Origin of the sequence: Massilia sp. MS-15, assembly GCF_020176695.1 — a bacterium.
Lineage (GTDB): Bacteria > Pseudomonadota > Gammaproteobacteria > Burkholderiales > Burkholderiaceae_D > Telluria > Telluria hydrophila.
The window spans coordinates 226507-282420 of sequence record NZ_JAIWIA010000007.1; the positions used below are offsets into that span (position 1 = coordinate 226507).

Genomic DNA, 55914 nt, shown 5'->3' on the forward strand with positions numbered 1-55914 from the left:
CATGTACAGCTCCAGGATCTGATCCTTGGTGAGCGCGTCCTCGATCCGGTAGGCGAGGGCGATCTCGATCAGCTTGCGCGACAAGACCTTTTCATTGGTGAGGAAGAAGTTGCGCGCCACCTGCATCGTGATGGTCGAGGCGCCGCCGGCGCCAAAGCCTTCGCGCAGGTTGGACAGCACGGCGCGCGCCGCGCCGCGCCAGTCGATGCCCTGGTGCTGGTAGAAATGCGCGTCCTCGATCGCCAGCAGCGCCTCCTTCATGGGCGCCGGGATGCGCGCGATCGGCACGAAGTCGCGCCGCTCGACGCCGAATTCGCCGATCAGGTGGCCGTCGGCGGTATACACGCGCAGCGGGATCTTGGGCTGGTAGTCGAGCACCGCGTCGATCTTCGGCACCTTGGGCAGCACCGCCACCATGACGTACAGCACGGCGCCGGCCGCCAGCAGCACCAGCGCGGCCAGGCTGAAAAAGACCAGCATGCGCAGGCGGCGCGCGCCGGAGCGCGCGGAAGTGGTTGCGGGTGTCGAAGCGGGCTTGTTCACGGGCGGTCGCGGGCTGGGTTGCAGGGCTGCGCCGGCGCGGCCGGGGCATGGTGTCCGCCGCATTCTACTCTGTCAAAGCGCTTTCCTTCCATAACGTCCTATGCGATAGTCACGCCTTCGGCTCTGCCAAAGTATGCATTCCAGGGGAACTTCCATGCCTTACGATTCGCCTTCCAGCCCGGGCGCGACCGCCTTCAAGCCATACATACCGGCCAATGCCCAGCTGCCCGAGATGACGCTGCGCGCGCTCGTCATGGGCACCGTGCTGGGCATGATCTTCGGCGCGTCCTCGCTTTACCTGGTGCTGAAGGTGGGCCTGACGGTGAGCGCCTCGATCCCGGTGGCGGTGATCGCGATCACCCTGTTCCACACGGCGAAGAAATTCGGCGCGCGCGAATCGACCATCCTCGAGAACAGCATCACCCAGACCGCCGGCTCGGCCGGCGAGTCGCTCGCCTTCGGCCTGGGCGTGACCATGCCGGCCATCATGATCCTCGGTTTCGACCTGGAGATCTCGCGCGTGATGCTGGTGGGCGTGCTGGGCGGGCTGCTGGGCATCCTGATGATGATCCCGATGCGCCGCACCATGATCGTCGACGCCCACCGCGAACTGAAGTACCCCGAAGGCACGGCCTGCGCCGAGGTGCTCAAGGCCGCCGCCACCGAGACCTCGCGCGTGGCCGCCGGCGAAGTCCGCGAGGACGGGTCGGACGCGGCGCGCGACGCCCGCCGCCGCGCGATGCTGATCTTCGGCGGCTTCGGCATCGGCCTGCTGTACAAGACCCTGAGCGTGTCCTTCAAGGGCTGGCGCGACTACGTCAACTTCGAGTTCGCCAGCCCGCTCAAGGGCGGCTCGGCCGGCGCCGAAGTCTCGCCCGAGCTGCTCGGCGTGGGCTACATCATCGGCCCGCGCATCGCGCTGACCATGGCGGCCGGCGGCGTGCTGTCCTATCTGCTCCTGATTCCGATGATCGCGTTCTTCGGCGAGCTCCTCACGGTGCCGCTGGCGCCGGCCACCACCCTGATCAAGGACATGGGCCCCGACGACATCCGCAACGCCTACGTGCTGTACATCGGCGCGGGCGCGGTGGCGGCCGGCGGCCTGATCGCCCTGGTGCGCTCGATGCCGGCCATCTGGAAGGGTTTGACCGGCGGCCTGGCCGGCATGGGCAAGGGTTCGGTTGCTGCCAGGGACAAGGCCGGCGGCGAGACCCTGCGCACCGAGCGCGACATCCCGCTCAAGTGGGTCGTGATCGGCTGCCTGGCCATCATCGCCGTGATCACGGTGGCTACCCCGCTGCACATGAACCTGCTGGGCGCGCTGCTGATCCTGGTGTTCGGCTTCCTGTTCGCCACCGTGTCCTCGCGCCTGACCGGCGAAGTGGGCTCCTCGTCGAACCCGATCTCCGGCATGGCGGTGGCCACGCTGCTGTTTACCTGCCTGATCTTCCTGGTGATGGGCTGGACCGGCGGCCAGTACTACGTGACCGCGCTGTCGGTCGGCGCCATCGTCTGCATCGCCGCCAGCAATGCCGGCACCACCTCGCAGGACCTCAAGACCGGCTACCTGGTTGGCTCGACCCCGCGCTTGCAGCAGTATGCGATCCTGTGCGGCGCCTTCGCCTCGGCCCTGATCCTGGGACCGATCCTGCTCAAGCTGAACGAGGCCGGCACGGTCTACGTGCCGGCGGCCCAGGTGGCGCCGAACCTGCGGGTGGACGCGTCGAAGCTGACCGAGACCGCGCAGCTGCAGGGTCCGCAGGCCGCCAGCGACACCCGCACCTATAAAGTGTGGCAGAAGACCGATACCGCCGGCGGCCCGGCCGGCAAGTACCTGGTGGCGGACGACGGCCGCCTGGCCTACCTGGTCGACCCCGGCATCAACGGCACCCACAAGACGCGTCCGGACGGCACCGAGGTGAAGAAGTACGATGCGCCGAAGGCGGTCCTGATGTCCTATATCATCAAGGGCATCCTCGACCAGGAACTGCCCTGGACCCTGGTGCTGTTCGGGGTGATGATCTCGGTGGTGCTGGAGATGGCGGGCGTGCATGCGCTGGCCTTCTCGGTGGGTGTCTACCTGCCGCTGATCTCGACCCTGCCGATCGCGGTGGGCGGCCTGGTGCGCTGGGTAACGGACCGCCGCAACGGGCGCCTGCCCCAGTACGCCAGCCTGAACGAGGAAGCGCGCCAGGCCGCGGGCGACCGCAGCTCGGGCACGCTGCTGGCATCGGGCTACATCGCGGGCGGCGCCCTGGCCGGCATCGTCATCGCCATCACGGCGGGCGTGCTGACCGACTTCGACACCAGCATGGCCAAGTGGGCCGAAGCCTCGAACCCGTTCTTCGCGGGACCGGATTCGCACCTGCTGACCCTGATTCCGTACGCGCTGATCATCGCGCTGCTGTACTGGGTGGCGCGCGAAAAACCGCAAGCCAAGACGTAGGGTGGGCGGCTCTAGCGCGGAGCCGCTTTGCCCGCGGCCTGCCCGCCGCCCACGCGGTCAGCCAGTCCATGCAGCGCCGCGCCGCGTGACCTGACACCTTGGGCGCGTGGGCGGCGCGCACGCAGCCGGCGGCGCACAAGGAGCAGGAACAGCCGCCCACCCTACGGGCGGCGCGCCCAGGCTTGCGCTGGAGGGCTTAAACGAAGGCCAGGTCGTGATGCCGGACCGCGTCGTCCAGCCAGTCGTCCGTGTGCCCGAAGCGGTAGCCCAGCGCCCGGGCGCGTGCCGTGTCCAGCGCCAGCGGCGTGGCGAAATCGAAGGGCGACAGCTGCCCCGGCGCCTGCGCCGCCACCCGCGTCGCCGCGGCCGGCTCGTCCAGCACCCGCGCGACGCGCGCATGCAGCTCGAAAGCGGACAGGGCGCCATCGTCGGCGGCATTCACCGGACCGAGGAAGTCCTGCATGCCCGCCCACAGCAGGAAGTCGGCGGCGCCCGCCGCTTCCATGAAGGACACGCGCGCCGCAGCGTTGGTGTAACGCAGGGGCGCGCCGGCGCGCACCAGGTCGACGTAATGGGCCAGGCGTCCGGTGAAGTCCTCCGGCCCGCCCAGCACATGGGCCAGGCGCACCGTGGCCAGCGGCAGGTTGCCGTCGCGCACCAGGTAGGCCTCGGCCTGGACCTTGCCCGCCACGTAGCTCTCCACCGCGCGGCCAGGGTCGTGCCACGGGTAGTGGGTGTCGATGCGGCGCGCCAGCACCGGCAGGTCGGCTTCACGGTAGGTCCCCTCGGCGGTGGGAGCCGCCTCGCGGTAGGCGTCGATGGTCGAGCTCATCACGTAGCGACCCACCTTGCCGGCGAAGACCCGGGTCGAGATCGCGGCGTCGAGCGGCGAATAGCACATCTGGTCGTAGACGATGTCGTAGCGGCAGTCACGGAAGGCGTTGCGCATCGCGTGCTCGTTGCGGCGGTCGACCCGGATCCGGGTGATGCGCTCGCCAAAAGGGTCGGGCGCATAGCCGCGCGTGGCGATGCTGACCTGGTGGCCCGCACGCAGCAGGCGCTGCACCAGGAGTTTGCCGAAGTAGCGGGTACCGCCGATCACCAGTATATGCTTGGCCATGATGTTTCCCTTGTAGGAGTCGGTATATTTTCTGCAAAGCAGCAAAAACCGGCAACCGAGAAAAAGTACGTACAATGAATAAGAAATATTTATTCATGGAGCGTTCATGAAACCCTTGCGCAGCCTTTCCGGCCTGCTCGACTTCGACTGCGCCGCGCGCTGGGGCAGCTTCAAGCTGGCTGCGCGCGAGCTGCACAAGACGCCGGCCGCGGTCAGCCTGCAGGTCAAGCAGCTCGAGGAAAACATCGGCTTCGCGCTGTTCGTGCGTCATCCGCGCCACATCTCGCTCACCGAAAAGGGTCAGGAACTGGCGGTGGCCACGGGGCGCATGCTGGCCGACCTGCGCGCCAAGGTGGCCGCGCTGCAGCGTGGCGACGAGGAAGCGGTGCTGCGCATCTCGACCACGCATTCGTTCGCGATCAAGTGGCTGGTGCCGCGCATGCACCGTTTCACCAAGCAGTATCCGGAACTGGACATCCGCATCGATTCGAACGATGCGCCGGTCGACCTGCAGGCCGACAGCACCGACGTCGCGATCCGCTATGGACAGGTGACGGAGGGCGATCCGACGGTGCTGTTCCGCGAGCGCCTGGTGCCGGTGTACAGCCCGGAGCTGCTGGCGCCTGGCCAGGAAGCGCTCACGCTGGCCGACCTGTCGCAGCACCACCTGCTGGTGGTGCAGTCGCCCGAGGCCTGGCTGCAACTGCTCAACGAGAACCGTGCGCTGAAGGGCAGGTATGATTTTTCACGCGTGTACACGCACTGGGGCGTGCTGGTGCAGGCGGCGGTGGCGGGGCAGGGGGTGGCCCTGGTGCCCTACGGGATCGCGTTCGGGGACATCCAGTCAGGCGCGCTGCGCCAGATTCCCTGCCGCAGCGCGCGCTTCGAAAGCGGCTACCGGCTGCTGGCCAATCCGCACAAGGAGGGGATGCTGAAGGTGCAGCGCTTCCGCGACTGGATGGTGGCCGAGATGCGCGCGATGGAAGCGACGCTGGACCGGCGCTAAGTACGCCCAACGGAACCTCTTGCCTGCTCTGACTAAAATCGCTACCCGTTCGGTAGACATTTTCGGCATATGGAAGATTGGCAGTGTTTACGAATTGCACGGTATGTCCGCGCGATCCGGGACCGGCATGCCGCCGCGAGACCGAATGCGGGAAGGCGTCGCTGGCTGCCAGGTGTTGTCGAGTTTGTCGGCGGTGCGGGCAAATACCGGCCGATCGGCGAGCGGTGGAAGGCTGCGTTGGCACGCCTATAGGGAAGCATCATCATGCGAATGATAAAATCATATCCTGACGATCACGCATCGCGCTGTCATACGAATCGCCAGGCCTGCGCGGATCGATGCATAAGTGTGGATCCTGCCGTCGGCCCGAAGCAGATGGTGGTCAGCTACGGCAAGCTCGCCAATGAAATATGGTGGAGCGAGAACATTTCATAAGAACGATACGATGAGCTATCGATTTTGGGTCTGGCGCCAGCCCGACGATGAACGCTTTCCGACCAATCTCCCCGACACCTTTGCTCTCCTCGGCCGGCTGTATCAGCGGGCAGCACCGGACAATACGACTTTCCCCACCTTGGCCGAGCGCCTGATGTCCCACTTTCCCTGCTCCAGCGGTTCCGTGTGGGTCGAAGGGGCGCTCGACGGCAGGCCACCCGGCGCGGTCTACAAACTGGACCTGGTCTGGGACAGCGCCGATCGGGCGCGGCCGTTCATCCTGAGCGAGGCGCGCGCCCTGGGCCTGAGTGTGCTCGACGAGATCAAGGCAGAATCGCACTTCTCGAATAACAGGCTGCTGTCGCTCGAGCAAACTACCGACGCGATCAGGAATGCCGAGCAGGCATATCGTGAAGGAAGATACGAAGACGCTTTCGCCGTCTATGAGCGCCTTGCTCGGGACGGCGTCTCTAGCGCTCAGCATCACCTCGGAATCTTGTACGAGTTTGGACATGGTACGGCAATCGATGTCGACACAGCCCTGTCCTGGTATGCAAAAGCGGCGCAACGCGGCCACAACCAGGCGCGACATCATTTGGGCAGGCTGTACCTTTCAGGAACGAAGGTTCCGCAAAACTATCCTGCCGCAATCGAACATCTCACCAATGCGGCCAAGAGGCGTCACCTGGAATCTCAGCGCCTGCTCGCCAGCATGTATGCAAACGGCCGCGGTACCGAAATGGATCTGGCGCAGGCAGCCTACTGGTATGGACAGGCCGCGGCCGACGAGGATGAATCGGCTCAGCTGTCGCTGGGTCTGGCGTACAAGAACGGCGAAGGCGTAGAGAAAAACCTGGAGACGGCAAAGTGGTGGATTCGCAGGTCCGCGTCGCACGCCTACCGTGGTGCCTACTTCGCCATGGGAACCCTGTACCTGAGGGGAGAGGGCGTGCCTGTCAACCTGGTGCTGGCCCATGCCTTGCACCGGTTCGCGTCGATCGGCAATGTTCTGATGCGATCGGAGGCTGAGCGCCTCACTCCGGATGCGAGCTTGGATCCGTCAACACTGCAAAAGGCACAGCAGGTGCTCCACGGTCTCAATGCTGCGGCGAACCCGCTTGATTACATTGAACAGGCTTTCGGAGCGTGGACCAGCAGGTAAGGGCCGGGCAGGCAGATGGTTCCAGCTTGCATTCATGCCGTACAAAGTCTGATGTATCAATCAGACATCTGTTCTCTTCCTGTTGCGTGGAACCCCGCCGTGCTTGCGCGTGCAAAAACGGCGGCCCGCGGGCCGCCGTTCTCATGTGAAAGCGAAGACGCTTACTTCACGCCGTGCATCAGCTTCTGGATGAGCGGGGCCAGCAGGAACAGCAGGATGCCGCCGCCCAGCAGGATGTAGAAGCCCGAGGTGTAGCCGCTCAGTGCGGAGGCCACCGACATGCCCGACTCGCCCGAGACGTGCGAGGCGAAGATGCCCGACAGGTTGTTGCCGATACCGGTCGACAGGAACCAGCCGCCCATGCCCAGGCCCACCAGGCGGGTCGGGGCCAGCTTGGTGACCATCGACAGGCCGATCGGCGACAGGCACAGTTCACCGATCGACTGGATCGTGTACACGGCCAGCAGGGTCCAGGCCGGGATCTGGCCGACCGGGTCGAGCAGCTGCGACAGCGCGTACATCAGCAGGCCGAAGGCCAGGCCGTTGATGATGATGCCCAGGCCGAACTTGCGCGGGATCGACGGGTTGACGTTGCGCTTGCCCATCGCGACCCAGATCGCGGCGATGATCGGTGCCAGCGCGATGATGGCCACCGAGTTCACCGACTGGAAGTAGGCGACCGGGATTTCCCAGCCGAGGAAGTTGCGGTTGACGATCTGGTCGGCCAGGAAGGTGAACGAGCTGCCGGCCTGCTCGAAGAAGCACCAGAACAGGATGTTGAAGAAGAAGATGATCATCATGGCGATCGTCTTGTCGCGCGACACCTTGCCTTCGCGGACGCCTTCGACGATCAGCATCAGCGCCAGGATCACGAACATGATCGACAGGACGATCTGCAGGTTGGCGGCGCCGGCGCGCAGCAGCAGGTAGACGACCGGGATCACGACCAGCGAGCCGACGATCACGCCGAGCAGGCGCTTCGGGCTGGCCAGTTCGCCGACCGGCGCACCGATGCCCTTGAGCTGCTTGCGGCCGATGTAGAACCACACCAGTGCGATCAGCATGCCGATGCCGGCGGCGAAGAACACCGCCTTGTAGGCCGGCACGGCGCCGTCGCTCAGGCGCTCGGCCAGTTCGCCGGTGACGATCGGGGCGAAGAAGGCGCCCGCGTTGATGCCCATGTAGAAGATGGTGAAGCCGGAGTCGCGGCGGGTATCTTCGATCGAGTACAGCTGGCCGACCATGGCCGAGATGTTCGGCTTGAACATGCCGTTGCCGACGATGATGGTGGCCAGGCCGAGCTTGAAGATCTCCTGGTCGGGCAGGGTGATCATGAACAGGCCGGCCGCCATGAACACCGCGCCGACCAGGATCGAACGCTGGTAGCCAATGACCCGGTCGGCCACGTAGCCGCCCAGGACCGCGCCGGCATACACCAGGGCGAGATAGGAACCGTAGGTCAGGTTGGCGTCGGCCTGGCCGACGGCGTCGCCACCGTAGAACTGGGCGACGATGTAGAGCACCAGGGCCCAACGAATGCCGTAGAACGCGAAGCGTTCCCAGAATTCAGTCATGAACAGCATCCACAATGGCGCTGGATGGCCCATGATCTGCTTGAATTCTGGGATCGGTCCCTTGGCTGAAGTAGCTGCACCGCTCATGCGGTTCCTCCCGAAATAGTGTTTTTTAAACGATCGTTTTTATTGGAATTGCCGAATCCGGAAAATTCCAGTTGGCACGCATTTTAGTGTAAATCGCTCATCGCCAGCGAACTTTTTCTGGATGTTGTATTGACGCGTGGCGTGCCTGTGGAGGGCGGCGAACAGGTGCGCCAAGCGTAGGGACAAAACGCGGCGCTTTGGCGTATATTGGCAATCAGGCCAGACGTGTTACCGTTCGAAAGGGAAAACAAAACCATGACCCATGAAGTAATCGATGCCCTTATTTCTCCGGAAGGCCGGCTCGAAGTCCTGTCGAAAGCCGAAGTCGCCAAGCTGCTCGACACCAGCAAGCGGGGCCTGTACGACGTGTTCCGCAAGTGCGCGCTCGCCGTGCTCAATTCAGGCAGCTCGATCGACGATGGCAAGGAGCTGCTGGAGCGCTACCGCGATTTCGACATCAACATCCTGCAGCGCGAGCGCGGCATCAAGCTCGACATCCGCAGCGCGCCGGTGCACGCCTTCGTCGACGGCAGGATGATCCGCGGTATCCACGAGCACCTGTTCTCGGTGCTGCGCGATATCGTGTATGTGCATTTCGAAGTTACCGACAATCCGAAGTTCGACCTGAACCGCCCGGAAGGCATTACCGACGCGGTATTCCACATCCTGCGCAACGCCAACGTGCTGCAGCCGCAGCGCAATCCGAACATGGTGGTGTGCTGGGGCGGCCATTCGATCAACCGGGTCGAGTACACCTATACCAAGGAAGTCGGCTACGCGCTCGGCCTGCGCGAGCTCGATATCTGCACCGGTTGCGGCCCGGGCGCGATGAAGGGCCCGATGAAGGGCGCCGCCATCGGCCACTCGAAGCAGCGCATCCGCGGCGGACGCTATCTCGGCATCTCGGAGCCGGGCATCATCGCGGCTGAATCGCCGAACCCGATCGTCAACGACCTGGTCATCATGCCCGACATCGAGAAGCGCCTGGAAGCGTTTGTCCGCACCGGGCACGGCATCGTCGTGTTCCCGGGCGGGGCCGGCACCGCCGAAGAGATCCTGTACATCCTCGGCATCCTGCTGCATCCGGAGAACGCCGAGATGCCCTTCCCGCTGGTGTTTACGGGACCCGCCTCGGCACGTGCCTACTTCGACCAGATCGACCACTTCATCGGGCTCACCCTGGGCGAGGCTGCGCGGCGACGCTACAAGATCATCGTCGACGATCCGGAAGCGGTGGCGCGCGAGATGGACGGCGGCATCAAGGCGGTGCGCGAGTTCCGCAAGGCCCACAGCGACGCCTATTACTTCAACTGGCGCCTGCGCATCGACCCGGAATTCCAGAAACCCTTCCGTCCGACCCACGAGAACATGCGCAACCTGAACCTGCACCGCAACCAGGCGCCGCACCTGCTGGCGGCCGACCTGCGGCGCGCCTTCTCGGGCATCGTGGCGGGTAACGTGAAGGAGGAAGGGATCCGCGCGATCGAGCAGTACGGCAAGTACGAGATCCAGGGCGAGAGCGCGATCATGGAACCGATGGATGCGCTGCTGGCCTCGTTCGTGGAGCAGAGCCGGATGAAACTGCCGGGCAAGGCCTACACGCCCTGCTATACGATCGTTCAGTAGGGTGGGCGGGTTTCCCGCCCACGCGGTCGACCAGCTGCGAAATCATCGCGTGCGGCTTTCCATCGGCTAACTATCACCGCGTGGGCGGCGTAGCCGCCCACCCTACGCCCCCTTAACTGAACGGCATTACGGCCGAGGCCGCTTTTTTCATGAGCACAATATCGCTCAGTCTTCCTTGCGCAGGTGCGGGAATAGCAGCACGTCGCGAATGTTCGGCGAATCCGTGATCAGCATCATCAGGCGGTCGATGCCGATGCCGCAGCCGCCGGCCGGCGGCATGCCGTATTCGAGCGCGCGGATGTAATCGGCGTCGTAGAACATCGCTTCGTCGTCGCCTGCGTCCTTGGCCGCCACCTGCGACAGGAAGCGCGCGGCCTGGTCTTCCGGATCGTTCAGTTCCGAGAAGCCGTTGGCGATCTCGCGGCCCACCATGAACAGCTCGAAGCGCTCGGTGATGCCTTCACGGCTGTCCGAGGCGCGCGCCAGCGGCGACACTTCCACCGGATAGTCGATGATGAAGGTCGGTTCCCACAGCAGGGCTTCGGCGGTCTCTTCGAACAGGGCCAGCTGCAGCGCGCCCAGGCCGGACGTCGCGAAGGGCTTGACGCCGAACTTCAGCAGTTCCTGCTTCAGGAAGCTCATGTCGTTCAGCTGCTCGGCCGTGTAACCCGGCGCGTACTTGTCGATCGCTTCGACGATGGTCAGGCGCTGGAACGGCTTGGACAGGTCGAGTTCGCGGCCACCATAGGTGAGTACGGCGCTACCGTTCGAATCGATCGCGGCCTGGCGGATCACCTGCTCGGTGAAGTCCATGATCCACTTGTAGTCGGTGTAGGCCGCATAGAATTCCATCATCGTGAATTCCGGGTTGTGACGGACCGACACGCCCTCGTTGCGGAAGTTGCGGTTGATCTCGAACACGCGGTCGAAGCCGCCCACCACCAGGCGCTTCAGGTAGAGCTCGGGCGCGATGCGCAGGTACATTTCCATGTCCAGCGCCTTGTGGTGGGTGATGAAGGGCTTGGCCGCGGCGCCGCCCGGGATCGGGTGCAGCATCGGGGTCTCGACTTCCATGAAGCCGTGCTTTTCCATGAAGCGCCGCATCGAGGACATGGCGGCGGTGCGCGCCTTGAAGGTACGGCGTGTCTCTTCGTTCATGATCAGGTCGACGTAGCGCTGGCGGTACTTGGTCTCCTGGTCGGCCAGGCCGTGGAACTTGTCCGGCAGCGGGCGCAGGGCCTTGGCGATCAGGCGCAGCTCCGTGACCTTGATGGTCAGTTCCTCGACCTTGGTCTTGAACAGGGTGCCTTCGACGCCCAGGATGTCGCCCAGGTCGTAGGAACGCAGCGCTTCCATCGCTTCTTCACCGGCGGAGTCCACCGTGATGTAGATCTGGATGCGGCCCGAGGCCATCGGGCCCGAGCTGTCCTGCAGGGTGGCGAAGGCGGCCTTCTTGCCGGCTTCGCGGCGCAGCATCATGCGGCCGGCCAGCTTGACGGCAACCGGTTCCGCTTCCAGCTCTTCGCGGGTCTTGCCCTTGTAGGTCTCGACCAGGTCGGCGGCCTTGTCCTGCGGGACGAAGTCGTTCGGGAAGGGGTTGCCCTGCTGGCGCAGCGCGGCCAGCTTGGCGCGGCGCTCGGCCATGATCTTGTTCTCGTCGAGCGCCGGCACCGGCGTCTGGTCTTGGTTTTCCGTAGTCATGATGGGATGGACTGTTTTTGTAGGTTGTTTAGGCGAACAGCAGTTCGGCCTTCAGTTCGCCGAAGTCGCGCACGATGGCGATGACGTTGTCGAAACCGGTAAACGCTTCAGGTGGCAGGGTGGTTGTCAGGATGACGCAGGACATGCCGGCGCGGCGCGCCGCTTCCACGCCCAGCGGCGCGTCCTCGAACACGATGCAGTGTTCGGGCGCCACGCCGCACAGCGCGGCCGCCTTCAGGAACACGTCCGGATGCGGCTTGCCGCGCGCGACATCAAGCGCGCCGACGATGGCGTCGAAGTGGCGGCGCAGGTCCAGGCCGTCGAGGGTGAAGGCGACGTTGGCCGGCGGGGCGGCGGTGCCGACCGCCAGTTTCACGCCGTGCGCCTTCGCCCTTGCGACCAGGGCATCGAAGCCGGCGACGGCCGCCAGGTGCGGCGCGTACAGCTCGCGGTACACCGATTCCTTCTCGTGGTTCAGCTGCGCGACTTCGTCATCGGGCAGGTGCTCGCCAAGATAGCTGCGGATGATTTCGCCGCCCTGGCGCCCAGCCGTCGCACGGAAGAATTCCTCGGCGTCGATGGCGCGGCCACGGCGTGCGAAGAAGGTGATCCACGAGTCCGAGTGGAAGCCCATGTTGTCGACGATGGTACCGTCCATGTCGAACAGGAAGGCCCGCGAAGGCGTCGCAAAAGCGGCTGTCATCGCTTACACGCCCTGCTTGAGCGAGGCCGAGATGAAGTCGTCCAGGTCGCCGTCCAGCACGTTCTTGGTGTTGCCGGTTTCGAAACCGGTGCGCAGGTCCTTGATGCGCGACTGGTCCAGCACGTAGGAGCGGATCTGGTGGCCCCAGCCGACGTCGGTCTTGGAGTCTTCCAGCTTCTGCTGCTCGCTCATGCGGTTGCGCAGCTCGAGTTCGTACAGCTTGGCGCGCAGCATGTCCCAGGCCTCGGCCTTGTTGCGGTGCTGCGAGCGGTCGTTCTGGCACTGCACCACGATGCCCGACGGGGCGTGCGTCAGGCGCACCGCGGAGTCGGTCTTGTTGATGTGCTGGCCGCCGGCGCCGGATGCGCGGTAGGTATCGATGCGCACGTCGGCCGGGTTGATCTCGATTTCGATCGAGTCGTCCACTTCCGGATACACGAACAGCGAGGTGAACGAGGTGTGGCGGCCGTTGGCCGAGTCGAACGGCGACTTGCGTACCAGGCGGTGCACGCCGGTCTCGGTGCGCAGGTGGCCGTAGGCGTACTCGCCGTCGACCTTGATGGTCGCGGTCTTGATGCCCGCGACTTCACCCTCGGACTGTTCCAGGATCTCGGCCTTGAAACCCTTGCGTTCGCAGTAGCGCAGGTACTGGCGCAGCAGCATCGAGGCCCAGTCCTGGGCTTCGGTGCCGCCGGCGCCGGCCTGGATGTCGATGAAGCAGTTCGCATGGTCCATCGGGTTGCTGAACATGCGGCGGAATTCCATCGATTCGATGATCTTCTGGATCGCCTCGGCGTCGCCGCCGATCGATTCGAGCGTGTCGTGGTCGCCTTCTTCCTTGGCCATCTCGAACAGGTCGGTCGCATCCGCGAGGTCGGCCCTGGCCTTCTCGAGCGTCAGCACGACGGCTTCGAGGGCCTTCTTTTCCTTGCCGAGGTCCTGGGCCCGCTTCTGGTCGTTCCAGACGGTCGGGTCTTCGAGTTCCTGGTTGACCTGCTCTAGTTTCTCCGACTTGCGATCGAAGTCAAAGATACCTCCGAAGTTCGGCTTCACGGCTGGTCAGGTCGTTCAGCAGGGAGGAAATGGCATTGATGCGTTCAGCTTCCATGGTCTTTGGCAGTCTTCTAAGAGGTTTAAACGTGCATTGAATCGAACCTTCGATTATACCCGAGGACGGCGCCGGGGATGGCGTATCCAGGGCCGCAGCCACAGGCCTCCCTTGCCCGGAAGCGCCGTACTGGCATATCATCGCCCGGTTTTGTTCCGTTCTTTCCCCATGGCCACTCACTTGCCTTACCAAATTTGCATCGCGCTGCTTCCGGCGCTCCTCAGCGTTCCCGCGCTGGCCGCCAAGCCAGCCAAGCCAGCCAGGGCGGCGGCCGGTACCACCGTCAGCCTGGCGCTGCTGGAAACGACCGACCTGCATGCGAACGTCGTGGGCTACGACTACTACAAGCTGGCGCCCGAACCCTCGCATGGCCTGGACCGCACCGCGACCCTGATCCGGCAGGCGCGCGCGGAATTCCCGAACACCCTGCTGCTCGACAATGGCGACACCATCCAGGGCACCGCGCTGGCCGACTACCAGGCCCAGGTCAAGCCGGTGGGCTGCGGCGAGACGCTCGGCATCTACAAGGTGATGAACGGCCTGAAGTACGACGGCGCGGGGATCGGCAACCACGAGTTCAACTACGGACTGGCCTTCCTTGGCCAGGTAACCGGCAAGCGCTTCCAGGTGGCCGGCGTGGAGCAGCCGCGGCGCTGCGCCGGCCCGGCTTTCCCGATGGTGCTGGCCAACGTGGTCAGCGCGAAGACCAACAAGCCGCTGTTCGCACCTTACGCGATCATCGAGAAGCAGGTGCAGGCGCTGGACGCCGCCGGCAAGCCGGTGCGCGCCCAGTTGCGGGTAGGAATCATCGGCTTCGCGCCGCCCACCATCATGGAATGGGACAGGCGCTGGCTGGAAGGCCGGGTGTATACACAGGGCGTGGTCGAGGCGGCCCGGCGCTACGTGCCGGAGATGCGCCGCAAGGGCGCCGACCTGGTGGTCGCCATCTCGCACGGCGGCCTGGACGCCAGTCCGTACAGCCCGGCCATGGAAAACGCCAACTGGCATCTGGCGAAGGTGGAAGGCATCGACGCCATGTTGCTGGGCCACTCGCACCAGCTGTTCCCGAACGCGGACAGCACGGTCCCGCAGTTCAACCTGCCGGGAGTGGACAAGGCGAAGGGCCTGGTGCACGGCGTGCCCACCGTGATGCCCAACCTGTGGGGCAAGCACCTGGGCGTGATCCAGCTGCAGCTGCGCCACGACGGCAAGCGCTGGCTGGTCGAACGCGAGCGCACGGTGGTGCAGGCACGCGCCGCCCAGACCGGTGCGAAAAGCTTCGTCGACGCCGACCCGGCCGTCATGCGGCTGGTGCAGGCGGAGCACGAGGCCACCATCCGCTACGTGAAGACCCCGGTGGGCGCGACCGAGTTCCGCATGTCGAGCTATTTCGCCGATGTCGGTGACGTCTCGGCGCTGCAGGTGGTCAACCAGGCCCAGACCGCGTACGTGCAGGACTACGTGGCCGCCAACCTGCCGCAGTACAAGGACCTGCCGGTGCTGTCGATGACGGCGCCGTTCAAGAGCGGCGTGGCCGGCGCGGCCGACTACACCGATGTGCAGGCCGGTCCGCTGGCGCTGAACAATGCGGCCGACCTCTACCTGTACCCGAATGCCCTGTATGCGGTGAAGGTCGACGGCGCCGGCCTCAAGGCCTGGCTGGAAAAGGCGGCGCAGCGCTTCCGCACCATCGATCCGGCCGAGACGGCGCCGCAGCAACTGGTGAACCTGGACGTGGCCAGCTACAACTTCGACACCCCCACCTCGAGCGAGCTGCGCTACGAGATCGACGTCACCCGCGCGCCGGGCGAACGCATCCGCGAGCTGAGCTGGCACGGCCGGCCGGTGGCGGCGGACCAGGAATTCCTGGTCGCGACCAACAACTACCGCGCCAGCGGCGGTGGCCACTGCCCGGGCCTGGACGGCAGCAAGACCGTGATCGCCTCGCCCGACAACAGCCGCGACGTCTTGATCGCCTATGTCCGCAAGGCCGGGCAGCTGACCCGCGCGGCCAACGCCTCCAGCCGCAGCTGGCGCTTCACGCCGGTGAAGACGGCCGGGCCGGTGGTGTTCCCGTCGGCGCCCGGCATGGCGGCGCTGGCCGCGCAAGCGGGCCTGCGCGGCGTGCAGCAGGTGGCGGCCGACGATGGCCGCGGCAAGGGCGTCGCGCTGTACGCGATCGACCTGTCGCAATGAAGCGCAGGCTGGGCGCGGCGCTGGCGGCGCTGGTAATGGCCACCCTGCTCCAGGCGCCGCTGGCGGGAACGGCCTGGGCCCAGCACGGCGACGAAGGCGACCTCGCGTTCCGGCGCGCGCTGGCCTACCGCGCCGGCGGCGACGCGGCGCTGGCCGCGCACTGGCTGCAGGTGGCCGCCGGGCGCGGCATGCCGGAAGCGATGTTCCTGCTGGCCGGCATGTTGCTCGAAGGGGCAGGGGTGGCGAGGGACGAAGCGGCCGCGCGGCGCTGGCTGCAGGCGGCGGCCGAGCTGGATTACCCGGAAGCCTGGCAGCAGCTGGGCATGCTGGAACCAGACCCGGAAAAGGCGAACCAGTACATGCGGCGCGCGGCGCACGCGCTCTCGCACCGCGCCGGGATGAGGCGCTAGGCGCGCCGCCCTCAGTGCAGCTGGCGCCGTTGCGGCTGCACCAGCACGAAGGGGCTCACCACCGAGGCCCACAGCGTCGCGTCGGCCGCGGTCCAGGCCTGGGCCTGGGTGTCGCTCACCTTGGCCACCGACCCCGCCGCCATCCAGGTGCCGATGCTGTCCTTGTCGTCGTGCGCGATGCGCAGGGCGACATCGATCAGGTCGAGTTCCTCGCTGACCCAGATCACCGCGCCGCTGGCGAAGTGGCGTTCCAGTTCGCTCCACTTCACGCGCGCGGTCTCGCGGTTGATCTTGTCGTGCAGTTCGGTGTCTTTGTCAGGATTGGTCTTCATCTGCTTCTATGCTTGTTGCTTGTTGCTTGTCGCTTGTTGCTGGTTCAGGTGATCTCGACCGCCGGTTGCGGCGAACCCCGCCATGTTAACCGATAGGTCTGCGCCTTGCGCACATTGCCCACCAGTGCGGGACGGAAGCAGGCCAGGTTGGTGCCGCCCGGATGGCGCACGCTCGGGTAGATGATGCCCATCGAGCCGCATTCCAGCAGTTCAAGCGCCAGCGCCTGCGAGGCGATGTAGCTGCTTGGGTCCAGGCAGGCCTCGAAGTCGGACAGGCCGCGCAGGTCGTGGAAGCTGGCGTTGAAGTCGGCCAGCAGCATCTGGTAGCTGACGCTGTCGTCGAAGCGCCCGATCTCGGCGTATTCGACTGTCTTGTGGAACACCACTTCGGCCAGTGCCGTCTCGGCCGCGAAGGCGCAGTACCAGGCGCCGCGCTCGCCGTCGTTGAAGCGGCTGCCTTCCGGACGCGCATAGGTGAAGGCGGCGTTCACGATGCGGAAGTTGGGCAGGCCGAACACCAGCTCGTCCACGCCGATGCCGGGCAGCAGGCCGGATTCGCCGCGCAGGCGTTCGTTGGTGGCGTTGTCGAGCTCGAACAGGTCGCGCAGCACGGCGTCGTTGTCCGCCAGCGGGGCCAGTACCGAGTCCTCCGCATCGGCGAAGCGGGAGGGAATCAGGCGGCAGGTGTCGAACTGGCGTAGCGGGGTAAGGCGGGGTAGCAGCGCCAAGATCACAGGCCTCCCCGGCGCGCGTCGAGCAGCTTGCGCACCGTCTGCATCGCCAGCAGGCCGCCGCCCAGCATCGCCGCCAGCGGCGTACGGCCGGCAAACACGGCGTTGGTATTCGGCAGGTGCACCCATTCGTCGGCCAGCGCGTCGCCGTACAGGATGTGCAGGGCCTTGTAGATGCCGAGCAGGTAGGAGATGCGGGTGATGCGGTCCACTTCCAGTACCCGGTCCGGGTTCTTCTTCCAGTCGTACCAGGTGGACGAGGACAGGCCGCCGAGCAGTTCGCGCGCGTCGTCGTCGCGCAGCTTCCAGGCCGCGGCCAGCTTGAAGAATCCCAGCAGGGCCGAACGCGACAGGCGCTCGCGCTCGGCACGCGAGTTCAGGTCGGTCAGCACCGCCGGCTCATAGCGGCTGCGCGGGTAGGAGTAGGCCAGGTTCATCGTGATTCTCCGTAATTGGATTCGTTATACTCCGGTTTCGGAATCCTGGCAAGGATTGGTTGTCAGCATGGTATGCCCGTGCCAGAATTGCCGGTCTTGCTGTATAGAAAAGCTTCAGCAAAGCCCCTACAACACATAGGAGACCGACACCGATGCGCCCGCGTTCGCTTTCTCTTCTTGCGGCATGCGTGATACTGTCCGCGGCTGCCACCAGTCCAGGCACCCAGGCCCGCGACTCGAACCACGCGCTGAAGCGGCAGGTGATGGAGGCCGAGCGCGGTTTCGCCGCCACCATGAAGGCGCGCGATTTCGAGGGCTTCAAGCGCTATCTCGCCGACGAGGCGATTTTCTTCGGGAACGAGGGCCCGCTGCGCGGCAAGGCCGCCATCGCCAGGGGCTGGCGCCAGTTCTACGACAAGCCGGAGGCGCCGTTCTCCTGGCAGCCGGAAGAGGTGGAAGTCGTGGATTCCGGCACGCTGGCGTATAGCGGCGGGCCGGTGTTCAACGCCGCCGGCCAGCGCATCGGGCGCTTCAATTCGATCTGGCGCCTGAAGGCGCCGGGGCAGTGGGAAGTGGTGTTCGACCGCGGGTCGGATTTCGTGGCGCCCGCGAAATGAGCGCTGGCGGCTGCTTGCGTGCCGGACGATCCTGCGGCTGACAATCACCGCGTGGGCGGCATGGCCGGCGCGGCTGCGCAGCCTGGCCGGTCGAGCCGCCCACCCTACGCGGGCTCGGCGTGCTCCACCAGCAGCTGGACCTTGGTGACGCCGTTGTATTCGTTGGCGTCGAGCCGGAACGCGACCCGCGCGCGCTCGGGCAGGCTGTCGGTGTGGCCGAACCAGATGGCGTCGTAGCGCCGCCCGTTCTTTTCCAGCAGCAGCTTCAGGTGGCGCTCCTTCAGGATGCGCTGGCTCACCACGCGGAACTCGTCGCAGAATACGGGCGGGGCGAAGCCCTGGCCCCAGACCTGGCTGTCCATCTCTTCGATGAAGGCGGTCGAGTAGAACTCGTCCTCCAGCGGCCCGTCGGTCTCGATGATGCGCTCGAGCTGCGCTTCGGTCAGCCAGGCCTTGCCGACCGCCTCGAAGGCCTGCTGGAAGCTGTCGAAATGCTCGCCCCGGATCGACAGGCCGGCCGCCATCGCGTGGCCGCCGAACTTGTCGATCAGGCCCGGCACCCGCTTGGAGACCAGGTCGAGCGCGTCGCGCAGGTGAAACCCCGGAATCGAGCGGCCCGAGCCCTTGATCCAGCCGTCACCCGCCGGCGCGAAGGTGATCGTCGGCCGGTAGAACTTCTCCTTCAGGCGCGAGGCGACGATGCCGATCACGCCCTGGTGCCAGCCGTCGTCGAACACGCTGATGGTGCTTGCCCCCGAGGGCTCGAAGCTGTCCAGGTGCAGCAGCGCGGTGTCCTGCATTTCGGCCTCGATCTCGCGCCGCTTCAGGTTGATCTCGTTGAGCTGCTGGGCGATCGCCCAGGCGCGGCCGGGGTCGTCGGTCACCAGGCATTCGATCCCGAGCGACATGTCTTCCAGCCGCCCGGCGGCGTTCAGGCGCGGTCCCAGCGCGAAGCCGAGGTCGAAGGGCGACGCGCAGCGCGCCTCGCGCCCCGCTACCCGGAACAGCGCGGCCACGCCGGCGTGCATGCGGCCGGCGCGCATGCGGCGGATGCCCTGGGCCACCAGGATGCGGTTGTTGGCGTCCAGGCGCACCACGTCGGCCACGGTGCCCAGCGCCACCAGGTCGAGCAGGCTGTCCAGGCGCGGCTGGGTCTGGGCATCGACCACGCCGCGCCGGCGCAGTTCCGCGCGCAGCGCCAGCAGCACGTAGAACACCACGCCCACGCCGGCCAGGTGCTTGCTGGGAAAGCCGCATTCCGGCTGGTTCGGATTGACGATCACGCGCGCCGGCGGCAGCGCGTCGCCCGGCAGGTGGTGGTCGGTGACCACGACCTCGATCCCGCGCCGGTTCGCCTCGATGACGCCGTCGATGCTGGCGATGCCGTTGTCGACCGTGATGATGATGTCCGGCGATGTCTCGCGCGCCGTGAGTTCGACGATCTCGGGCGTCAGCCCGTAGCCGTACTCGAAGCGGTTCGGCACGATGTAGTCGACGTTCGCCCCCATCATGCGCAGGCCGCGCAGGGCCACGGCACAGGCGGTGGCGCCGTCGCAGTCGTAATCTGCGACGATGGTCATGCGCTTGCCGGCGCCGACCGCGTCGGCCAGGAACACGGCCGCCGCATCGATGTGGCGCAGCGCCGCTGGCGGCACCAGCGCCGCCAGTTCGCTGGACAGCTCGCGCGGGTCCTGCAGGCCGCGCGCGGCGTAGATGCGGGCCAGCACCGGGTGCACCCCGCCCTGGCGCAGCAGCTCCGACGTGCGGAAGGGGCAGGGCCGGGTGGCGATGCGGGTCTTGGTATGCTTGGTGGTGCTCACGTCAGTCGTTCCAGTGTCGGGCGGCGCCAGAATTTGCGCTGCGCCATGGCGGTGGTGGTGCATTCGGCAAGGGCGTCGCGGCTGCTCAGCACCAGGCGCAGCGTCTTGATGCGGCCCCCCAGCAGCGCCGCGTGCAGCGGCGCGAACAGGGCCTGTTCCAGCTGCTGCACGCCCTGCACCCAGCTGCCCCAGTCGGCGGCCAGCGCGGCTTCGGCCAGGCTGCCGGCCACCACGATGCCATCTCCGGCCAGCAGGTCCTCGACGCCGTCGAGGCGCTCCAGGCTGCGCGCCGCCAGGCCGCGCACCCAGCCCGGCGCGTCCACGGCGATCACGGGCGGGGCCAGGCGCGCGCCGCCCGTGATCGCCAGGGATGCGCCCCACAGCCAGAACGAATTCACCGCCGGCAGGCGGCGCCCTTCGCGCGCCGCGTTCACCGGATGCGCGTGCCACAGCATCTGTACCTCGTTCTGCAGCCGGCGCAGCGGCAGGGCGTGGCGGCCGCGCGGGACGAAGTCGCTCAGGTCCATGCCGGCCACGGTGTCGGGGGTGGCGCTGTCGATGCCGTCCCAGTCGTCGGCGCGCAGGAACCAGGTCTGGGCGTCGCCGTACAGCAGCGGGTGGCCGGTCTCTTCGCACAGCGGGCGCGCCGCTTCGTACAGGGCGCGGCTGTCCGGCTGGTCCAGCTGCAGCTGGCGCGGGTCGGCCATCATCGAATGGCTGCGCGCGATCTGGATGTGGGCCGGGTTGACGATGTACCAGGTGCCATCCCGCGGGTCGAGCCCGAAGCCGCGCATGGCGCTGGCCGCGAAGGCTGGCCGGCCCTCGGGCGACAGGCCGAGCGCGCGCGCCAGCCAGGCTTCGTGCGGCAGGGCCTGGGCGCCGTCGGCCAGCGCCGCGGCACTGCTGCGGCCGTACGCGCTGGTGCGGCTGAGCAGGGCGGCGAGCGCCGGGGCCTGCAGGGCGCGCGCCAGGTCGGGCGCGAATTCGGGAAGCGGGAGCAGGTGGGGCAGGACGAGCGTAATGTGCGGCATGCCGCTATTTTAGGGCAAATACGGCTTCAGCGAATGCCGCCGGGGCGGCGGCGGGCAGGTCCGCCACACGCGCCATGCTTTCTTTTGCGCCATGAAAGCGCGATGTCTGGCAAACTGCCGGGTTGGCAAACCCATCACACACATTTACGGATTTCATGAGCATCACCCACAAGCTGCCCTATGAGTGGCAAGTCGGCCTGCGCTACACGCGCGCCGGCAAGCGCAGCGGGCGCAACAGCTTCATTTCCTTCATCTCGATGGCGTCGGTGGCCGGCATTGCGCTCGGCGTGGCGGCGCTCATCGTCGTGCTGTCGGTGATGAACGGCTTCCAGAAGGAAGTCACCGCGCGCATGCTCTCGGTGCTGGCCCACATCGAGGTGTTCGACGCCCGCGGCCAGATGCCGGACTGGCGCGCCAGCAGCGCCCTGGCGCTGCGCCATCCCGAGGTGCGCGCCGCCGCGCCCTTCGCCGAGGTCGAGGCCATGCTGCTCAGCGACGGGGTGATGAAGCCGGTGCTGCTGCGCGGGATCGACCCGGCCAGCGAGGCGAAGGTGTCGGACGTGGCGCGCCACATGCGCGCGGGGCGGCTCGATGCGCTGCGGCCGGACGGCTACAACATCGTGATCGGGCGCGCGCTGGCCAGGGCGCTCGACGTCGGCGTGGGCGACCGGGTGACGCTGCTGCTGGCCTCGAATCCGGCCGACCTGCAGGCCACGGCGCAGTCCGCGGGCCGCGCGGCCGCGCCGCCGCGCACCCGGCCGCTGACGGTGGCCGGCATCTTCGAGGCCGGGCACTACGAGTTCGACTCCACCCTGGCCTTCGCCAACATCGCGGATGCCGAGGCGCTGGCGGGGGTTGCCGCGCCGGCCGGGGTCCGCCTGCGCCTGGCCGACATGGCGCGCGCGCCGCAGGTGGCGGCCGAGCTGCAGGCCAGCCTGCCGGGCGAGCTGTACGTGCGTGACTGGTCGAAGGTGAACGCGGTGTGGTTCGCCGCCGTGCAGTCGCAAAAGCGCATGATGTTCATCATCCTGACCATGATCGTGGCGGTGGCGGCCTTCAACCTGGTCTCCACCCTGGTCATGACGGTGCGCGACAAGCAGGCCGACATCGCGATCCTGCGCACCCTGGGCGCTTCGCCGCGCTCGGTGATGGGGATCTTCATGGTGCAGGGCAGCCTGGTCGGGCTACTGGGCGCCGCGCTCGGCGTGCTGCTGGGGGTGGTGGTGGCGCTCAACATCGACATCATCGTGCCCTTCATCGAACGCAGCCTCGGCGTGCAGTTCCTGTCGGAGGAGGTGTACCTGATCAGCGAGATCCCGTCCGACCTGCGCTGGGCCGACGTCGGCTGGATCGGCGGCGTGGCGGTGCTGCTGGCCTTCCTCGCCACCCTCTACCCGAGCTGGTCGGCCGCGCGCGTGAAGCCGGCCGAAGCCCTGCGCTACGAATGACAACGCTTACCGCCATCGCACCATGAGACTGACCCAGAACCTGCCCTACGAATGGCTGGTCGGCCTGCGCTACACGCGCGCCGGCAAGCGCAGCGGCCGCAACGGCTTCATTTCCTTCATCTCGCTGATCTCCGTGTCCGGCATCGCGCTCGGCGTGGCGGCCCTGATCATCGTGCTGTCGGTGATGAACGGCTTCCAGAAGGACGTCACCGACCGCATGCTCTCGGTGCTGGCCCACATCGAGGTGTTCGACCGCAGCGGCAGCATGCCCGACTGGCGCGCCGCCGCCGCCCAGGCCGCGCGCAACCCGCAGGTACGCGGCGCGGCGCCTTTCGTGGAGACCCAGGGCCTCCTGGTAAGCGGCGCCGCCATGCGTCCGTCCGCGATCCGCGGCATCCTGCCGGGCGAGGAGGAAAAGGTGTCGCAGGTGGCCGGCCAGGTACGTGCCGGCAGCCTTGCCGCCCTGCAGCCGGGCGGCTTCAACATCGTGCTCGGCTACGGACTGGCGCGCGCCCTGAACGTGGGCATTGGCGACCGCATCACCATGATGTTGGCCAAGGGCCAGGTGACGCCGGCCGGCCTGCTGCCGCGCAGCCGCAGCTTCACGGTGGCCGGCATCTTCGAAGCGGGCGACCCGCGCCTGGACAGCGCGCTGTCCTTCATCCACATCGAGGACGCCCAGCGCATGGAGCGCCTGGACGCGCCGATGGGCCTGCGCCTGCGCATCGCCGAGATGCGCGATGCGCCGCTGGTGGCGCAGCAGCTGGAGAAGAGCATGCCGGGCGAGCTCGAGATGCGCGACTGGTCCAAGCTCAACGCCAGCTGGTTCGCCGCCGTACAGACCGAGAAGAAGATGATGTTCATCATCCTCACCCTGATCATCGCGGTAGCCGCCTTCAACCTGGTGTCCACCCTGGTGATGACGGTGACCGACAAGCAGGCCGACATCGCCATCCTGCGTACCCTGGGCGCCTCGCCGCGCTCGATCCAGAAGATCTTCATGGTGCAGGGGGCGCTGGTCGGCATCCTTGGCACCCTGATCGGCGTGGGCGGGGGCGTGCTGGTGGCGCTCAACGTCGACGTCATCGTGCCCTTTATCGAAAACCTGTTGGGAGTGCAGTTCTTGTCGAAAGATATCTACCTGATCAGCGCGGTGCCATCCGACCTGCGCTGGCCGGACGTGTTCAAGATCGGCGGCGTATCGGTGCTGCTGGCGTTTGCTGCGACCCTGTACCCGAGCTGGTCGGCGTCGCGCGTGAAACCTGCGGAGGCGCTGCGCTATGAATAATCCAGTCAATCCTTCCACCGCTGCGGTGCTGTCCTGCCGCGGCCTGGGCAAGACCTTCAAGCAGGGCGACTACACGGTGCAGGTCCTGGACGGCATCGATTTCTCGATCGGGCGCGGAGAGCGGGTCGCCATCGTCGGCGCTTCCGGCTCCGGCAAGTCGACCCTGCTGCACCTGCTGGGCGGCCTGGACACGCCTTCGCGCGGCAAGGTGAGCCTGCTGGGCGAGGATTTCGCCACCCTGTCCGAGACGCGGCGCGGCGAACTGCGCAACACCTCGCTCGGCTTCGTCTACCAGTTCCACCACCTGCTGCCGGAATTCTCGGCGCTGGACAATGTCATGATGCCCTTGATGATCCGGCGCGAGCCGCGCGCCGCGGCGCTGGCCAAGGCCGGGGCCATCCTCGGCCGGGTCGGCCTGGGCAAGCGCGTGGTGCACCGTCCGGGCGAACTCTCGGGCGGCGAACGCCAGCGGGTGGCCCTGGCGCGCGCCCTGGTCACCGAGCCGGCCTGCGTGCTGGCCGACGAACCGACCGGGAACCTGGACCACAGCACCGCCCAGTCGATCTTCGACCTGATGCTGGAACTGTCGCGCACCCTCGGCACCGCCTTCGTCATCGTCACCCACGACATGGAACTGGCGCGCCGCTGCGACCGCGTGCTGCGCCTCACCGAACACGGCCTGCAGGCGGTCGACGGCTAGCCATGTGGATCGACACCCACTGCCACCTCGACGCCGCGGAATTCGGCACCGGCGCGCTGGAGATCGCCGCGCGCGCGGGGCGCGCCGGCGTTGCGGCGATCGTGGCGATGGCGGTGGAGCGCGCCAATTTTGCAACGGTCGCCGGACTGGCCGCGCGCGCGCCGAACGTCAGCTATGCGCTCGGCATCCATCCGATCTGCGTGCCGCAGGCGCGCGACGAGGACCTGGACGCCCTGCGCGCGGCGGCCGCGGCGGCGCTGGAGGACCCGGCCTTTGCCGGCATCGGCGAGATCGGGCTCGACTTCTTCCTCCCGCAGCTGTGTGAACCGGCGATGCGCGCCAAGCAGGATCGCTTCCTGCGCGAGCAGTTGCGCATCGCGCGCGACCTGGCACTGCCGGTGATGCTGCATGTGCGCAAGTCGCAGGACCAGGTGCTCAAGCACCTGCGCCAGATCCGCCCGCCGTCGGGCATCGCGCATGCCTTCAACGGCAGCTTCCAGCAGGCGCAGAACTTCATCGACCTGGGTTTCCACCTCGGCTTCGGCGGCAACATGACGTTTACGCGCGCGCTGCAGATCCGGCGCCTGGCGAGCCAGTTGCCGCTGGCCTCCATCGTGCTGGAGACGGACGCGCCGGACATCGCGCCGTGCTGGATCCACCCGGGCCGCAACGCGCCCGAGGAGCTGCCGCGCATCGGCGCGGTGCTGGCGGAACTGCGTGGAATCGGGGTGCACGAGGTGTGCGCCGCGTTGCATGCGAATACCCTGGCGGCGCTGCCGCGGCTGGCGGTGCGCCTGGCCCCCTAGCGTCATCCGGTGCGGGCGGTAAGGCGGCATGCACCCGGGTGGTGGCCGGCTAGAACAGCCACAGGCAGATCAGGATCGCCCAGTACAGCACGGGAAAGCAGATCAGGGTCGCGAGGCTGGCGAGCCGGGAGATGGCGAAGCGGGCCGCCGCACGCTTGCGCCGCGCCAGTGCCAGCAGCAGCGCGCCCAGGAAGGGGAGCAGCACGAGGGAGGCGACTGCCGTGATCTCCTGCGCTGGCGCGAGTCCGGCGAAGCCGAAGGCAATCCAGAAACACACGGCCAGCGCGACACCGACGTGGGCCAGGACCAGCAGCTTGCGCGAAGCCGGGTTTGCGCAGCGGCCTGGCATGGACAAACCCGGGCGCTTCAGTTCGGCCGCGGGCAGGCGCCGACGAGGCAGAACATGTTCATCCAGGCGAACAGCCCGATGATGAGGCTGCTGATGCCGATGCTGGACCCGCACACCAGCCGGACGATCCGCGCTGGCTTCAAGGGGGCGTGCTGGCGCCTCGATGCGAGGTAGAGCGAGCAGCTGAGCGGCACGGCGAGGACGATGGAAGCCGCCATCGCCAGCAGGTTCAGCAGGTAAGCGCCGAGCTTGAGCGCGTAGCCGGATGCCTCGATGAGCTCGATGCCAAGCGAATGAAACAGGGGCCAGAGCCAGCAGGACAAGGTGAGTGCGAAAAGACCAGTCAGGGATCGGTTCGGCATACGTTTCTCGTGCATGGGGGAGGGCGCGAGCGGAGCGCATCGGCTGCCCGCAGGACATTGACGCGAATTCACTCTATTTGCATTCAGCTTCCACGGATTGAAGCTGGGCAAGTCAATGACTGCGCCTTCGCAAGGTTTCGCGGAATCGCCGGCAGGCCCGCCAGCGGCTGCGGCCATGCATGGATCGGGCTTGTGTTGCCTCTACCGATCCGCGCGGCCGCCGCGCAGAATGCTGGACTCCCCACTACTTCGGCTGCCTGAAACGCGACCATGCGCTGTGCGATCCTGGCCTTCGTCCTCGGCGCCTGCTGGCTGCAGACCCGTGCCGAGCTGCCGGCCGTCGCCACCCTGGCCTGGGCCGTGGCGGCGGCGCTGGCCCTCGGTACGCTGCGCCGCCCCCCCGCGACCCTGCTGGCAGCGGCGCTCTGCGGCGCCGCCTGGGCCGCCATCGCCGCCCACCTCGCGCTGGCCGACGCGCTGCCCCGGGCGCAGGAGGGCAGGGACGTGTCCATCGTCGGCACCGTCGACAGCCTGCCGCAGGCGATGGACGGCGGTACGCGTTTCAATTTCCGCGTCGAACGGGTCCTGACGCCGGGCGCCGTGGTGCCGGGACGAATCGCGCTGTCCTGGTACAGCCGCCGGGGCGAGGCCGCGGATCCGGAGCCGGTACGGCCGGGCGAACGCTGGCAGCTGCAGGTACGCCTGCAGCGCCCGCACGGCAATGCGAATCCCCATACCTTCGACTACGAAGCCTGGCTGCTCGGGCAGGGCATCCGCGCCACCGGCTATGTGCGGCCGGCCGGGAATAGGCGCCTGGCCGCCTTCGTGGTGCGCCCTGGCCACCTGGTCGAGCGTGCCCGCGCCGCGCTGCGCCGCCACCTCTTCGCCCAGCTTGCAGGCAAGCGCTACGCCGGCGTGATCGTGGCCCTGGTAATCGGCGACCAGCGGACCATTGCGCAATCGGACTGGGATGTGTTCAACCGCACCGGGATCAGCCACCTGGTGTCGATTTCCGGTTTACACGTGACCATGCTGGCCGGCCTGGGCGCATGGGCGGTGTCGATGCTGTGGCGGCGTTCCTGCTTCCTGGCGGGCGCGGCCTGGCCCCTGCACTTGCCCGCGCAGAAGGCGGCGGCCCTGGCCGGGGCCCTGGTCGCGCTGCTCTACGTCCTGCTGGCCGGTTTCGGGGTGCCGGCCCAGCGCACCTTCTACATGCTGGCGGTGGTGGCGGCCGCGCTCTGGTGGGGCCGCACGGTGAGCCTGTCGCATGTGCTGTGCCTGGCGCTGGCGGTGGTGGTGCTGGTCGATCCGTGGGCGGTGCTGGGCGCCGGGTTCTGGCTGTCGTTCGGGGCGGTGGCGGTGATCCTGTACGCCGGCCTCGGCCGGCTGCCGGAGGGCGGCGGCGGCTGGCGCCGCACCCTGGTCGCGGCCGCGCGCACCCAGTACGCGGTCACGCTCGGGCTGGTTCCCCTGGGCATGCTGCTGTTCGCCCAGGTGTCGCTGGCGGGTCCGCTCGCGAATGCGGTCGCCATTCCCGTGGTCAGCCTGCTGGTGACCCCGCTGGCCCTGCTCGGGGCCTTGCTGCCGGCACCGCTGGCGCAGCCGGTGCTGGGCCTGGCCCATTTCGTCTTTGCGCTGCTGGCCGACGGGCTGCGGCTGCTGGCGGCCAGCCCGCTGGCCGTGCTGCAGGCGCCGGCGCCGCCGGCCTGGTGCTTCGCGCTGGCCCTGCTCGGTACGGCCTGGATGCTGGCGCCGCGCGGCTGGCCGCGACGCTGGGCCGGCGCGGCGGCCTGGCTGCCGATGTTGATCGGGCTGCCGACAGCGCCGGAGCAGGGCCGCTTCACCGTCACCGCCTTCGATGTGGGGCAGGGCATGGCCCTGCTGGTCGAAACCCGTCACCACCGGCTGCTGTACGACACCGGGCCGCGCTACGCGCCCGGCGTGGACGCGGCCGGGCGCATCCTGCTGCCCTACCTGCGCGGGCGCGGCATCGGGAAGCTCGATACGCTGGTGGTGTCGCACGGCGATACCGACCACGCGGGCGGCGCACTCACGCTGCTGGGCGGCATCGAGGTGGCGCAGCTGCGCTCGTCCCTCGGCCCCGGCCATCCGGCGCGGCGCGCGGCGCGCAGCCACCTGCGCTGCGAGGCGGGCCAGGACTGGCGCTGGGACGGCGTGCGCTTCGAGATGCTGGGTCCGGATGCCGCCAGCTACGCGCTGCACGGACTGAAGGCCAACGCGCGCAGCTGCGTGCTGCGCATCAGCGCCGGCGGGCGCGCGATGCTGCTGGCGGCCGATATCGAGGCGGCCCAGGAAGGGGCGCTGCTGCGCAGTGCCGCCGGACGCCTGCGGGCGGACGTGCTGCTGGCGCCGCACCACGGCAGCGGCACCTCGTCCACCGCGGCCTTCCTGGAGGCGGTCGGGCCCAGCGTCGGCATCTTCCAGGTTGGCTATCGCAACCGGTTCCGCCATCCGAAGGCGGAGGTCGACGCGCGCTATGCCGGCCTGGGCATCCGGCGCCTACGGACCGATGAATCCGGCGCGGTCACCCTGCAGTTTGGCCCGGCCTTGGCGCTGAGCGCCTATCGGCAAACGCGCAAGCGTTATTGGCACGGCAGGTAGAGAAGCCTGGAACATGCAAGCCTTGGCAGCAGAAAATTGTTCTATCCCAATAGATGCGTGTCTGGATGCAATAGTATCCATTGCTCTTTATGTAATTCTTAACGAGGAAAAATATGGGTACCGCACGCTTTCTTTCCACCGCGCTGCTTGCGCTCCTGTGCGGGACCGCCGCACCAGTCCACGCGACACCGCACTACACCGCCACCGTGGTCGGCGAAGGAATCTATGGCGTGCGCATGAACAACCATGGCCAGGTCGTCGGTTTCACCTATCCACAGGGCCGCGACGACCAGTTCTTCGTTGCAAGTAGCGGCAAGCTGGGCTACCTCGCGCCAGGTACCGGAATGATCGACATCAACGATGCCGGTGTCATGGTCTACAATGGCGCCTTGCACTATCCGGACGGTTCGGTGGCCAGACTCGGCCCGCACCTGGGCACGCATGGCCTGAATATCCATGGCGAGGTCGCGAGCCGGATCGAGGATGTACGCAAGCCGGGCGCCCGCCGTCCGACGGACTATGCCACGCTGCTGCGGCCGGACGGGTCGGTGTCGCTGCTTGGCTGGGATGACTACCTGAGCTTCGGCTGGGACGTCAACGATACGGGCATGGTTGTCGGCAGCACCGCCTCCATGTATGGAAGTAGCAAGCAACGCCCCGCGCGCTTCGTCGGCAGGGAAGTCATGCTGCTCGACACAGGTGGCCGCAATGGCGGCCATGCGCGCGTCGTGAACAATGCCGGCTACGCCGCCGGCGAAGCGGGCGGGCGCGCCGCACTGTGGACGCCGGAGGGGAGGCTGATCGACCTGGGGACCATGCTGATCGACAAATTCGGCGAGCAGATGGGACCGGACATGTCGAGCGTCGCCTATGGCATCAACAGCCATGGCGAGGTGGTCGGGGTATTCGGCGGCTACATGGGTTTCCTGTACAGCGGCGGCGAGGTCTACGACCTGCCGGGGATCAGCGACCTGGATGCCTGGGGCATGGACATCAACGACCACCACCAGATCCTGGCCCAGACCCTGGTCGGCGTCAGCTACATCCTGAACCCCGGCGGTCCGGCCGTGGCGCAGCCGGTGCCCGAGCCGGCTCCCTACGCGATGTTCCCCGCGGGCCTGGCGGCCATCGCCATGCTGGGGCGCAGGAAAGGCCGGCGCGACCGGCACGGCCCGGGTATAGGCGAACCCCTCTAAACGGCGTCCGCCCGCAGCCGTCTTTCATTACAATGCTTCGGTGTTGATAACGGCATCCCGTCCATGAGCAAACCCCTGCTGCACTTCTCCCACGGGAACAGCTACCCGGCTGGCACCTACAGCCGGCTGTTCCAGGCCCTGGCAGCGCACTACGAGCTGCGCGCCCACGACATGTACGGCCACGACCCGCGCTTCCCGGTGGGCGATGGCTGGCAGGGCCTGGTGGAAGAACTCATCCACCAGCTGGAAGGGTACGAGTGCCCGCCGGTGCTGGTCGGCCATTCGCTGGGCGGCATGCTGAGCATGATGGCGGCCAAGCAGCGTCCCGACCTGGCGTGCGCCGTGGTCATGCTCGACTCGCCGGTGGTGGCCGGCTGGCGCGCCCTGGCCTGGAAGTTCATCAAGCGGCGCGGCATGGGTTCGCGCTTTTCGCCGGCGCGCTTTTCCGAGCGCCGCCGCAACGTGTGGCCGGACCGCGCCAGCGCCTACCAGCACTTCATCGCCAAGCCGATGTTCCAGGCCTGGGCCCCGGGCGCGCTCGACGACTACCTCGAGCACGGACTGAAGCCGCATCCGGAAGGTGTCCAGCTGCGGTTCGACCGCAGCGTCGAGACCCGCATCTACAACACGCTGCCGCACCACATGGGCGCGATCCTGCGCGAACCCTATCCGCTGCCGATCGGCTTCATCGCCGGCAGCCATTCCGAAGAGCTGCGCCAGGCCGGGCTGGACGCGACCCGGCGTCTGGTCGGCCAGCACCTCGTCACGATCGAGGGCGGGCATCTGTATCCGCTCGAAAAACCGGAGGAAACGGCGCACCTGACGCACGCGATGATCGAACGCCTGCTGCGCGGTGCGCCGGCGGACATCGGCAAGATGCCAGCGGCTAGCGTTTAGCGTAGAATCGCGGGATTGATTTTCTGGAATCCCGACTATGGCTATCAAGAGCGATAAATGGATCCGCCGCATGGCGGAATCGACTGGCATGATCGAACCCTTCGAACCGCGCCAGGTGCGCGAATCGGACGGCCGCCGCGTCATCTCCTGGGGTACCTCGTCCTATGGCTACGATATCCGCTGCGCCGACGAGTTCAAGGTGTTCACCAACATCAACAGCACCATCGTGGACCCGAAGAACTTCGATTCGAATTCCTTCGTGGACGTCAAGAGCGATGTCTGCATCATCCCGCCGAATTCCTTCGCGCTGGCGCGCACCATCGAATACTTCCGCATCCCGCGCAACGTGCTGACCGTCTGCCTCGGCAAGTCGACCTATGCGCGCTGCGGCATCATCGTCAACGTCACGCCGTTCGAGCCCGAGTGGGAAGGCTACGTGACCCTGGAGTTCTCGAACACCACGCCGCTGCCGGCCAAGATCTACGCCGGCGAGGGCTGCGCCCAGGTGCTGTTCTTCGAGTCGGACGAAGTCTGCGAGACCTCGTACAAGGACCGCGGCGGCAAGTACCAGGGCCAGCATGGCGTGACGCTGCCGAAAACCTGATTCGGATTTTGCGCTATCCTGTCTACATTGAATCATATTGATGGGCTGAACCCGAATGGCTGATTGCTGCAGCGGCGGCTGCTCCACTGGCAAGCCGCCGGTCGATCCGCGCTACCGGCGCGTACTCTGGATCGCGCTCTGGGTCAATGCGCTGATGTTTGGTGTGGAGATCTTCGCCGGCTGGGCGGCCGGCTCAGTGGCGCTGCTGGCCGACGCGGTCGACTTCCTTGGCGACGCCGCCAACTACGGCATCTCGCTGTTCGTCCTCGGGCTGGCACCGGTGTGGCGCTCGCGCACCGCGCTGCTCAAGGGCGCGACCATGGGTGGCTACGGCATCTTCGTGCTCGGCACCGCGCTCTGGCATCTCAAGCTGGGGATGGTGCCGAAGGCGGAAACCATGGGTGTGGTCGGTTTCCTTGCCTTGCTCGCAAACTGCGCGGTGGGAGCGCTCCTGTGGGCCTACCGCAACGGCGATGCCAACATGCGTTCGGTGTGGCTGTGCACCCGCAACGATGCGATCTCCAACGTGGCCGTGATGCTGGCCGCCCTGGGCGTGTTCGGAACCGGCAGCGGCTTGCCGGACCTGCTGGTGGCCACCATCATGGGCCTGCTGGGCCTGTCCGCCGCGTATGCGGTCGTCACGCACGCACGGCGCGAGATGCGCGAGGCTGCGGCACCCGCGCCTGCATCCGCCGCTGCGGTCGAACTCAAACGCCGTTGACACGACCTCATTGGTGCAAAAGGGGCTTGCGCCTGGCACTGTTCGGTCGCGCGGCGACGGCGTGGGTTTGGGCGGACGGGCGGGCTGCATCAACGTATGTTGACCGCGTGGGCAAGAGACTTGCCCACCCTACGATCTGGCATGTTTGGGCGTAAAAAAGGGGCTTGCGCCCCTTTTTTCGTGCCCTTACTGCGGCTTACGCATCCTGCATCACGCAATCCACGAAGTAGCCGCGCTTGCCATCCACCTCGCGCTTCACCAGCCCGTGCACGTCGGTCTCGAAGCCCGGGAAGCGTTCGTTGAAGTCGCGTGCGAAGCGCAGGTAATCCACGATGGTCTTGTTGAAGCGCTCGCCCGGGATCAGGAGCGGAATGCCCGGCGGGTAAGGCGTCAAGAGGATCGCGGTGATGCGGCCTTCCAGCTCGTCGATGGCCACGCGCTCGATCTGGCGGTGCGCCATCTTGGCAAACGCGTCCGAGGGCTTCATGGCCGGCACCATGTCCGACAAATACATCTCGGTGGTCAGGCGCGCCACGTCGTACTGCTTGTAGAACAGGTGGATCTCGGTGCACAGCTCGCGCAGGCCGCGGTTCTCGTAGCGCGGGTTGGCCGAGGCGAACTGCGGCATCACCTGCCACATCGGCTTGTTGCGGTCGTAGTCGTCCTTGAACTGCTGCAGCGCCGTCACCAGGGTGTTCCAGCGACCCTTGGTGATGCCGATCGTGAACATGATGAAGAAGGAGTACAGGCCGCACTTCTCGATGATCACGCCGTGCTCGGCCAGGTACTTGGTCACGATCGAGGCCGGGATGCCGGTCTCGCCGAACTGGCCGTCCAGCGACAGGCCCGGGGTCACGATGGTCGACTTGATCGGGTCGAGCATGTTGAAGCCCGGGGCCAGCTTGCCAAAGCCATGCCAGTCGTCCTCGGCGTGGATCATCCAGTCTTCCTGGGTGCCGATGCCTTCTTCCGACTGCACGTCCGGGCCCCAGACCTTGAACCACCAGTCGTCGCCGAACTCGGCGTCGACCTTCTTCATGGCGCGGCGGAAGTCCAGCGCTTCCAGGATCGACTCCTCCACCAGGGCGGTGCCGCCCGGCGCTTCCATCATCGCCGCGGCGACGTCGCAGGAGGCGATGATCGAGTACTGCGGCGAAGTCGAGGTGTGCATCAGGTAGGCCTCGTTGAAGGCGTCCTGGTCGAGTTTCACGGTTTCCGATTCCCGCACCAGCACCTGCGAGGCCTGCGACAGGCCGGCCAGCAGTTTGTGCGTCGACTGGGTCGAGAAAATCATGGACTGCTTGGCGCGCGGGCGGTTCTCGCCGATCGCGTGCATGTTCTGGTAGAAGCTGTGGAAGGCCGCGTGCGGCAGCCAGGCTTCGTCGAAGTGCAGGGTGTCGATCTTCCCGTCCAGCATTTCGCGCAGGGTCTCGACGTTGTACACCACGCCGTCGTAGGTCGACTGGGTGATGGTGAGGATGCGCGGCTTCTTGTTGACGGCCTCGCGCGCGAACGGATTCGCCTCGATCTTGCGGGCGATCGATTCGGGCGTGAACTCTTCCAGCGGGATCGGACCGATGATGCCGAGGTTGTTCCGGGTCGGCATCAGGAACACGGGGATCGCGCCGCACATGATGATCGAGTGCAGGATCGACTTGTGGCAGTTGCGGTCCACCACCACGATGTCGCCCGGGGCGACCGTGCTGTGCCACACCATCTTGTTCGAGGTCGAGGTGCCGTTGGTCACGAAGTAGCAGTGGTCGGCGTTGTAGATGCGCGCGGCGTTGCGCTCGGATTTCGCCACCGGGCCGGTGTGGTCGAGCAGCTGGCCGAGTTCCTCGACCGCGTTGCAGACGTCGGCGCGCAACATGTTCTCCCCAAAAAACTGGTGGAACATCTGGCCGATCGGCGACTTCAGGAACGCGACGCCGCCCGAGTGGCCCGGGCAGTGCCACGAGTACGAACCGTCATAGGCGTAGTTGACCAGCGCGCGGAAGAAGGGCGGCGCCAGCGAATCGAGGTAGGCCTTGGCTTCGCGGATGATGTGGCGCGCCACGAACTCCGGGGTATCCTCGAACATGTGGATGAAGCCGTGCAGCTCCTTCAGGATGTCGTTCGGGATGTGGCGGCTGGTGCGGGTCTCGCCGTAGATGTAGATCGGGATGTTGGCGTTCTTGTGGCGGATTTCCTTGACGAAGGCGCGCAGGCCGGTCAGGGCGAAATCGGTTTCCTCGGCCGAGCCGCCGCCGAATTCCTCGTCGTCGATGGACAGGACGAAGGCGGAAGCGCGCGACTGCTGCTGGGCGAACTGGGACAGGTCGCCGTAGCTGGTCAGGCCGAGCACCTCCATGCCTTCCTGCTCCATCGCGGCCGCGAGCGCGCGAATGCCGAGACCGGAGGTGTTCTCGGAACGGAAGTCCTCGTCGATGATGACGATGGGGAAACGAAATTTCATGGACAGCTCCAAAGCGAAGCGCCGCGCAAGCGCCCGGCCCGGGAGGGAGCGGACGCCGGCAGCGGCACCGGGGAAAAGAGGAAACGGATTTTCGCAGAAATCAGGCGCACCGGTGCAATTATTTTGCGATTCTGGCCATGAAGCCTACCCAGTGCGCGCAATCGCTGGCGCACACTAGCCGCCCAGGCGGCGCCCGAGCCGGCGCATGGCCTCGGTCAGCAGCGCCGCTCCCACGGCGGCCGCCAGCGGCCCGGACGAGAAGGGCAGCGGATCGGCCTGGAGCGCCGCGAAGATGGCCAGCGTGATGCCGAAGGCGGCCACCGCGCTGGTCAGGGTCAGCAGCCAGGTACGGCGCGACAGCAGGGTAATCGCGGCCAGCGAGATCGCGATCTGCTGGGCCACCGAAGCGGCCGACCACTGGCGGTGGCGATGCAGCTCCTTCTCCGAGCGCGTATTCCAGGTGTCCGAGGTCGCTTCGAAGCGCTCGGCTTCCTGGCGGATGGCGTCCTTCTCCTGCCCGTAGCGCTGGATCTCGCCGCGGTAGTGGGCCTGGTCCACGCCCGGCAGCTCGGAGGCCAGCTCGGCCAGGTTCTGGCGGCTGGCCTTGGCCTGATAGTGGCCCCAGGCGTTGGCGGCGCTGGTCTTGGCGATCGCGGCGTTGCTCTTGTACAGGGCCGCGTTGCTGTGGGCGGCGCTGCCGATGAAGCCGAACATGGTGCCCAGGGTCGCCAGGATCGCGATCAGGACCGCCACCTTGCCGGCGAAGCCGTCGCCCCCGCGCGAGCCCGGAGGGCGCGTTCCCGGTTCCGCCATCTCATGCCTCCCTGCGGGTATAGGTGACGAAGGCGTAGGCCGGGCCGTCCGCCTCGGGCGGATGCGGTTCGCGCGCCGTCTCTCGCCACACGGCGCGCTCGATCGGCGGGAAGAAGGTGTCGCAGTCGTAGACGCGGTCGATCTCGGTGACGATCATGGCGTCGGCCAGCGCGATCGCCTCCTTGAAGACCTGGGCGCCGCCGATGATGCTGGCCGGCGCGCCGCCCAGCAGGTCCAGCGCCTCCGCCAGCGAGCCGGCGCACTCGGCGCCCGGGTGCGACCAGCCGGGGTTGCGCGTGATGACGATGTTGCGCCGCCCCGGCAGCGGACGGCCGATCGAGTCGAAGGTCTTGCGTCCCATGATGACCGGCTTGCCCAGGGTGACGCGCTTGAAGTGCGCCAGGTCCTGCGGCAGGTGCCAGGGCAGGCGGTTGTCGATCCCGATGCCGCCCCTGGCATCGATCGCCACCACCAGGCTCAGGCGCGGGCCGGCCGTTGCTTGTGCCTCGGGCATCATCGTGTGCGCTCCATCGTGTTCAAGACCTGAATTGTTGTTGTATTAAAACGGACGTGTCAAGCGATATGCATGGCCTGACGCGCGTCCGGGACAGCAGGCTCAGACCGCCACTGGCGCGCGGATCGCGGGATCCGGATCGTAGCCTTCGAGCGCGAAATCCTCGTAGCGGTAGTCGAACAGCGAGTCGGGCTTGCGCAGGATGGCCAGGCGCGGCAGGGCCTTCGGGGTGCGCGACAGCTGCAGCGCCACCTGCTCCAGGTGGTTGTTGTACAGGTGGCAGTCGCCGCCGGTCCAGATGAACTCGCCCACCTCGAGCCCGGCCTGCTGGGCCATCATGTGGGTCAGCAGCGCATACGAGGCGATGTTGAAGGGCACGCCCAGGAAGATGTCGGCGCTGCGCTGGTACAGCTGGCAGGACAGTCTGCCGTCGGCCACGTAGAACTGGAACAGGGCGTGGCAGGGCGGGAGCTTCATGGCCGGCACGTCGGCCACGTTCCAGGCCGAGACGATCATCCGGCGCGAATCCGGCGAGTGGCGGATCTGGTCCAGCACCTGGGTCACCTGGTCGATGTGCCCGCCCGAAGGCGTGGGCCAGCTGCGCCACTGGTAGCCGTAGATCGGACCGAGCTCGCCGTGTTCGTCGGCCCACTCGTCCCAGATGCTCACGCCGTTCTGTTTCAGGTAGGCGATGTTGGTCGAGCCCTGCAGGAACCAGATCAGTTCATGGATGATGGACTTGAGATGGACCTTCTTGGTGGTCAGGAGCGGAAAGCCCTGTTGCAGGTCGAAGCGCATCTGGTGGCCGAACACCGAGAGCGTGCCGGTACCGGTGCGGTCGGTCTTGACCGCGCCATGCTCTTTCACATGGCGCATGAAGTCGAGGTATTGGCGCATGGGGATCGAATTGGATGACAGCCCGCTATTGTAGCTTGTAATACCGGCATCCGTGCCGCCGCCCGCCGCGCAGGTCGTTTACTGCGCGAATTCGAGGTGGACGCCGTGCAGGAAGAAGCCGAGCGGGCGCGGATCGCTGCCGCCGGTGGGCCGCGGCGCACGGGTGTGGGTAAGCGCGATGTCCAGCACGGGTGCGGCGCCGAGCGCCTCCGGCAGCGCGAGCGGGGCCTGGCCGAGGGCATGGGTGCCGAGGTCGGTGCCGTTGACGACGACGCGCGATGCGCGCACGCCATGCGCATGGTAGTAGCCGACCAGCCCGAGCGCGCGCACCTGGCGTCCCGGCGGCGGCGTGACGCGCAGGCGCGCCCGCTGTCCCACGTTCCAGACCGACTGGCCCGCCACCGGCGACCAGCCCGCGCCAAGCGACAGGCCCGCGGACGGCGCCGGCCCGACGGCGATGCGCAGCGCCGGCGCCGCGCCCGGGATGCAGCGCAGCGGCGCGTCGTGATAGCGCCAGCCCGAGGCCAGTGTCACGATCCTCCCCGCGGCGAGGTGGCTGCCCGGTGCGCACAGCCCCGCCGTGTCCTCGCTGTTGGCCCAGAAGCGCAGCAGCTTGTTCGGACCTTGCGGCCCGCGGTGCAACACCACCTGGTCGTGGGTCGTGAAGTCCTCGCGGCCGCGCTCGCGTTCCAGGAAGATTTCCGGATCCGGATGGTAGCGCTGCGGTGCATGGTCGAGCACCCATCCGGCGAGCCGTCCATGCCGCGTCGGCGCATGCCGTGGCGGCAGCACCAGCCAGGCCGCCAGCGCCTGCAGCAGCACGGCCACCGCCAGTGCGCTCCAGCGCCGCCGCGCCGCGCATTCGGCCAGCCCCGCCAGGGCGACCGCCAGCAGCGGCATCGCCGTCCAATAGGCGTAGCGCGCGACGACGATCGCGCCGCTGCTCCAGTTGCTCGCCGCCAGCGTCGGCAGCGCCAGGCCCAGGCAAAGCAGCAGCGCGATCGCCGTGTGCAGCATCCAGGCGCGGCGCCGCTCGGGCGCGCAGGCCAGCAGCAATGCCGCCGCGCAGGAGAACAGTCCTGGCAGGCCGAACACCAGGCCCTGGTTCAGGTCGAACAGGAAGGAAAACAGGCGCTCCGGGCGCACCAGCCCGGGGTCGGTGTAATAGTGTCCGATGATGCTCGGCGTGCCGAACCAGCGCTGGTTGTACCAGTAGGGCAGCACGGCCAGGGCGATGCCTGCCGCGATCAGCAGGACGGCGCGCAGCAGCCGGCGCGCGCTTGCCGGGGGCGCCGCCAGCGCCAGCGCGGGCCGCCAGCGGTACAGCAGCGCATAGCCCGCGGCGGCCGGGATCAGGCCGGCGATCGATGGATTCTGGGTTGCGCCCAGGCCAGCCAGCGCCACCGTCAGCGCCAGGTCGCGCCGCAGCGCCGCCAGCACGGCGAACAACACGCAGCAGCCGGCCATCAGTTCCGGGCCGCTCCACACCGTGTAGTAGATGGGTCCCATGAGCAGCAGCAGGGACAGTTCCGGCAGCCCGGCGGTGGGGAACCAGCGTACCAGGCGCCAGGCGGCAAGCGCCAGGATGGCGAGGTTCAGCGCGGCCAGGGCCATGAAGGGGTTCTGGCCGAGCGCCACCGCCAGCGCGTAGAAGGGCGCGGCCAGCAGCGAGTACATCCAGAAGTGGATGGCGCGCACGCTGCCGTCGAGGGCGCGCGCGAATCCGTGCACGATGTCGCCGTCGCGCTCAATGCGTTCGAGGGCCGGTTCGAGCATGCCTGGCTGCAGCCGCGCGCGCGCCAGCGCATGCGGCGGCATGGCCTTGAACGCTTCCACGTCGGAGCGCCGCAGTTCGGGCGAACCGTGGGCGACGAAGCCCTGCGCCATGGCCAGGTATTCCATGCCGTCGCCGATCAGGCGCGCCTTTGCCAGGCAGGCCAGTGCGAACACGGCGCACAGGACGGCAAAGGCAATGCGCGCGTACAGGGGCGCGCCGGCAGGGGCGGGTCGTGGCATGGAACTGGGCAATATGCAAACGCGTGATTCTACCAAGGGCAGGCGACACCGCGGCGGCCGCCCGGCGCGCCCGACTGCTGGCGGACGCTGCCCGCCGCCGCGCTGCGCTAGACTGGCGCCATGGCAGAACCCGACCGCTACCCGAGCACGCCGGACGGCCGCTACTTCGTCGTACGCGGCCGGCTCTGGCGCAGCAGCAATCCCGCGCTGCCGGAACAACGGCGCCAGCAACTGGTCGATGCGCTGATGGAGGCGCGCCGGCGGGTCGGCGCGGCCAGGCGCGCGGGCGAGCCTGAAGCGGAGCGCGCCGCGCGTACCGCGGTCGATCAGGCCAAGCGGGCGCTGGGCGAGCGCGGTCCCGTGTGGTGGAGCGACGGCGCCCCGGACTACAACCGGCGGATGGTGAAGAACACCCCGTACGCCGGGTGGTATGCGCGGATCGCCTCCGCGCCGGATCGCTAAGGTCCGCCTTCTCGGGCCGGCGTGGCGAGGGCGTGCGCGAACAGCGCCAGCGCGGCGCGCACCCGCTCGTCCGGCGCATGCAGCAGGTTATCGCCCACATACAGCTCGAAGTAGCTGGTGCCGGGCATTACACCGCCGGCAATGCGGTTGAATATCCAGGTGCCGTGGCGCTCGGCCAGCTCGCGCCGGATCGCCAGTGCGCGCTCCGGCGGCACCGGCAGATGCAGGTGCAGCATGTTCACCTGCGGCGCGGCCGGGTTGACGCGGATGATCGGGTGCGCCGCCAGTTCCCGGTACAGGAAGCGGGTGCGGTCCAGGTAGTCCGGCATCGCCGCCAGGCGCGCCTCGAAGTCCATCGCCGCCGCCACCACATAGGGCGAGCGGTGGATCACGTTGCCGCCCTGGCGCCGGAACCATTCCGCGGCGCGCGCCACGAATTCCCCGCTACCCGCCAGCATGGCGCCACCGAGGCCGCCGATGCCCTTGTACAGCGAAACATAGACCGAATCGAAGCCGGCCGCCACCTCATGCAGCGGCCGCGCGTAGCCGGCGGCCGCTTCCCACAGGCGCGCCCCGTCCATGTGCAGGTGGACGCCGCGCGCCTGGCAATGGGCCTTGATCGCCTCCAGTTCGTCCCAGGAAGACAGCTGGCCGCCGATCTCGCGCAGTGGCAGTTCGAGCCCGACCGCGCCCAGCCGGTCGGGAATCGCCGCCAGGTCGGCCACCGTCCAGGGCCTGTGCCGCTCGCCCGCCTGCAGCGCCTTGAAGTGGCCCAGCAGCTGGTAGTTGGAGCGCTCGTGCACGAAGATGTGCGAAGTCGGATGCAGCGCGGCGAGTGTGCGCGCGCGGTCCTCGCAGGCCAGGCGCAGGGCCGTCACCTGGGCCATGGTGCCGCTGATGCAGAACACGGCCGCTTCCTTGCCGAGCAGCTGCGCGATACGCGCCTCGAAGGCCTGCAGCAGGGCGCCGCTGCCGTACACGTCGTGCTCGACGCCGTTCGCTTCGCACCATGCCGCCATCGCCGCGAACAGCTCGGCCGGCGTGCGCGCGCGGTGTCCCGGGAGCACCGTGTGGCACTGGCGCTGCAGCGCGCTGTCGCTCATCGCGCTCATCGCGTTCGACTCCGCTAGGCCACGGCCGGCGCGTGCGCGCCGAACTGCAGCGCCGCCAGGTTGGCGTACACGCCCCCGTGCGCCACCAGCGCCGCATGGGTGCCGGCTTCCACCACCCGGCCTTCGTCCAGCACGATGATGCGGTCGGCGCGCTGCACGGTGGCCAGGCGGTGCGCGATGATGATGGTGGTGCGGCCCACCATCGCCGCCTCCAGCGCGCGCTGCACGAGGCGCTCGGATTCGGCATCGAGCGCGCTGGTCGCTTCGTCCAGCAGCAGCAGCGGCGGATTCTTGAGCAGGGCGCGCGCGATCGCGATGCGCTGGCGCTGGCCGCCGGACAGGCGCACGCCGCGCTCGCCCAGGAAGGCGCCATAGCCCTGCGGCAGGCGCTCGATGAACTCGTGGGCGGCCGCCATTTTCGCGGCCGCGATCACTTCCTCGTCGCTGGCACCGGGCCGGCCGTAGCGGATGTTTTCCAGCGCGCTGCTGGAGAAGATCACGGTGTCCTGGGGGACGATGCCGATCGCATCGCGCAGCGCGTGCAGCGACAGGTCGCGGATGTCGATGCCGTCCAGGCGGATGCTGCCTGCCTGCGGGTCGTAGAAGCGCAGCAGCAGCTGGAACAGGGTGGTCTTGCCCGCGCCCGAAGGGCCGACCAGGGCCACGGTCTCGCCGGCGGCGATGTCGAGCCTCAGGTGCGACAGCGCGGCGCTGTCAGGGCGCGACGGATAGCTGAAGCTGACCTCGTCGAGCGTGACGCGGGCGCCGCCCGCCAGGCGCGGGGGCAGCGGACGCGGGTGCGCCGGGTCCTGGATATCGGAACGTACCGCCAGCAGTTCCAGCAGGCGCTCGGTGGCGCCGGCGGCGCGCTGGGCTTCGCCCATCACTTCCGACAGCGCGCCGATCGAGCCGGCCACGATCGCGGCGTACAGGATGAACTGCCCGAGGTCGCCGCCCGTCATGTTCCCTTCGAGCACCGCGTGGGCGCCGAGCCACAGCACGAACACGATTGCGCCGAACACCAGCACGATGGCCAGCATGGTCAGCGTGGCGCGCGCGCGGATGCGCCGGATCGCGGTGCCGAAGGCGCCTTCCACCGAGTGCTGGAAGCGCCCGGCCTCGATCGACTCGTGGGTGAAGGCCTGCACGGTCGGCATGGCGTTGAGGATCTCGCCGGCCAGCGCCGAGGCGTCGGCGATGCGGTCCTGCGAGTCGCGCGAGAGCTTGCGCACGCGGCGCCCGAACAGCACGATCGGCAGCACCACCAGCACCAGCAGGCCGAGGATGATGGCGGTCAGCTTCGGACTGGTCACGAACAGCATCACCAGGCCGCCACCGAACAGCAGGGTATTGCGCAGCGCCAGCGAGATGCTGGTGCCGACCACGGTCTGGATCAGGGTGGTGTCGGTGGTCAGGCGCGACAGCACCTCGCCGGTGCGGGTAGTCTCGAAGAAGGCGGGGCTCTGCTGCACCACGTGGCGGTAGACGGCGGCGCGGATGTCGGCCACCACCCGCTCGCCCAGCCAGGACACCATGTAGAAGCGCGCGGCGGTGGCCACGGCCAGCACCGCGGCCACCCCGAACAGGGCCAGGAAGGTGGCATTCACGTGCTCGATGCCGCGCGCGCCGACGCTGGCGCCGAAGCCGTGGTCGATCATCTGCTTGAAGGCGGCGGGAATCGCCAGCGTGGCGCCGGCCGCGAACAGCAGCGCGATGCCGGCCAGCAGGAACTGGCGGCGGTAGGGAGCCAGGTAGGGCAGCAGGCCCTTGAAGGCGGCCAGGCTGCCCTTGCGGGCGGCGCCGCCGGTGTCGGGGGTATCGGGGGTATCGGGGATACCGGTCGTGCCGGTGGTACTGGAAGTCATCGTCTGCGTGGGCGTCGTTCGTATTCTTGTTCGTTCAAAGCTTCATCGGGCGCACATAGCCCGTCATTTCCAGGTAGCCGCGGCCCAGGCGCCGGCCATCGCGGCTGACCGTGATCGCGCCTTCCCAATACACCGCGCCGGTCGAACGGCGCGAATCGAGCTCCTGGTCCTGCTGCAGGGGAGCGAGCTGCCAGCGCAGGCCGCCGGTCGCCACGTCGAACGCGACCGGGTACTCGGCGCCGGTGCGCGGCGACTTCCAGTGCGCGGTCGGCGTGAACCTCACCTGCTCAGGCGTGTAGCGGGTCACCCGGCCCGCGCGGTCGCGCAAGGTGGCGTGCGCCCATAGTTTATCACCTTGCCTGCTGCGGATCTGGAAAGCCATGAGGGCGCCGCCGTCGTCGAGGTTCACCCCGATCCAGTCCCAGCCGGTGGCATCGGGCTGCAGGGCCTCGCTCGACCATTCGTGATCGAGCCAGGCGCTGCCCGTCACCGCCACCGGAAGGCTGCCGGCGCGCCCGGCCTTGCCGCTCACCTTCAGCTGCGGCTCGCTGTAGTAGTGGCTGGCGTACTGCGGGCTGGCGCCCTTGCGCGAGTAGCCGCCTTCGCCCTGCAGCAGCAGCGGCTGGGTGGGCTGCAGGCGCAGTTCCAGCGTCAGTTCGCTGGAGCGGATCGTCACCCGGTAGTCGCCGCCGCTGTCGCGCACCATGCGCCAGTCGTCGAGCTTGAGATCGGTGTTGCCGGTGCGCGCCCAGGCCAGGCCGAAGCCTTCGCGCGCGCTCTTCTGGTCGTGCACCAGGCGGCCCAGCGCCGGGTCGGACAGGGCGGCATGGCCGATCACCAGCTGGCGCGGGGCAAACGCGCTCGGGTTGCGCGGATCGTGCTCGGTGCGGCTGCGAAAGAACGTGACCTGGAAGCCGAGCGGCTTGCCATCCGGGGTCTCGATCCAGCCGGTGACATACCACCACTCGGTGCGAAATTCCGGATGGGCGCCGTAGTCCTGCGGGAAGGACAGCGCGCTGCCGGGGGTTACAGGCGCGAAGCGCGGCGGCTCGGCGTGCACCGGGACCGCAGCCAGCATCGGCACGAACAACAGGAACCACACCAGTGCTGCGCGCATCTACCAATCCTCCCTGACTGCGCGTACCGGACCACCCGACAGCGCGTAGCGTCCCGACACCAGCGCGGTGGCGACCGAGGCCCCGACCAGCACGGCGGCGACGCTCCCCAGCAAGGTCCACGGCAGGTGCAGCTGCATCGTCCAGTGAAAGGACTGGGGATTCACAACATAAACCAGGATCAGGCTGATGACCAGTCCCAGCGCGAAACCGCAGGCCACGCCCAGCAGCGTGAGCAGGCCGCCCTCGAAGGCGAGGATGCCCAGCACCTGGCCACGCGTGACGCCCACGTGGCGCAGCATGCCGAACTCCTTTGCGCGCGCCAGGGTCTGGGCCGAGAAGCTGGCCGCCACGCCGGACAGGCCGATGGCGATCGCGATCGCTTCCAGCAGGTAGGTGACGGCGAAGCTGCGGTCGAAGATGCGCAGGCTGGCGCTGCGGATCTCGCCGGCCGACATCAGCTGCAGGGCGCCGCCGAAGGGCAGGGCGCGTACCTGGGCCGCGAGCGCCTCGGCGCTGCCGCCGCGCGCGGCGAACAGGGCGGCATCGCTGACCTCGGCCTCGCCGGTCAGGGCGCGGTAGTCGGCCAGCCGGATCACGATCGATCCGGCCTGGTTGGCATAGTCGCGCCATACGCCGGCCACGAAGAAGCTGGCCTGGCGCCCGCCGAGCGGCAGGGTGATGGTGGCGCCAGGGCGCGCGCCGTACAGGTCGACCACCGCTTCCGACACCCAGGCCGGGCGCGCGCCGGGCGGCGCACTAGCCGCCTGGCCGACCAGGAACAGCAGCCGGCCCGGGTCGCCGGCATCGATGTCGCGCGCGACCACCACCACGTTCGGCCGGTCCGGCGCCAGCGAAACGGGACGGGTGCGCAGGAAGTGAACCTGGGCCACGCCTGGCAGCGCCGCCAGCGCCGCCTGCTGCTCCGGCGTGAGAAAGCCGGTGTTGCCGCCGGCGGCGCTGCGCAGGTACAGGTCGGCCGGCAGGATGTGGCCCATCCAGTCGTCCACCGAGACCCGGAAGCTGGACACCATGATGCCCATCGCCACCATCAGGCTGAAGCTGGCCAGCACCCCGCCCAGCGCGATCGAGGCCTGGCCGGGCGCGTTGGCCAGGCGCGCCACGGCCAGCGCCAGCACCGGCGGCGCGCGCCTTGCCCGGTTCATCAAGGCTTCCAGCGCGCGAAAGCCCGCCGCGGCCAGGCGCGGCATCAGGCCGATTCCGCCGACCAGCAGCAGGGCGATCGCCAGGTAGCCGAACAGGGGCAGCTCGAACACCGGCGGCGCGAACGCCAGGCCGGCCGCCAGCGCCAGGCAGGCCAGGGCCGGCCACACGCGTGCCAGGCGCGCGAGCGCCACCTCGTCGGCGCCGGACTTGATCGCCAGGGCGGGGCGGGCGCGCGCCGCGTCCCAGGCCGGCGCCAGGCAGCCGAGCAGGGCGACGCCCAGGCCGAGCAGGAAGAACATGGTGGCCGCCACCGGCGTGAACTGTACCCGCGGGCGGATGCCGGGGAAGTAGCCGGCCCCGAGGTCGCCGCCGAAGTAGTGCAACGCCAGCGCCGCCAGCGCATAGCCGCCGGCGACGCCGAGCAGGGCCCCGGCCACGCCCAGGCTGGCGCCTTCGAGCAGCACCTGGCGCAGCAGCTGGCCGCGCTCCCAGCCCAGCACGCGCAACAGCGCGAACTGGCCGCGGCGCCGCATCACCGACAGCGCCTGGGTGGAAAACACCAGGAAGGCGCCGGTGAACAGGGCTACCAGGGCCAGCACCGTGAGATTGACGCGGTAGGCACGGCTCAGGTTGGCGTTGCGCTGTTCCTGGTCGCCGTCGTCCGGCTGGCGCACGGCGAAGCGGCCCGGATAGGCGCGCTCCAGGTCCTGCGCCAGCGCGCGCCGGAACGCGCCACGGTCGACGCCATCGCGCAGTTTCAGGTCGATCCGCGCCAGGCGTCCGAGCCGGCCGAAGCGCCACTGCATGGCGCCGATGTCCATCACGGCCAGGCGCTGGCCGGCGCGGGCGCGCGCCACCTGGCCGGCCACCCGCAGCCGTACGTCGCCCGCGCCCGCGCGCAGCACCAGGGTGTCGCCCGGGCGCTTGCCAAGCCAGGCCAGGGCGGCTGGCGACAGGAAGACCGCGTCGTCCGCCAGCACGTCCATCATGCGGCCTTCCGCGGGCACGCCGGCGAGGTCGGGTGTGATGTAGCCCGCGCGCAGGGCGTCGATGCCGACGATGCGCAGCGCACCCTGGGCCCCGGGCAGGCCGGCCGCCAGTTCCAGTATTGGAGAAGCGACCGCCACCCGCGGATCGGCGGCCAGTTGCGCATACACCGCCTCGTCGAACAGCGGTTCGCGCCCGGCCACCTGGACGTCTGCCTGGCCGGACAGGCTTTTCACGGCGGCCGAGAACTCGTTGAAGGCGGCGGCGTTGATCAGGTGGATCGCGAAACCCATCGCCACCCCGATCGCGATCGCGGCGACCGCCAGCAGCGCCCGCACCGGGTGTGCGCGCCACTCGCCGAACAGGAGCCAGCGCGCCAGCAGGGTGGAAGCCGGGCTCAGGGCGGACACTCCGCCGCCAGCGCCTCGGCCTGGCGCTTTGCCTTGACGCGCGCCGCGCCGGCGTCGTCCTTCGCGGCGCGCGCGGCATCCTCACCCGCCCATTTCGCCTCCAGCCGCAGCTTGTCGCAGCGGCGGCGCTGCACGGCCGCGGCGCGTTCGGTGCGCGCGGCATCGCGTGCCGCCTTCTGTTCGCGCAACGCGCGCGCGCCTTCGATGTCCTGCACCAGGGCACTCTGGCGCGCCAGGCGGGCCAGGGTTTCCGGATCGGCGCCGCTGCTGGCGGCCGGCAGTTGCACCGCCGTCCGGCCGCAGGGGCGGTCGCTGTAGCTCGGCCTGCCATTCTCGATGCACTTGTAGACGGTTGCGGCGGCGGCCGGCCCGGCCAGGCAGCACAGCAGCAGAACGGGTATTCTCAGCATGTCGTCTCCGGGATCACAGGATTTTGCCGGGATTCATAATGCCGAGCGGGTCCAGCGCAGCCTTGATGGCACGCATCATGTCGAGTTCGACGGCGCTCTTGTAGCGCACCAGTTCGCCACGCTTGAGCGCGCCGATGCCGTGCTCGGCCGAGATCGATCCGCCGAAGGCGGCCACGCCGTCGTACACGATGCGGTTCACGCCCGGTTCCTGCGCCAGGAAGGCCGCGTGCGCGACGCCGGGTGGCGGCGCGACGTTGTAGTGCAGGTTGCCATCGCCCAGGTGGCCGAAGCAGACCACCTGGCAGCCCGGATGCGCCGCTGCCAGGGCGGCCCCGGTGCGCGCGATGAATTCCGGGATGGCGGACACCGGCAGCGAGATGTCGTGCTTGATGTTCTTGCCGGCCGCGGCCTGGGCCAGCGGGATGTGTTCGCGCAGCTGCCACAGGCCGCGCGACTGGCCGAGCGAGCTTGCGACGACCGCGTCGCAGGCGACGCCCGCGTCCAGCGCGGCGCCGAGCGCACCCTCGAGCAGGCCGGCCGCGTGCGCATCCGATTCCTCGCTCGACAGTTCGACCAGGGCCGTGTACGGAGGCGGCGCGGCGAAGGGCCGCGGCAGGGCCGGGAACTGGCTGGCGACCAGGTCGAGGCAGAAGGCCGACATCAGTTCGTAGCCGGTCAGCGTGGCGCCGCAGCGCGCCTGCAGCAGGGACAGCAGGTCCAGCGCGTCTTGCGGCGTGTGCAGCGCCACCAGGGCGCTGCGGGCCGCCTTCGGTTGCGGATGGAGTTTCAGCACGGCGGCCGTGATGACGCCCAGCGTGCCTTCGGCGCCGATGAACAGGTCGCGCAGCGCATAGCCGGTATTGTCCTTGCGCAGGCCGCGCAGGCCGTCCCACACCTGGCCCTGTGCCGTGACCACTTCGAGGCCCAGGCACAGTTCGCGCATGTTCCCGTAGCGCAGCACGGCGGTGCCGCCCGCGTTGCTGGACAGGTTGCCGCCGATGGTGCAGCTGCCTTCGCTGGCCAGCGACAACGGGAACAGCATGCCGGCTTGCTGCGCGGCGGCCTGCGCATCGGCCAGGATGCAGCCTGCCTCCACCGTCATGCTGCCGTTGGCGGCATCGACCTGGCGGATCCGGTTCAGGCGCCGCAGCGAGAGCACGATGGCGCTGCCGCTGGCATCGGGCACGCTGCCCAGCACCAGCCCGGTGCGTCCGCCCTGCGGCACGATGGGCACCCGTTCGGCGGCGCAGGCCTGGACCACGGCGGCCACCTGCGCGGTGTCGGCCGGCAGCACCACGGCGCGCGCGCGGCCGGTGAAGCGGCCGCGCCAGTCTTCCAGGAAAGGCGCCATCGCGGCGGCATCGGCCAGGACATGGGGCGCGCCGACGACCGCGCCGAGGCGCGCCAGCAGCGCCTCAGTCATGGGGCACTTTGACCTTGTCGAGCAGTTCCTTGGCCAGGCGCTTGGCTTCCTTCTTGTACGGATGCAGGAACAGCAGGGCGCAGGCGTAGTACACCACCACCAGCACGATCTCGCCGATCGCCATGGCGCGCGAGGCCGGCACGGTGTCGGCCCAGGCACGCACCACGCCTTCAGCGAAATACACGAGGATCACCATCGACGACCACTGCAGGGTGTACAGGTCGCGCTTGATGACGCCGCGCAGGGGCAGGAGCAGGGGCAGGGCTTTCAGGGCCAGCAGCGAGCCGCCCGGGTGCAGGGGCGCGACCAGTACTTCCCAGGCCACCAGCCAGCCGATGAGCCAGATCAGGCTCGCGATCGCTCCGGCATGAAAGACTTTTGCGGTATCCATCAGTGCATTCCGTGCAGTTTGAGGGCGGCCGTGGCCAGGCGCTTGCCGAGCGCGATCGTCAGCACGCGCTCGTCCTCGCTCAACGGTCGCTTGCCATCGGCGCCGGCCCAGTGCGAAGCGCCGTACGGGCTGCCGCCGCTGGCCGTGTTCATCAGTTCGGGGTGGGTATAGGGCAGGCCCATGACCAGCATGCCGTGGTGCAGCAAAGGCAGCATCATCGACAGCAGGGTCGACTCCTGGCCGCCGTGCAGGCTACCGGTGGAAGTAAACACCACCGCCGGCTTGCCCGACAGCGTGCCGTTGACCCAGTCGGCGGCGGTGCCGTCGAGGAAGTACTTGACGGCGGCCGCCATGTTGCCGAAACGGGTCGGGGAGCCGAGCGCCAGGCCGGCGCACTCGCGCAGGTCCTCCAGCTCGACATAGGGCGCGCCTTCGGTGGGAATGTCGGGCGCGGTGGCTTCGGCCACGGTGGAGACGGCGGGCACCGTGCGCAGGCGCGCCTCGATCCCCGGCACGCTCTCGATGCCCTGGGCGACCAGTTCAGCCAGCTTGCGGGTGGCGCCGTGGCGCGAGTAGTACAGCACGAGAATGATCAGGTTGGGAGTCTGGGTCGGCTTCATCGTTGGTATTATAGGTCGCTTTGCTCAATTGACATGCCCTTTGCGGGACGAATCGAATAGCCGGATGCTTTCCAGAACCCTCCACTCCCTGTCGGGCCGCAGCGGCACCGGCGAAGCCGCGGCGGCGCGCGGCCTGACGCCGGCCGGGCTGCGCGACCTGCTGCGCTTCGCCCGGCGCCGCCTGCGCGAGGAAAGCCTGCCCCAGGTGGCGGGCAGCCTCACCTTCGCCACCACTCTGGCCCTGGTGCCGCTGCTGACCATCGTGCTGGCGATCCTGACCACATTCCCCGTGTTCGACCAGCTGCGCGCGGCGCTCGACACCTGGTTCGTGCAGACCCTGATGCCGAAGGCGATCGCCAATACCATCAGCGCCAACCTGACCCAGTTCGCCAGCAAGGCCAAGGGCCTGTCGCTGCTGGGCGCGGCCGCGCTCCTGGTGACCACTACCGCGATGCTGGGCACGATCGAGCGCGCCTTCAACCAGATCTGGGGCGTGCGCCGTCCGCGTCCGTGGTCGCAGCGGCTGCTGGTGTACTGGGCCCTGATCACGCTCGGGCCGATCCTGGTCGGCCTCTCGCTGAGCGCGACGTCCCAGCTGTTTACGGCCACCGGCGGGCTGGCGCGCTCGCTGCCGCTGCTCGGTTCCCTGTTCTACACCCTGGTGTCGGTGGCCCTGAGCACCGGCGCCTACACGCTGCTCTACATGGCGGTGCCGAACCGGCGCGTGCACTGGCGCGACGCCTTGTGGGGCGGGCTGGCCGCGGCCTGCGCGTTCGAGCTGGCCAAGCGCCTGTTCGCGCTGTTCATCGCCCAGTTCCCGAGCTATACGCTGATCTACGGCGCGCTGGCCGCGCTGCCCCTGTTCCTGGTCTGGATGTACCTGTCCTGGCTGATCACCCTGGTGGGCGCGGTGCTGGCGGCGGCGCTGCCGGTGGTGAAGTACGAGCGCTGGAAGCACCGGCCCACCCCGGGCGGCATGTTCGTCGATGCGATGGCCGTGCTGAAGGTGCTGTACGACAGCGCCGTGACCAGCGGCAGCGCGCTGGTACCGGGCGCCGCGATCCGCGACCATACCCGGATCGGCTACGACGAGATGGGCATGCTGCTGGAGAAGATGGTCGCCGCCGGCTGGGTGGGACGGGTGCAGGACGAGGCGCCGCAGCGCGGGCGCTGGCAGCTTTGTGCGCAGGCCGGGGCCGGAGCTGGCGCTGCCGCCGACGGCTGGGTACTGCTGGCCGATCCGGCGCGCCTGCGCCTGGCGGACGTGTACCGCCTGTTCGTGTTCGACGCGGCCGGCGCGGATGGCGGCGCCGGCCAGCCGGTGCCGCGCGACGCGCTGGCGCTCGACACGGCGGCGCTGGCGCGGCGCGTCGAAGCGGCGGTGGAGCAGGGCCTGGACCAGAGCCTGGCCGGGCATTTCGGCGCCCACCCGGGCGCCCCCGGCGCGCCGGGTATTACCAGCTGAGCTTTCCGCTCAGCATCTGCCAGTACATGACCCAGTCGGCGCGAAACGACAGCCAGGGCCGGGAAAACGAGGCCGGCCGGTTGTGTTCGTAGAAGAAGTGGCCGACCCAGGCGCCGCCATAGCCGGCGATGGGGGCGGCCAGCAGCCACCAGCCGTTGCGGGTGGCCAGCGCCAGCACGATCGCGGCGATCGCCGCCGTGGTACCGATGAAATGGGCGCGCCGGCAGCGCCGGTCGGCGTGCTGGCTCAGGTAGTAGGGATAGAACTCCGCGAAGCTGGCGTGGCGTGCACTCATGGGATTTCCTGGAAGGGCAGCTTGGCGGCGAAGGCGGCCAGGCCTTCGCGCACCGCGTCGGACGCCTCCGCCATCATCTGGTGGCCGGCGTCGACGCCGAGGATGGTGCCATGCTTCACCGCGCCGGTCAGCAGGGCGGTGGAACGGGGCGGCGTCATCACGTCCTTCTTGCCGAGCACGAACAGCACCGGGCAGTCCAGCGCCGCCGCGGCGGCCTCGCCGCCGGCGTAGCGGTTGCAGGCCGCGAAATCGGTATGGAACAGCTGGTGCGGATTGCGCGCCGACATGCGCTGCATCAGGCGGCGCGCCCCGCCCATCACCGAGAACCCGGGGCCGGGGAAGGACGGCTTGTGCGCGATCGACGAATGCGACCAGATGTTGACCATGTCGATCGCCGCCCCTTCGTCGCTGCGCGCAGTCTCGAGCAGGGTGTCGGACACCTTCATCGGGTAGGTGGTGCCGAGCAGCGCCAGGCCCGCGGCCATCCTAGGCGCGCGCGCCGCCGCTTCCAGCGCCACCAGCGAGCCCATGCTGTGTCCGGCCAGCAGCGCGCGCCGCACGCCGGCCGCGGCCAGCAGGGCCAGGATCCAGTCCGCCATCGCTTCCACGCTGGCCAGGGCCGGGCCGGCGCTGCGGCCGTGGCCGGGCAGGTCGGGCGCCAGCACGGCGTAGCCGTGGTGGGCCAGGTAGCGGCTCTGCAGGGCCCACACCGAGTGGTCGTTCTGGGCGCCATGGATCAGCACGATGGCTGGCAGCGCCCGGTCGAAGGCCTTGCCGCCGGTATACGCATAGGCCGGGAGGCCGTGGATCTCGTACTGCATCTCAGGCTCCCTTCTGCGACAGTTTCAGGGCCCGCTTCAAGTCCTCGATCAGGTCGTCCGGGTCTTCCAGGCCGACCGACAGGCGCATCGTCCCTTCGCCGATGCCGCTGGCCGCCAGCTGGTCCGCGGGCACCCGGAAGTGGGTGGTCGACGCCGGATGGATCACGAGCGACTTGGCGTCGCCCACGTTGGCCAGGTGCGAGAACAGCTGCAGGCTGTCGGCGAAGCGGCGGCCGGCCGCGCGGTCGCCCTTGAGGGTGAAGGTGAACACGGCACCGCAGCCCCTGGGCAGCAGGCGCCGGGCCAGCGCGTGGTCCGGGTGCGACGGCAGTTCCGGATAGGACACCGCGCTCACCGCCGGGTGCGCGGCCAGGAACGCGACCACGCGCCGGGTATTGGCGACGTGGCGTTCCATGCGCAGGCCGAGGGTCTCGATGCCCTGCAGGATGGCGAAGGCGTTGTGCGGGCTCATGGCCGCGCCGAAGTCGCGCAGGCCTTCGCGCCGGGCGCGCAGGGCGAAGGCGCCGACGGTGGATTCCTCGGCGAACACCATGCCGTGGAAGCCGTCATAGGGTTCGCACAGCTCCGGGAAGCGGCCGCTGCGCGCATGGGCCGCATCCCAGTCGAAGCTGCCGCCGTCGACCAGCAGGCCGCCGACCGCGGTGCCGTGCCCGCACAGGAACTTGGTGGCCGAATGGAACAGCAGGTCGGCGCCCAGGTCGAAGGGGCGCTGCAGCCAGGGCGTGGTGAAGGTGGCGTCCACCATCAGCGGCAGGTCGTGCTCGTGCGCCAGCGCCGAGATGGCCGGAATGTCCAGCACGTCCAGGCCCGGGTTGCCCAGGCTTTCGCCGAACAGCAGCCGGGTGGTGGGCCGGATCGCGGCGCGCCAGGCATCGAGGTCGCGCGGGTCGACGAACGTGGTCTCGATGCCGAAGCGGCGCATCGTGTAGTGCAGCAGGTTGTGGGCGCCGCCGTACAGGGCGCGCGAGGCCACCACGTGGCTGCCGGCCCCGGCGATGGTGGCCAGGCCCAGGTGCATCGCGGCCTGGCCGCTGGCGGTGGCGATCGCGGCCACGCCGCCCTCGAGCGCGGCGATGCGTTCCTCCAGCACCGCATTGGTCGGGTTCGAGATGCGCGAATAGACGTGGCCCGCGCTCTCCATGTTGAACAGCGCCGCCGCATGGTCCGAGTCGCGGAACGCGAACGCGGAGGTGAAATGGATCGGCGTGGCGCGCGCGCCGGTGGCCGGGTCGGGCGTGCTGCCCGCGTGCAGGGCCAGGGTGTCGAAGCCGGGGTACTGGGGACCGCTCATCTTGGTGACTCATCCGTGAAGCGCGCCGCGCGGCGCGATGGCCCGCATCGTAGCACCAAATTATATTTGCGCAACATGCGCCGGCGGGGGCGGCCGTGCGAGGCTGGATTTTTTGGCGGGCATCGGCTACAGTCAGCCTTATGAATCAAGCAAATATTGCAGCAATCACCAACCAACCGGACGGGGTGGCCACCATGAAAGTCTCCGAGATCCTGCAGGTGAAAGGCGAAATCCTCTATACCGTCACGCCCGACATGCCGCTGGTGCAGGCGGCCGCGACGATGGCGGAAAAGGACATCGGCTCGCTGGTCGTCATGGAATACGGCGACCTGGTCGGGATGCTGACCTTCCGCGAAGTGATCAAGGAACTGCATGCCGGTGGCGGCGCGCTCGGCAGCGGCACCGTGCGCAAGGTGATGGACGACAGCCCGATCACCGTCACCCCGGACACCGAAGTCAACGAGGTACGCCGCATCATGCTGGAAAAGCACGCGCGCTACCTGCCCGTGATGAACGCCCGCACCCTGCTGGGCGTGATTTCCTTCTACGACGTGGCCAAGGCGGTGCTGGAAGCGCAAAGCTTCGAGAACCGCATGCTGAAGGCGTATATCCGCGACTGGCCGGCGGAGCAGGCGGCGGAAGACTGAGTTGTTGGCGCCGGACTACCCGGCGTCCATAGCGTCGATCGGGGCTGGCGCGGCTGTTCGGCTGCTGGCGATCACCGCGTGGGCGGAGGATCCGCCCACCCTACGCGGCTTCGATCAGCTTGCGCTTGCCGAGCCAGGCCTGCAGGTCTTCCGGCGACATCGGGCGCGCGTACAGGAAGCCCTGTGCCAGCGGGCAGCCCAGCGAGCGCAGGATGTGGGCCTGGCGCTCGTCCTCGACCCCTTCCGCGATCACCGACAGGCCCAGGTTGCGGCCCAGCTGGATCACCATTTCCGCGATGCTGCTGCCACGCGCCGAGCCGGTGATCTCGGTGACGAAGGTGCGGTCGATCTTGAGCCGGTCCACCTGCAGGCGCTGCAGGTGCGAGAGCGACGAGAAGCCGGTGCCGAAGTCGTCGATCGCGATCGACACCCCGGTGCGCTTGACCTGGGCCAGTTTCTCGACCAGCAGGGCCGGCTCCTCCATCGCCATCGATTCCGTGATTTCCAGCTCCACGTACTCCGGCGGCGCGCCGGTCTGGACCAGCGCGCGGCGCAGCATCTCGACGAACTGCGGATGGCGGAACTGGACTTGGGATACGTTGACCGACATCGTGAGCGTCCGGTATCCGGCCGCGCGCAGACGCACCAGCTCGGCCAGGGCCTGGCGCAGTACCCATTCGCCGATGTCGACGATCAGGCCCGAGTACTCGGCGATCGGGATGAAGCGGTCCGGCCCGATCAGGCGGCCATCCTCGGTGCGCCAGCGCAGCAGCGCCTCGGCGCCGAAGGCGCGGTCGGTGGCCAGGTCGACCTGGGGTTGGTAGGCCAGGAACAGCTCGCCACGCTGGAAGCCGCTGCGCAGCGCGTGCATCATGCTCACCCGCTCGCGGATCTCGACGCCCATGCTGCGCGAAAAATAGAAATGGCCGGCGCGCCGCTGCGACTTGGCGCGCTTGAGCGCGATGTCGGCATCCTTCAGGGCGTCGGCGCCGGTGCCGTCGTGTTCGCCGAGCCGCACCAGGCCCAGCGTGCAGGCCACCTGCACATCCTGGCCGTCGATGTGGAAGGGCACCCGGAACAGGGTCTGGATCGCGGCCGGCTGCACGGTGGCGGCATCGCCCAGCACGCAGAACACGTCGCCGCCGATGCGCGCCAGCTCCAGCCTGCCCGGGCCACCATCCTGCAGGCGCGATTTCAGGCGCCGGCCGACGGCGGCCAGCAGCAGGTCGCCGAAATGGTGGCCGAGGGCGTCGTTGGTTTCCGCGAAGTGGTCGAGATCGACCAGCGCCAGAATGGCCGTGGCGCGCCGCGGTCCGGCCAGCACGGCGTCGATCAGCTCGACCATGCGGGTACGGTTGGGCAGGCCGGTGAGTCCGTCGCGGAAGGCCGCGTGGTTCAGGTGGGTCACCAGTTCCACGTTGTCGAGCCCGACGGCCACCATGCTGGCGAACACCTCGAGCAGGCGCCGCTCCAGCTCGCTCGGCTGGCGGCCGAAGGGGATGCAGGCGCCGAAGTCGCGTCCGGCCTTGCCCGGGAAGTGCAGCGCCAGCCAGCCCTCGGCCGCAGCCCCGCTCTCCCCGCGCAGGGCACGCGCAGCCGCCGCCGCCAGGGCGGGATGGCGCTGCGGGTCCAGTTCGGCGCCGGCCAGGCTCGCCTCGGCGCCGGCCGCGGCGACCACCCGCAGCAATTCCGGGCGGGCAGCGCCGGCCTCGCGCACGCACAGCACGCCGCCCGCTTCCTGGCCGAGCAGGGTGGCAGCCTGGCGCAGCACGCCCTGGGCCACGTCGCCCACGCCGTGCAGGGTCATCAGCTGGGTGCCAGCCGACAGGATGTGTTCCAGGCCGGCGCGGCTGGCGTCCAGCGCGCGCAGCTGCTGGTAGGAACGCACCGCGGCCGCGATCGCCGTGTACAGCTTGGTGCGCGTGAGTTCGGACTTGGTGCGGTAGTCGTTGATGTCATAGCCGCGGATCGCCTCGAGTTCCGGCGCGTAGCCCGGCTGGCCGGTGCGCAGGATGATGCGGACGTCGATCATGCCAAGCTCCTCGCGGATCTGGCGCACCAGCTGCAGGCCGGCGTCGGGGCGCTCCATCACCACGTCGAGCAGGACCACGGCGATGTCGGGATCGCGCGCGAGCAGGGCGTAGGCTTCGGCGGCCGAATGCGCATGCAGGAATTCCAGCGGGCGGCCCTGCATCTCGACGTTCTGGAGGGCGAAGGTGGTACTGGTGTGGACGTCGGCGTCGTCGTCGACGATCAGGATACGCCAGCTGGCCCGCGCTGCGCAGGGCGCGGAGGATGGGGGCGCCACGGCCTCGTCGGCGAAGACCAGGTCGTCCTGGTCACTCGGGTCGCCCGGGGGCGTCATCGGGGCAGGCATGCGCTACTTCTCCAGTATTGCTTTGGCATTGGTGCTCCCAGTATATATTGATTTGTCGAGCCAACGGCTTCGAATCGACGACTGCCGGCAGAAATGTATCTTTGCGGCAACTATGTCAACGGCGGCGGACGCAGGCCCCCGCCCTCGGCGGTGGCGCAGGACTGGTAGAATTCCAGGTCCCACATTTCGACGATTGGCCCATCATGTCCGGCAATTCCTTCGGCAAGCTGTTCACCGTTACCACCTTTGGCGAGTCGCACGG

Annotated in this window: 50 protein-coding genes (2 of these 50 cut by a window edge); 20 read left to right on the forward strand and 30 right to left on the reverse strand. The window is 68.3% G+C overall.

What is annotated here, in order from left to right:
* On the reverse strand, positions 1 to 480 hold the 5' portion of the coding sequence (locus LCI23_RS04730) for a penicillin-binding protein 1A (protein ID WP_224944950.1). Its footprint begins 1860 nt before the window's first position; the window shows 480 of its 2340 coding nt (coding positions 1-480); it begins with the start codon at positions 478 to 480; the stop codon falls past the left edge of the window.
* A 217-nt stretch (positions 481 to 697) separates the two neighbouring features.
* Here LCI23_RS04730 and LCI23_RS04735 point away from each other — a divergent pair, with 217 nt between their 5' ends.
* Positions 698 to 2989, forward strand: a complete 2292-nt coding sequence (locus LCI23_RS04735; RefSeq protein WP_224944814.1) for an OPT family oligopeptide transporter — start codon at positions 698 to 700, stop codon at positions 2987 to 2989.
* A gap of 196 nt (positions 2990 to 3185) precedes the next feature.
* Here the strand turns inward: LCI23_RS04735 and LCI23_RS04740 are convergent, their stop codons facing one another.
* Complete coding sequence (locus tag LCI23_RS04740; RefSeq protein ID WP_224944816.1) at positions 3186 to 4109, reverse strand: NAD-dependent epimerase/dehydratase family protein; 924 nt, start codon at positions 4107 to 4109, stop codon at positions 3186 to 3188.
* A 106-nt stretch (positions 4110 to 4215) separates the two neighbouring features.
* Between LCI23_RS04740 and LCI23_RS04745 the strand changes: the two genes are divergently transcribed.
* Both LCI23_RS04745 and LCI23_RS04750 read left to right on the forward strand, forming a co-directional pair.
* Entirely contained in the window at positions 4216 to 5115 is a 900-nt protein-coding gene (locus LCI23_RS04745) for a LysR substrate-binding domain-containing protein (RefSeq protein WP_224944818.1), read from the forward strand.
* A gap of 445 nt (positions 5116 to 5560) precedes the next feature.
* Entirely contained in the window at positions 5561 to 6712 is a 1152-nt protein-coding gene (locus LCI23_RS04750; RefSeq protein WP_224944820.1) for a tetratricopeptide repeat protein, read from the forward strand.
* Positions 6713 to 6873: 161 nt separating this feature from the next.
* On the opposite strand, the gene LCI23_RS04755 is transcribed toward LCI23_RS04750, so the two are convergent.
* A complete protein-coding gene (locus LCI23_RS04755; RefSeq protein ID WP_224944822.1) occupies positions 6874 to 8373 on the reverse strand; it encodes a peptide MFS transporter in 1500 nt (499 codons plus the stop codon).
* Positions 8374 to 8628: 255 nt separating this feature from the next.
* Between LCI23_RS04755 and ppnN the strand changes: the two genes are divergently transcribed.
* A complete protein-coding gene (gene ppnN / locus LCI23_RS04760; RefSeq protein WP_224944824.1) occupies positions 8629 to 9999 on the forward strand; it encodes a nucleotide 5'-monophosphate nucleosidase PpnN in 1371 nt (456 codons plus the stop codon).
* Between the two features lie 165 nt (positions 10000 to 10164).
* On the opposite strand, the gene lysS is transcribed toward ppnN, so the two are convergent.
* From lysS to prfB, 3 genes are all read right to left on the reverse strand, one after another.
* On the reverse strand, positions 10165 to 11700 hold the full coding sequence (gene lysS / locus LCI23_RS04765) for a lysine--tRNA ligase (protein WP_224944826.1): 1536 nt from the start codon (positions 11698 to 11700) through the stop codon (positions 10165 to 10167).
* 28 nt (positions 11701 to 11728) lie between these two features.
* Positions 11729 to 12403: an HAD family phosphatase gene (locus LCI23_RS04770; RefSeq protein ID WP_224944829.1), complete on the reverse strand. Its 675-nt coding sequence runs from the start codon at positions 12401 to 12403 to the stop codon at positions 11729 to 11731.
* Between the two features lie 3 nt (positions 12404 to 12406).
* A protein-coding gene (prfB, locus tag LCI23_RS04775; protein WP_224944831.1) for a peptide chain release factor 2 occupies positions 12407 to 13511 on the reverse strand; the annotation gives its coding sequence in 2 pieces (ribosomal slippage) (positions 12407 to 13429 and positions 13431 to 13511; 1104 coding nt in all).
* 168 nt (positions 13512 to 13679) lie between these two features.
* Between prfB and LCI23_RS04780 the strand changes: the two genes are divergently transcribed.
* Entirely contained in the window at positions 13680 to 15707 is a 2028-nt protein-coding gene (locus LCI23_RS04780; RefSeq protein WP_224944833.1) for a bifunctional 2',3'-cyclic-nucleotide 2'-phosphodiesterase/3'-nucleotidase, read from the forward strand.
* The gene (locus tag LCI23_RS04785; RefSeq protein ID WP_224944835.1) at positions 15704 to 16117 is read left to right on the forward strand and encodes a hypothetical protein; all 414 of its coding nucleotides are present in this window, start codon (positions 15704 to 15706) and stop codon (positions 16115 to 16117) included. The genes LCI23_RS04780 and LCI23_RS04785 overlap by 4 nt, the downstream gene beginning before the upstream one ends.
* Positions 16118 to 16128: 11 nt before the next feature.
* On the opposite strand, the gene LCI23_RS04790 is transcribed toward LCI23_RS04785, so the two are convergent.
* Genes LCI23_RS04790 through LCI23_RS04800 form a run of 3 tightly spaced genes read right to left on the reverse strand, consistent with a single transcriptional unit; the run spans position 16129 to position 17617 of the window.
* Positions 16129 to 16449, reverse strand: a complete 321-nt coding sequence (locus LCI23_RS04790) for a DUF2288 domain-containing protein (protein WP_224944837.1) — start codon at positions 16447 to 16449, stop codon at positions 16129 to 16131.
* A 44-nt stretch (positions 16450 to 16493) separates the two neighbouring features.
* Positions 16494 to 17177: an RES family NAD+ phosphorylase gene (locus tag LCI23_RS04795; protein ID WP_235584329.1), complete on the reverse strand. Its 684-nt coding sequence runs from the start codon at positions 17175 to 17177 to the stop codon at positions 16494 to 16496.
* A 2-nt stretch (positions 17178 to 17179) separates the two neighbouring features.
* A complete protein-coding gene (locus tag LCI23_RS04800; protein ID WP_224944841.1) occupies positions 17180 to 17617 on the reverse strand; it encodes an antitoxin Xre-like helix-turn-helix domain-containing protein in 438 nt (145 codons plus the stop codon).
* Between the two features lie 188 nt (positions 17618 to 17805).
* Here LCI23_RS04800 and LCI23_RS04805 point away from each other — a divergent pair, with 188 nt between their 5' ends.
* On the forward strand, positions 17806 to 18234 hold the full coding sequence (locus LCI23_RS04805) for a nuclear transport factor 2 family protein (RefSeq protein ID WP_224944843.1): 429 nt from the start codon (positions 17806 to 17808) through the stop codon (positions 18232 to 18234).
* A 104-nt stretch (positions 18235 to 18338) separates the two neighbouring features.
* Here the strand turns inward: LCI23_RS04805 and recJ are convergent, their stop codons facing one another.
* A complete protein-coding gene (gene recJ / locus LCI23_RS04810) occupies positions 18339 to 20054 on the reverse strand; it encodes a single-stranded-DNA-specific exonuclease RecJ (protein WP_224944845.1) in 1716 nt (571 codons plus the stop codon).
* On the reverse strand, positions 20051 to 21085 hold the full coding sequence (locus LCI23_RS04815) for a hypothetical protein (protein WP_224944848.1): 1035 nt from the start codon (positions 21083 to 21085) through the stop codon (positions 20051 to 20053). The genes recJ and LCI23_RS04815 overlap by 4 nt, the downstream gene beginning before the upstream one ends.
* A gap of 155 nt (positions 21086 to 21240) precedes the next feature.
* Here LCI23_RS04815 and LCI23_RS04820 point away from each other — a divergent pair, with 155 nt between their 5' ends.
* The 4 genes from LCI23_RS04820 to LCI23_RS04835 are packed head-to-tail and all read left to right on the forward strand — an operon-like array spanning position 21241 to position 25327.
* The gene (locus tag LCI23_RS04820) at positions 21241 to 22533 is read left to right on the forward strand and encodes a lipoprotein-releasing ABC transporter permease subunit (protein ID WP_224944850.1); all 1293 of its coding nucleotides are present in this window, start codon (positions 21241 to 21243) and stop codon (positions 22531 to 22533) included.
* 22 nt (positions 22534 to 22555) lie between these two features.
* Positions 22556 to 23821, forward strand: coding sequence for a lipoprotein-releasing ABC transporter permease subunit (locus LCI23_RS04825; RefSeq protein WP_224944853.1), 1266 nt, complete (start codon positions 22556 to 22558; stop codon positions 23819 to 23821).
* Positions 23814 to 24521, forward strand: coding sequence for a lipoprotein-releasing ABC transporter ATP-binding protein LolD (gene lolD, locus LCI23_RS04830; RefSeq protein WP_224944855.1), 708 nt, complete (start codon positions 23814 to 23816; stop codon positions 24519 to 24521). The genes LCI23_RS04825 and lolD overlap by 8 nt, the downstream gene beginning before the upstream one ends.
* A gap of 2 nt (positions 24522 to 24523) precedes the next feature.
* Entirely contained in the window at positions 24524 to 25327 is an 804-nt protein-coding gene (locus LCI23_RS04835) for a TatD family hydrolase (protein ID WP_224944856.1), read from the forward strand.
* A 49-nt stretch (positions 25328 to 25376) separates the two neighbouring features.
* On the opposite strand, the gene LCI23_RS04840 is transcribed toward LCI23_RS04835, so the two are convergent.
* Both LCI23_RS04840 and LCI23_RS04845 read right to left on the reverse strand, forming a co-directional pair.
* The gene (locus LCI23_RS04840) at positions 25377 to 25676 is read right to left on the reverse strand and encodes a hypothetical protein (protein ID WP_224944857.1); all 300 of its coding nucleotides are present in this window, start codon (positions 25674 to 25676) and stop codon (positions 25377 to 25379) included.
* Positions 25677 to 25693: 17 nt separating this feature from the next.
* A complete protein-coding gene (locus LCI23_RS04845) occupies positions 25694 to 26038 on the reverse strand; it encodes a hypothetical protein (RefSeq protein ID WP_224944858.1) in 345 nt (114 codons plus the stop codon).
* Between the two features lie 270 nt (positions 26039 to 26308).
* On the opposite strand from LCI23_RS04845, the gene LCI23_RS04850 reads away from it, so the two are divergent.
* The 5 genes from LCI23_RS04850 to LCI23_RS04870 all read left to right on the forward strand — a co-directional run bounded on the left by LCI23_RS04850 (position 26309) and on the right by LCI23_RS04870 (position 32078).
* Positions 26309 to 28660 carry a DNA internalization-related competence protein ComEC/Rec2 gene (locus LCI23_RS04850; RefSeq protein ID WP_224944859.1) on the forward strand — a complete coding sequence of 784 codons (2352 nt, stop codon included), beginning with the start codon at positions 26309 to 26311 and terminating at the stop codon, positions 28658 to 28660.
* Positions 28661 to 28773: 113 nt separating this feature from the next.
* Positions 28774 to 29856, forward strand: a complete 1083-nt coding sequence (locus LCI23_RS04855; RefSeq protein ID WP_224944868.1) for a hypothetical protein — start codon at positions 28774 to 28776, stop codon at positions 29854 to 29856.
* Between the two features lie 63 nt (positions 29857 to 29919).
* The gene (locus LCI23_RS04860; RefSeq protein WP_224944870.1) at positions 29920 to 30753 is read left to right on the forward strand and encodes an alpha/beta fold hydrolase; all 834 of its coding nucleotides are present in this window, start codon (positions 29920 to 29922) and stop codon (positions 30751 to 30753) included.
* 37 nt (positions 30754 to 30790) lie between these two features.
* Positions 30791 to 31357: a dCTP deaminase gene (gene dcd / locus LCI23_RS04865; protein WP_224944872.1), complete on the forward strand. Its 567-nt coding sequence runs from the start codon at positions 30791 to 30793 to the stop codon at positions 31355 to 31357.
* 55 nt (positions 31358 to 31412) lie between these two features.
* Entirely contained in the window at positions 31413 to 32078 is a 666-nt protein-coding gene (locus tag LCI23_RS04870) for a cation transporter (protein WP_224944875.1), read from the forward strand.
* A 196-nt stretch (positions 32079 to 32274) separates the two neighbouring features.
* Here the strand turns inward: LCI23_RS04870 and LCI23_RS04875 are convergent, their stop codons facing one another.
* From LCI23_RS04875 to LCI23_RS04895, 5 genes are all read right to left on the reverse strand, one after another.
* A complete protein-coding gene (locus LCI23_RS04875) occupies positions 32275 to 34533 on the reverse strand; it encodes an arginine/lysine/ornithine decarboxylase (RefSeq protein ID WP_224944877.1) in 2259 nt (752 codons plus the stop codon).
* A gap of 174 nt (positions 34534 to 34707) precedes the next feature.
* Positions 34708 to 35346: a DUF4337 domain-containing protein gene (locus LCI23_RS04880; RefSeq protein ID WP_224944879.1), complete on the reverse strand. Its 639-nt coding sequence runs from the start codon at positions 35344 to 35346 to the stop codon at positions 34708 to 34710.
* Position 35347: 1 nt separating this feature from the next.
* A complete protein-coding gene (locus LCI23_RS04885; protein ID WP_224944881.1) occupies positions 35348 to 35863 on the reverse strand; it encodes a dihydrofolate reductase in 516 nt (171 codons plus the stop codon).
* Between the two features lie 99 nt (positions 35864 to 35962).
* Positions 35963 to 36757, reverse strand: coding sequence for a thymidylate synthase (locus LCI23_RS04890; RefSeq protein ID WP_224944883.1), 795 nt, complete (start codon positions 36755 to 36757; stop codon positions 35963 to 35965).
* 78 nt (positions 36758 to 36835) lie between these two features.
* The gene (locus LCI23_RS04895) at positions 36836 to 38773 is read right to left on the reverse strand and encodes a hypothetical protein (RefSeq protein ID WP_224944887.1); all 1938 of its coding nucleotides are present in this window, start codon (positions 38771 to 38773) and stop codon (positions 36836 to 36838) included.
* Between the two features lie 120 nt (positions 38774 to 38893).
* Between LCI23_RS04895 and LCI23_RS04900 the strand changes: the two genes are divergently transcribed.
* Positions 38894 to 39235 carry a hypothetical protein gene (locus LCI23_RS04900; protein ID WP_224944888.1) on the forward strand — a complete coding sequence of 114 codons (342 nt, stop codon included), beginning with the start codon at positions 38894 to 38896 and terminating at the stop codon, positions 39233 to 39235.
* Here the strand turns inward: LCI23_RS04900 and LCI23_RS04905 are convergent.
* The 8 genes from LCI23_RS04905 to wrbA are packed head-to-tail and all read right to left on the reverse strand — an operon-like array spanning position 39232 to position 48735.
* Positions 39232 to 40338 carry a low specificity L-threonine aldolase gene (locus LCI23_RS04905; protein ID WP_224944969.1) on the reverse strand — a complete coding sequence of 369 codons (1107 nt, stop codon included), beginning with the start codon at positions 40336 to 40338 and terminating at the stop codon, positions 39232 to 39234. The genes LCI23_RS04900 and LCI23_RS04905 overlap by 4 nt on opposite strands.
* A gap of 23 nt (positions 40339 to 40361) precedes the next feature.
* On the reverse strand, positions 40362 to 42212 hold the full coding sequence (locus LCI23_RS04910; protein WP_224944889.1) for an ABC transporter transmembrane domain-containing protein: 1851 nt from the start codon (positions 42210 to 42212) through the stop codon (positions 40362 to 40364).
* Between the two features lie 34 nt (positions 42213 to 42246).
* Positions 42247 to 43329 (reverse strand): carotenoid 1,2-hydratase, encoded by a 1083-nt coding sequence (locus LCI23_RS04915; RefSeq protein WP_224944891.1) that lies wholly within the window; start codon positions 43327 to 43329, stop codon positions 42247 to 42249.
* Complete coding sequence (locus LCI23_RS04920) at positions 43330 to 45891, reverse strand: FtsX-like permease family protein (protein WP_224944893.1); 2562 nt, start codon at positions 45889 to 45891, stop codon at positions 43330 to 43332.
* Entirely contained in the window at positions 45879 to 46301 is a 423-nt protein-coding gene (locus tag LCI23_RS04925; protein ID WP_224944895.1) for a DUF4124 domain-containing protein, read from the reverse strand. Before LCI23_RS04925 ends, LCI23_RS04920 begins: the two co-directional genes overlap by 13 nt.
* A gap of 13 nt (positions 46302 to 46314) precedes the next feature.
* Positions 46315 to 47724 (reverse strand): FAD-binding oxidoreductase, encoded by a 1410-nt coding sequence (locus LCI23_RS04930; RefSeq protein WP_224944897.1) that lies wholly within the window; start codon positions 47722 to 47724, stop codon positions 46315 to 46317.
* Positions 47717 to 48115, reverse strand: a complete 399-nt coding sequence (locus tag LCI23_RS04935) for a DUF2069 domain-containing protein (RefSeq protein ID WP_224944899.1) — start codon at positions 48113 to 48115, stop codon at positions 47717 to 47719. The genes LCI23_RS04930 and LCI23_RS04935 overlap by 8 nt, the downstream gene beginning before the upstream one ends.
* The gene (gene wrbA, locus LCI23_RS04940) at positions 48115 to 48735 is read right to left on the reverse strand and encodes an NAD(P)H:quinone oxidoreductase (protein ID WP_224944900.1); all 621 of its coding nucleotides are present in this window, start codon (positions 48733 to 48735) and stop codon (positions 48115 to 48117) included. Before wrbA ends, LCI23_RS04935 begins: the two co-directional genes overlap by 1 nt.
* 64 nt (positions 48736 to 48799) lie before the next feature.
* Between wrbA and LCI23_RS04945 the strand changes: the two genes are divergently transcribed.
* Entirely contained in the window at positions 48800 to 50200 is a 1401-nt protein-coding gene (locus LCI23_RS04945; RefSeq protein WP_224944901.1) for a YihY family inner membrane protein, read from the forward strand.
* Here the strand turns inward: LCI23_RS04945 and LCI23_RS04950 are convergent.
* Genes LCI23_RS04950 through LCI23_RS04960 form a run of 3 tightly spaced genes read right to left on the reverse strand, consistent with a single transcriptional unit; the run spans position 50190 to position 52628 of the window.
* Positions 50190 to 50495, reverse strand: coding sequence for a DUF962 domain-containing protein (locus tag LCI23_RS04950; RefSeq protein WP_224944902.1), 306 nt, complete (start codon positions 50493 to 50495; stop codon positions 50190 to 50192). The two genes, LCI23_RS04945 and LCI23_RS04950, sit on opposite strands and share 11 nt — an antisense overlap.
* Complete coding sequence (locus LCI23_RS04955; RefSeq protein WP_224944903.1) at positions 50492 to 51316, reverse strand: alpha/beta fold hydrolase; 825 nt, start codon at positions 51314 to 51316, stop codon at positions 50492 to 50494. The genes LCI23_RS04950 and LCI23_RS04955 overlap by 4 nt, the downstream gene beginning before the upstream one ends.
* A gap of 1 nt (position 51317) precedes the next feature.
* Positions 51318 to 52628: an O-acetylhomoserine aminocarboxypropyltransferase gene (locus LCI23_RS04960; protein ID WP_224944904.1), complete on the reverse strand. Its 1311-nt coding sequence runs from the start codon at positions 52626 to 52628 to the stop codon at positions 51318 to 51320.
* A gap of 194 nt (positions 52629 to 52822) precedes the next feature.
* On the opposite strand from LCI23_RS04960, the gene LCI23_RS04965 reads away from it, so the two are divergent.
* Entirely contained in the window at positions 52823 to 53275 is a 453-nt protein-coding gene (locus tag LCI23_RS04965) for a CBS domain-containing protein (RefSeq protein ID WP_224944912.1), read from the forward strand.
* 100 nt (positions 53276 to 53375) lie between these two features.
* Here the strand turns inward: LCI23_RS04965 and LCI23_RS04970 are convergent, their stop codons facing one another.
* Entirely contained in the window at positions 53376 to 55652 is a 2277-nt protein-coding gene (locus LCI23_RS04970) for an EAL domain-containing protein (RefSeq protein WP_224944914.1), read from the reverse strand.
* A gap of 203 nt (positions 55653 to 55855) precedes the next feature.
* On the opposite strand from LCI23_RS04970, the gene aroC reads away from it, so the two are divergent.
* On the forward strand, positions 55856 to 55914 hold the 5' end (the start) of the coding sequence (gene aroC / locus LCI23_RS04975; protein WP_224944916.1) for a chorismate synthase. 1036 nt of this gene lie beyond the right edge of the window; the window shows 59 of its 1095 coding nt (coding positions 1-59); its start codon is at positions 55856 to 55858; its stop codon lies beyond the right edge, outside the window.

Excerpts from the sequence above, each read along its gene's own strand:
- LCI23_RS04735 (WP_224944814.1), top strand. The coding sequence starts at position 698 with ATGCCTTACGATTCGCCTTCCAGCCCGGGCGCGACCGCCTTCAAGCCA.
- LCI23_RS04740 (WP_224944816.1), bottom strand. The coding sequence starts at position 4,109 with ATGGCCAAGCATATACTGGTGATCGGCGGTACCCGCTACTTCGGCAAA.
- LCI23_RS04745 (WP_224944818.1), top strand. The coding sequence starts at position 4,216 with ATGAAACCCTTGCGCAGCCTTTCCGGCCTGCTCGACTTCGACTGCGCC.
- LCI23_RS04750 (WP_224944820.1), top strand. The coding sequence starts at position 5,561 with ATGAGCTATCGATTTTGGGTCTGGCGCCAGCCCGACGATGAACGCTTT.
- LCI23_RS04755 (WP_224944822.1), bottom strand. The coding sequence starts at position 8,373 with ATGAGCGGTGCAGCTACTTCAGCCAAGGGACCGATCCCAGAATTCAAG.
- ppnN (WP_224944824.1), top strand. The coding sequence starts at position 8,629 with ATGACCCATGAAGTAATCGATGCCCTTATTTCTCCGGAAGGCCGGCTC.
- lysS (WP_224944826.1), bottom strand. The coding sequence starts at position 11,700 with ATGACTACGGAAAACCAAGACCAGACGCCGGTGCCGGCGCTCGACGAG.
- LCI23_RS04770 (WP_224944829.1), bottom strand. The coding sequence starts at position 12,403 with ATGACAGCCGCTTTTGCGACGCCTTCGCGGGCCTTCCTGTTCGACATG.
- LCI23_RS04780 (WP_224944833.1), top strand. The coding sequence starts at position 13,680 with ATGGCCACTCACTTGCCTTACCAAATTTGCATCGCGCTGCTTCCGGCG.
- LCI23_RS04785 (WP_224944835.1), top strand. The coding sequence starts at position 15,704 with ATGAAGCGCAGGCTGGGCGCGGCGCTGGCGGCGCTGGTAATGGCCACC.
- LCI23_RS04790 (WP_224944837.1), bottom strand. The coding sequence starts at position 16,449 with ATGAAGACCAATCCTGACAAAGACACCGAACTGCACGACAAGATCAAC.
- LCI23_RS04800 (WP_224944841.1), bottom strand. The coding sequence starts at position 17,617 with ATGAACCTGGCCTACTCCTACCCGCGCAGCCGCTATGAGCCGGCGGTG.
- LCI23_RS04815 (WP_224944848.1), bottom strand. The coding sequence starts at position 21,085 with ATGCCGCACATTACGCTCGTCCTGCCCCACCTGCTCCCGCTTCCCGAA.
- LCI23_RS04820 (WP_224944850.1), top strand. The coding sequence starts at position 21,241 with ATGAGCATCACCCACAAGCTGCCCTATGAGTGGCAAGTCGGCCTGCGC.
- LCI23_RS04825 (WP_224944853.1), top strand. The coding sequence starts at position 22,556 with ATGAGACTGACCCAGAACCTGCCCTACGAATGGCTGGTCGGCCTGCGC.
- lolD (WP_224944855.1), top strand. The coding sequence starts at position 23,814 with ATGAATAATCCAGTCAATCCTTCCACCGCTGCGGTGCTGTCCTGCCGC.
- LCI23_RS04835 (WP_224944856.1), top strand. The coding sequence starts at position 24,524 with ATGTGGATCGACACCCACTGCCACCTCGACGCCGCGGAATTCGGCACC.
- LCI23_RS04840 (WP_224944857.1), bottom strand. The coding sequence starts at position 25,676 with ATGCCAGGCCGCTGCGCAAACCCGGCTTCGCGCAAGCTGCTGGTCCTG.
- LCI23_RS04845 (WP_224944858.1), bottom strand. The coding sequence starts at position 26,038 with ATGCCGAACCGATCCCTGACTGGTCTTTTCGCACTCACCTTGTCCTGC.
- LCI23_RS04850 (WP_224944859.1), top strand. The coding sequence starts at position 26,309 with ATGCGCTGTGCGATCCTGGCCTTCGTCCTCGGCGCCTGCTGGCTGCAG.
- LCI23_RS04855 (WP_224944868.1), top strand. The coding sequence starts at position 28,774 with ATGGGTACCGCACGCTTTCTTTCCACCGCGCTGCTTGCGCTCCTGTGC.
- LCI23_RS04860 (WP_224944870.1), top strand. The coding sequence starts at position 29,920 with ATGAGCAAACCCCTGCTGCACTTCTCCCACGGGAACAGCTACCCGGCT.
- dcd (WP_224944872.1), top strand. The coding sequence starts at position 30,791 with ATGGCTATCAAGAGCGATAAATGGATCCGCCGCATGGCGGAATCGACT.
- LCI23_RS04870 (WP_224944875.1), top strand. The coding sequence starts at position 31,413 with ATGGCTGATTGCTGCAGCGGCGGCTGCTCCACTGGCAAGCCGCCGGTC.
- LCI23_RS04875 (WP_224944877.1), bottom strand. The coding sequence starts at position 34,533 with ATGAAATTTCGTTTCCCCATCGTCATCATCGACGAGGACTTCCGTTCC.
- LCI23_RS04880 (WP_224944879.1), bottom strand. The coding sequence starts at position 35,346 with ATGGCGGAACCGGGAACGCGCCCTCCGGGCTCGCGCGGGGGCGACGGC.
- LCI23_RS04885 (WP_224944881.1), bottom strand. The coding sequence starts at position 35,863 with ATGATGCCCGAGGCACAAGCAACGGCCGGCCCGCGCCTGAGCCTGGTG.
- LCI23_RS04890 (WP_224944883.1), bottom strand. The coding sequence starts at position 36,757 with ATGCGCCAATACCTCGACTTCATGCGCCATGTGAAAGAGCATGGCGCG.
- LCI23_RS04895 (WP_224944887.1), bottom strand. The coding sequence starts at position 38,773 with ATGCCACGACCCGCCCCTGCCGGCGCGCCCCTGTACGCGCGCATTGCC.
- LCI23_RS04900 (WP_224944888.1), top strand. The coding sequence starts at position 38,894 with ATGGCAGAACCCGACCGCTACCCGAGCACGCCGGACGGCCGCTACTTC.
- LCI23_RS04905 (WP_224944969.1), bottom strand. The coding sequence starts at position 40,338 with ATGAGCGACAGCGCGCTGCAGCGCCAGTGCCACACGGTGCTCCCGGGA.
- LCI23_RS04910 (WP_224944889.1), bottom strand. The coding sequence starts at position 42,212 with ATGACTTCCAGTACCACCGGCACGACCGGTATCCCCGATACCCCCGAT.
- LCI23_RS04915 (WP_224944891.1), bottom strand. The coding sequence starts at position 43,329 with ATGCGCGCAGCACTGGTGTGGTTCCTGTTGTTCGTGCCGATGCTGGCT.
- LCI23_RS04925 (WP_224944895.1), bottom strand. The coding sequence starts at position 46,301 with ATGCTGAGAATACCCGTTCTGCTGCTGTGCTGCCTGGCCGGGCCGGCC.
- LCI23_RS04930 (WP_224944897.1), bottom strand. The coding sequence starts at position 47,724 with ATGACTGAGGCGCTGCTGGCGCGCCTCGGCGCGGTCGTCGGCGCGCCC.
- LCI23_RS04935 (WP_224944899.1), bottom strand. The coding sequence starts at position 48,115 with ATGGATACCGCAAAAGTCTTTCATGCCGGAGCGATCGCGAGCCTGATC.
- wrbA (WP_224944900.1), bottom strand. The coding sequence starts at position 48,735 with ATGAAGCCGACCCAGACTCCCAACCTGATCATTCTCGTGCTGTACTAC.
- LCI23_RS04945 (WP_224944901.1), top strand. The coding sequence starts at position 48,800 with ATGCTTTCCAGAACCCTCCACTCCCTGTCGGGCCGCAGCGGCACCGGC.
- LCI23_RS04950 (WP_224944902.1), bottom strand. The coding sequence starts at position 50,495 with ATGAGTGCACGCCACGCCAGCTTCGCGGAGTTCTATCCCTACTACCTG.
- LCI23_RS04955 (WP_224944903.1), bottom strand. The coding sequence starts at position 51,316 with ATGCAGTACGAGATCCACGGCCTCCCGGCCTATGCGTATACCGGCGGC.
- LCI23_RS04960 (WP_224944904.1), bottom strand. The coding sequence starts at position 52,628 with ATGAGCGGTCCCCAGTACCCCGGCTTCGACACCCTGGCCCTGCACGCG.
- LCI23_RS04965 (WP_224944912.1), top strand. The coding sequence starts at position 52,823 with ATGAAAGTCTCCGAGATCCTGCAGGTGAAAGGCGAAATCCTCTATACC.
- LCI23_RS04970 (WP_224944914.1), bottom strand. The coding sequence starts at position 55,652 with ATGCCTGCCCCGATGACGCCCCCGGGCGACCCGAGTGACCAGGACGAC.